Origin of the sequence: uncultured Sphingomonas sp. (assembly GCF_964235535.1) — a bacterium.
Classification (GTDB): domain Bacteria; phylum Pseudomonadota; class Alphaproteobacteria; order Sphingomonadales; family Sphingomonadaceae; genus Sphingomonas.
This window is the reverse complement of the sequence record NZ_CAXSBH010000001.1, coordinates 111,032-164,866: the sequence shown is the minus strand read 5'-3', so window position 1 is coordinate 164,866 and position 53,835 is coordinate 111,032. Positions and strand designations below refer to the sequence as shown.

Below are 53,835 nucleotides of genomic sequence, written 5' to 3'. Positions count from 1 at the left end.
CTCCGCGTACGCTGGCCTGGCCTCGTCGAGAGCTACCCCTCCACCATTCGCCCAAGCAGGCGAACGGTCCCCCCTCCCCCTCCGGGGGAGGACAACGAGATGAGAAAAGGCCGCCGGTGTCGCCACCGACGGCCTGCCTCTCGTCCGGTCAGCCTCGCGTCAGACAGTTACAACGCGGTCCGTGTCGCCCGCGGTATCGACGCCGTAGCTCAGGTCGAAGCGGTCGGCCTCCATCACCTTCGTCCACGCCTTCACGAAGTCGCGGACGAACTTCTGCCCGGCGTCGGCGCAGGCGTACACCTCGGCCAATGCGCGAAGCTGCGAGTTGGAGCCGAACACCAGGTCGGTGCGCGACGCGGTCCAGCGCTGTTCGTGCGTGTCGCGGTCGGTGCCGACGAACTCCTCGTCACTCTCGTCGCTGACCTGCTTCCACGCGGTGCCCATATCGAGCAGGTTCACGAAAAAGTCGTTGGTCAGCGTGCCCACCCGGTCGGTGAAGACGCCGTGCTTCTCCGCCTTGGGATGGTTGAGGCCGAGGACGCGCAGGCCTCCGACCAGCACCGCCATCTCCGGCGCGGCGAGACCGAGCAGTTGCGAGCGGTCGACCATCAGCTCTTCGGTCGGGACGCTGAACTTGACCTGGAGGTAGTTGCGGAACGCATCCGCCTTGGGCTCCAGCACGTCGAAGCTCTCGGCATCGGTCTGCTCCGCGCTTGCGTCGGTGCGGCCGGGCGTGAACGGCGCTTCGACCGCATGGCCCGCGGCGGCGGCCGCGCGCTCGACGCCGACCGATCCGCCCAGCACGATCAGATCGGCGATCGACACCTTCTTGCCGTCCTCGCGGCTCCCGTCGAACTTCGCCTTGATGCCCTCATAGACCTGAAGAACGCGGTGAAGCCGCTCAGGCTGGTTGACCTCCCAGCTCCGCTGCGGCTCCAGGCGGATGCGCCCGCCATTGGCACCGCCACGGTGATCCGACTGGCGATAGGTCGACGCCGACGCCCAGGCGGTGCCGACGAGCTCGGCGACCGACAGACCCGAATCGTTGATGGCGAGGCGAAGGCCGGCGACATCGTTCTCGTCGATCGGCTTATAGTCCGCCTTGGGGATCGGGTCCTGCCAGATCAGGTCCTCCGCGGGCACCTCGGGTCCGAGATAGCGAGCCCGGGGCCCCATGTCGCGGTGGCACAGCTTGAACCAGGCGCGCGCCCACTGGTCGGCGAAATATTCGGGGTCGGCCCGGAACCGCTCGATGACCGCGCGGTAGGCCGGGTCGACCTTCAGCGCCATATCGGCGGACGACATCATCGTCGGCACGCGCCGGTCGGGCGAGTGCGCGGCGGGTGCCAGCGTCTCGGCCGGGTTGCCGACCGGCTGATACTGGTGCGAACCCGCCGGGCTCTTGACCAGCTCGTACTCGTGGTCGAGCAGCATGTCGAAATAGGTCATGTCCCACTCGATCGGCGTCGGCGTCCACGAACCTTCGAGGCCCGACGTGATGGTGTGGTCGCCGTGCCCGGTCTCATGCGTCGACGCCCAGCCCAGTCCCTGAGCCGCGATATCGGAGCCCTCGGGCTCGACGCCGACATGGCTCGGATCGCCCGCGCCGTGCGCCTTGCCGAAGGTGTGGCCGCCCGCCGTCAGGGCCGCGGTCTCGATGTCGTTCATCCCCATCCGCGCGAAGGTCTCGCGCATGTCGCGCGCCGAGCCCGCCGGGTTGGGGCAGCCGCCGGGACCTTCCGGATTGACGTAGATCAGGCCGTGCTGGATCGCGGCGAGCGGGTTTTCGAGCGCGAGACCCGCCTCCTCGTCGATGCGCGTCTGGCCGAGCCACTCCTCCTCGGTGCCCCAATAGATGTCCTTTTCGGGCTCGAACACGTCTGCGCGACCGCCGCCGAAACCGAAGGTCGGTCCCCCCATCGATTCGATCGCGACGTTGCCGGTCAGGATGAACAGGTCGGCCCAGGAGAGCTTGGAGCCGTACTTCTGCTTGATCGGCCACAGGAGGCGGCGGCCCTTGTCGAGATTGCCGTTGTCCGGCCATGAATTGAGCGGCGCGAAACGCTGCTGGCCCGAGGACGAGCCTCCGCGTCCGTCGCCCGTGCGGTAGGTGCCCGCCGCATGCCACGCTAGGCGGATGAAGAACGGGCCGTAATGCCCGTAGTCGGCCGGCCACCAGGCCTTGCTGTCGGTCATGAGCGCGGTCAGGTCGCGCTTCACGGCGGCGTAGTCGAGTTCGAGGAACGCCTTGGCATAGCTGAAATCGTCGCCCATCGGATCGGGGGACACGCCGCGCTGATGCAGGATGTCGACCGACAGATGGTTCGGCCACCAATCCTTGTTCGTGCGGCCGAGCAGCGTCCGCATCGCGGCGGGCTGCTTCCCCGGATCGTTGAGCGGGCTGCCCTTGGTGATCGCGTCCATATTCAAAACTCCATCTCGCCGGTGCTGGCACCGATATAGGTCGGCACCACAAATCCAGCGAATGATTTAATCTGATCGCCTTTAGCGAACGGCTCGATCAGCCTGTCATTCCTCGGGGTCCTCGGGCTCGGGCCGCGGCGGGTGCAGGCGCAGACGATTGATCCGCCGCTCGTCCGCCTCGACGATCTCCAGCCGCCAGCCTGACGGGTGATCGACATGCTCGCCGACCATCGGCACCCGCCCCGCGAGCACCGCGGCGAGCCCGCCCAGCGTATCGACATCCTCCTCCGCCTCGCCCAGCCGCGGGTCGATCAGCGCGGCCGCGTCCTCCAGCTCGGCGCGCGCGTCCGCTTCCCAAGCGCCGCCGGGGAGCGGCACGATCAGCGCCTGCGGGGCTTCGTCGTGTTCGTCCTCGATCTCGCCGGTGATCTCCTCGATCAGGTCCTCGATCGTGACGAGGCCCTCCGTGCCCGAATATTCGTCGAGCACGACCGCCAGATGCACGCGCTTCTGCCGCATGTCGGCGAGCAGATCGAGCGCGCCGCGCGACATGGGGACGAACAGCGGCTCGCGGATCAGCCCGGTGAGCGTCGGCGGCTTGGCCTTGCCCGTCGCCAGGATCGCGAACACGTCCTTGATGTGGATCATGCCGACGATGTGGTCGAGCTTGCCCCGGTAGACGGGCAGGCGGCTGTGCCCGGCCTCCGCGAAGATGCGCACCAGCTCGCCGAAGGACGTGTTCTCTTCGACCGCGATGATGTCCGCGCGCGGCACCCCGACGTCGCCCGCGTCGCGCTCGCCGAAATGGAGGAGGTTCCGGACCATCTGCCGCTCCAGCGGCGACAGGTCGCCCGCCGCGTCGGGAGTGGGATCGTCCTCATGCCGGTCGATCGCCTCCTCCAGCTGGTCGCGAAGTTTGTCCTCCGATTGTTCGCCGAAGATCGCGCGTCTCAGGCCGCCCCAGATACTATCGGGTTCGGCGGTGTTGGGGCCCTCGGCCATGGTCGGTGGTCAGTCCTCGTTTACGGGGTAGGGGTCGTGCAGGCCGAGCGCCGACAACGCATCGCGTTCGATCCGTTCCATCGCGTCGCCCTCCTGGTCGCCCGCGTGATCATAGCCGAGCAGATGCAGGACGCCATGCACCATCAGATGCGCCGCGTGATCGGCGACCGCGATCCCGCGCTCCGCCGCCTCCGCCGCGCATACGCCGTGTGCGAGAACGATATCGCCGAGCAGCACCTCGCCGTCGTCCGAATTGGCGGAGACGCTTTCGATCAGGTCGGGCTGGATCATCGGAAACGACAGCACGTTGGTCGGCTTGTCCTTGCCCCGGTACTGCCGGTTGAGCTGGTGGACCTCTTCGTCCGAGGTCAGCCGCACCGACAGCTCAACCATAGCCGCAGAGGCGAGCAGCCCGCTATACGGTGTCCGCTCCACCGCAGCGCGCGCGGCGCGTTCCGCCAATGCGTCCCACTCGCCTTCAGGCCAAGAGTCCTCGCGGGAGAGGGCGATCTCGATCATGCCAAATCCGTATGGGTGAAATCGTCGCCCTTGTAGAGCAGGCGCGCGTTGTTCGCCTTGGCGCAGGCATAGGCGAAACAGTCGCCCATGTTTAGCTTGGCCGAGTGACCCGAACCCTTCCCGTACCGTTCGTAAGCGTCAAGGGCGACCCGCAGTTCCGCTGCTCCGACCGGCACCAACCGCAATTCCAAGTCGCGCGCGGCTTGCTCCGCCTCCCGCCGCGCGACGGGAGCATCGAACTTGCGGGAATGGCGCAGGCCGGAGACGGTCTCCCAGCAACTCATCGCGGACCAGAGCACCTCCCGCTCGCGCGCGAGACGGTCGAGCAGGTCGTCGCGGTCTTCCTCCTCGGCGATGATCGCCACGAGCGCCGAAGCGTCTACGAACAGCGTCAATCCCGGTCCTCGCCCCACATCTCGTCGAAGAACGCCTTGTCTGATACCCGCCCCGTCAACGGTGGCAGCGGGTTGGCGGCGCGCCAGGCGTCGAGCTTGGCTCGGAGTTCGTCGGCGCGGCTGCGACCCGACAGCTCGAGTTTGCGGCGCAGGAGCGCATCATGGACCGCCTCCGTCTTGCTGGTGCCGAGCAGCTCCGCCACCTCGCGCGCGAGGTCGGCGGTTTCCGGTTTCTTGATGTAGAGCGACGCCATGCCAGCTTCCTTATATCCCACTATCTAGTCCGGGATATACCGCCCATCAAGCGCCCGCGCCCGCCTCGCCGCCTTCGTACGCCTCCACGATCCGCCCGACAATCGGGTGGCGCACCACGTCGCCCGAGGTGAAGCGCGCCATGGCGATCCCCTCCAGTCCCTCCAGCCGCCGGACCGCGTCCGCCAGCCCCGATGCGGACGCGCCGCCGGGGATGTCGACCTGGTTGGGATCGCCGCACACCACCATGCGGCTGTTCTGGCCGAAGCGGGTAAGGAACATCTTCATCTGCGCCACCGTCGTGTTCTGCGCCTCGTCCAGGATCACGAACGCGTCCGCCAGCGTCCGCCCGCGCATGAAGGCAATCGGCGCGACCTCGATCTCCCCGCTCGCGATCCGTCGTTCGACCTGCTCGGCGGGCAGGCAGTCGTAGAGCGCGTCGTAGAGCGGCCGCAGATACGGATCGACCTTTTCCTTCATGTCGCCGGGCAGGAAGCCGAGCCGCTCGCCCGCCTCGACCGCCGGGCGCGACAGGATCAGCCGCTGGACCGATCCGGTGATGAGCTGCGCCACGGCCTGCGCGACCGCGACATAGGTCTTGCCCGTACCCGCCGGCCCGAGCGCGAAGATCATGTCGTTGGAGTTTAGCGCCTGCATGTATGCGGCCTGCGCGGGCGTGCGCGGCAGGATGGTCTTCTTGCGCGTGCGGATGCTGATGCCGGCCACGCGCGGCGTGCCGATCTCGGCGCGGACGATGCCGTCGAGCACCGGCTCGGCCGCCATCGCGATCGACGCGTCGACCAGTCCGGTATCGACCTCCTCGCCGCGCCCGATCCGCGCCCGGAGGTCGTGGAGCACGTCACGCGCGAGCGCCACCTGCTCGGCCGACCCCTCCAGCTGGACGCGGTTGCCGCGCGCGGTGATGTACACCCCCAGCCGGTTCTCCAGCGCCACGAGATTCTGGTCGTACTGGCCAAAGAGAGCCGCAAGCGTCTGCGGCTTGTCGAACACCAGCTCGACGCGGGAACGGTCGCCGGCCTGCGCCGGAACGGGTTTGCGACTCATGCGACTCCTTGGGTTGCCACGCTCATCGTCATCGAAATGGGGACGCACGGGCAAGCGGAAAAGATGCGGGCGCTCACTCGGCTGCGAGCGCGCCAAGGGAGTTCGGCGGTCCGCCGGTCAGCGAGTTCGGCCCCGCCGCGGTCAGCGCGACCTCGACCAGGTCGCCGACGCCCGCGCTCGTCAGCAGGTGGACCGATTGCAGCCACGGCGACTTGCCGAGCATTTGCCCGGGGAGCTTGCCGCGCCGTTCGACGAGCACGTCGCATACTTGGCCGACCGTGCCGAGATTGAAGGCGTGCTGGTCGCGGTTCAACGCGGCCTGCAACAGCTGGAGCCGCTCGTCCATCGCCTCGGGGGCGACTTGGTCGACCATGGCGGCGGCGGGCGTGCCGGGGCGCGGGCTGTATTTGAAGGAGAAGGCCTGGGCATAGCCGACCGTATTGACGAGGCTCAGCGTCTCGGCGAACTCGGCCTCGGTCTCGCCCGGGAAGCCGACGATGAAGTCGCCCGACAGCGCAATGTCGGGTCGCACGGCGCGCACGCGGTCGAGCAGGCGCAGATAGGATGAGCGATCGTGGCTCCGGTTCATCGCGCGCAGCACCCGGTCGGACCCCGCCTGCACGGGCAGGTGCAGGAACGGCATCAGCTTTTCCACGTCGCGGTGAGCGTCGATCAGTCCCTGTGTCATGTCGTTCGGGTGACTCGTGGTGTAGCGGATGCGCGCCAGCCCCGGCAGGCGGTCGAGCGCGCGGATCAGTCCGTCCAGCCCCCGGACGCGCCCCGCCTCGTCCTCGCCCGTCCAGGCGTTGACGTTCTGCCCGAGCAGCGTGATCTCGCGCGCGCCCGCGTCGACCAGCGAGCGCGCCTCGTCCATCACTTGGCGCCAGGGCCGCGAGACCTCCGCGCCGCGCGTGTAGGGCACCACGCAATAGGTGCAGAACTTGTCGCACCCCTCCTGCACCGTCAGGAACGCCGACGGCCCGACCTTCCGCCGAGCGGGGAGCGCCCCGAACTTGCTCGCGAGCGGCATGTCGGTGTCGACCGCCGCCCCGCCCGCCGCCGCGCGCGCGACCAGGCCCGGCAAATTGTGATAGGATTGCGGCCCGACCACCACGTCCACCTTGGCGCGGCGCACGATCTCCTCGCCTTCGGCCTGCGCCACGCAGCCCGCCACCGCGATCATCGGCCGGCGGCCCTGCTTGCCCGCCGCCTTGCGCAACCGACCGATGTCCGAATAGACCTTCTCCGTCGCCCGCTCACGGATGTGGCAGGTGTTCAGGATCACCAGCTCGGCCGCATCCGCCCCGACCGGAACGAGCCCCTGCGCGGCCATAAGCTCGCCCATGCGCTCGCCGTCATAGACGTTCATCTGGCAGCCGAACGATTTGACATGGAAGGATTTCGGGGGTGCCGTCATGTGCACGGCTCCTAGCCGAACGGGAGGCGCGGGTCACCCTGGTCCCCGCCGCCTCCCGCCCGCCGCCTCCCGCCCGCCGCTGCCGTCGGTCCGAGCGGCGCTACCGGGCCGCGATCCGCACGGGACCGGCGGCGGCATGGATCCCGGCGATGCGCGGGTGCGCCAGCTTGGTAACCATCAGATCGGTCAACTCCTTGCGGCAGCGGCGCGCCGTCGCATGGTGCTGGATCGAGGCACCGTCGTAACAGGCGCGAACCGCCCCGCGCCGGATGCGCTCGAACACGGCCGCGGCACCTGCGTCCGTGCGGAGCTCGGCGAATTGATAGCGCAGGCGCAACGTCGGCGCCTCGGCGCTGGCGGGCGAGGCCGCGGCGAATGCCGCAAGTCCGGCCAAGAAACCGGCGACGCTCGTCGTGATGATGGTGCGCATGGACATGGTACGTTTCCCTTTCTTCCTGCCCCCGACCGAAGTGCCGGGGTGTGGGAAGTGGATAACCGCCGCCGCGCCGCACATCCTGACGAGACCATGGGAAGATTCTGAGCCGCTATGTTTCCGAATTCGGATCTTCTTCGCCGACGACGCGACCGTTTCCGCCCTGCGACTGCTCACGCGACCCGTATGCGCGACCCCGCCGCGGCCATCGCGGCGGTGATGCGGCGGCGGGCCTCGGCGGCCACGGCCTTGCGGTCGCCGACCTTGGCGGGGTCGAACGGTTCCAGATAGTCGATCACGACCGGGATGGTTCCGCGCCGGCCCAGGATGCGCAGCGCGTTCGTGAGGCCGTTCTCCCCGGCCGCTTCGGCCCAGGCGATCTCGGGCGCGGCGGAGCCGTAATCGAGGAACACGGGCTGCAGGACGACGCCGGGCGGCGGCGGGTCCAGCGCGGCGAGCAGGGCTGGCTTGAAGGGAAGCAGGGTCGCGCCGTCGCTGGTCGTGCCCTCGGGAAACACCACGACGGGACCATGCGCCAAAGCCTCCCGAAGCCGCGCCACCTGCTCGTGGATCGCGCGGCGGTCGGTCCGGTCGACGAACAGCGTCCCGTTGGCGCGGCACATCGCGCCGACGATCGGCACCCGCGCCAGCTCGCCCTTGGCGACGAAAGCGGCGCCCGTCGCACCGCCCAGGACGAGGATGTCGAGCGTCCCGCAATGGTTGGAGACGATGAGCGCGCTTCCGCTCGGACGGTGCCCGCGCACCCGCGTCCGGACGCCGCAGGTCCAGGCCGCGCCGGCAAGGAAGCGGCGCGGCCACGGTGAGGAAGGACGCAGCAGCCGCCAACCGCCATGGAGCACCACGCATCCCACAAGGAGCCCGGCCAGCCCGGCCAGCCGAGCGGCGATGCGCGGGTAGGACGACTTGGCCGCGCTCACGCCTTCCGGTCGAGGCTGACCCCGTACAACTCCATCCGGTGGTCGACGAGGCGGAAGCCGAGCTTGTCGGCGATCGCCTTTTGTAGCTGTTCCAGCTCCGGATCGACGAACTCGATCACCCGGCCGGTCTCGACATCGATCAGATGGTCGTGGTGCGCTTCCGGCGCGGGTTCGTAACGCGCGCGGCCGTCGCCGAAATCATGGCGGTCGAGGATGCCCGCCTCCTCGAACAGCCGCACCGTGCGGTACACGGTGGCGATGGAGATCCCCGGATCGATCGCCGAGGCGCGCGCATAGACCTTCTCGACATCGGGATGGTCCTCCGCCTCCGACAGCACGCGCGCGATGATGCGGCGCTGGTCGGTGATGCGCAGGCCCTTCTGGTTGCACAGTGTCTCGAGGTCGATCTTGCGCGCCATGCCATCCGGTCCGATCAGGTTGACCGGGGACATACGCGCTCGGGCTTGTTGCGAAAAGCGCTATCGATTCGCAATAAGCCCGGGCGGCTAAGCCGGAACCGCCAGGCTGTAGCTGTGCGCGTCGTGGAGCACGCCGTCGACGCCCCGGTAATAGCCGCGCCGCTCGCCGACCTTGGCGAAGCCGTGCCGGCGGTAGAGGCGCGTCGCCGGGTTGCCGTCGCGCACCTCCAGATGCAGTTTAACGCAGCCGCCGACGGCCGCTTCCTCGACCGCGGCGCGGAGCAGCGCGTCGCCGACCCCGTGACCGCGGTGCGCCGGGGCGACCGCCAGCAGCAGCAGTTCCGCCTCGTCGAGCACGCGCCGCGTCATCGCGAAGCCGGCGGGCTCGTCGTCGACGTCCGCCATCAGCAGCGCGACGCCCGGCAGCGCCATCACGCCCAGGCACTGGTTCCGCGTCCAGGCCTCGCCGTAGCGAGGGTCGAACGCTCCCCTCATCAGCGCCTCCACCGCCGCGATGTCCCGCGCGTCGGCCAGGCGCAGCGCTAGGGCGCGCGTCGCCATTTTCAGGTTTCCGCGATCCCTGGCGCGATCTTGGCGTCGGGTGCGCGACCGTAGAGCGGGCGCGGGGACAGCGCGGCGAGTTGGGGCGGCAGCCGCCACGCATCGCCCGCGTCGGGCAGCGTTTGGGTCACGTCGAGCACGGGATCGACCGCGAGCAGCCGCGCCGCGCCGGACCCGAAGGCGGGAAGCCCGTCCAGCCGCACCACCGCCGCCTGCGGGGTCAAGCTGGCCAGATCGCCGAGCGGCAGGAGGGTTGCATCGAAGATCTGCATGAAGACCTCACCATGTCCCCCTTCCAGGACCGCCGCAACCCGCCGGAGCTCCGGCCGCGCGGCCAAGGCAGCGGCCGCGACCAGCGCGAGCGAGGAATAGCCCGTAACCGGCATGCCCCACCCCAGCGCCAGCCCGCGCGCCGCGGCGATGCCGACGCGGATGCCGGTGAAGCTGCCCGGTCCGCAATCGACCATGATCCGCGCCGCGCGACCGCCCCCCGGCAATTCGGCGATCATCGGCACCAGCCGCTCGGCGTGCCCGCGCCCGACGATCTCATGCAGCCGAGCGACGACGTGGTCCCGCTCGATCAGCGCGACCGAGCAGGCGGCCGTTGCGGTCTCGATAATTAAAGTAAGCATCTGAGGAGCATACGCGCTTGAGCTACCCGCGCCACGCTTCTGTCACCCCGGACTTGTTCCGGGGTCCATCGTTGTGCGAACCCTGATGTCGCTGGCTCCGCACAGGGATGGATGCCGGAACAAGTCCGGCATGACGGGTTAGGGGGCAGGGCAGCAATCTAAACGACGCGGTTGAACTTCTCGAACGCCGGGCGCGGGCTCCGGTCGAAGATCGTCGAATGGTCCGCGTAACCCAGCGTCGAGATGTAGTTGACCGTGACCCGTGGGCAGTCGGCGAAGAACTCGCGGTCGACCGCCGCCGCGTCGAACCCCGACATCGGCCCGGTATCGAGCCCCAGCGCCCGCGCCGCCATGATCAGGTATGCGCCCTGCAGCGTCGAGTTGCGGAACGCCGACGCCTCGCGCGCGGCCTGGTCGCTCGTGAACCAGCTGCGCGCGTCGGCATGGGGGAACAGCTCGGGCAGATGCTCGTGGAATTCCAGGTCCATGCCGATCACGACCGACACCGGCGCGGCGCGGATCTTGTCGCCGTTGGTGCCGCTCGCGCAGGCTGCGAGCCGTTCCTTGGCGTCCGGCGACACGCACCAGACGAAACGGGCAGGGCTCTGGTTGGCCGAAGTCGGACCCATCTTCACCAAGTCGTACAGTGCGCGAAGCTGCTCCTCGCTCACCGGTTCATCGGTGTAACCGTTGGCCGAGCGCGCGGTACGGAACAGCCGGTCGAGCGCGGCGTCGGGAAGCGGGGCCTGCATCAGACCGCGCGCACTTCGGTCACTTCGGGGACGTAATGGCGCAGCAGCTGCTCGATCCCGTTCTTGAGCGTGGCGCTGGACGACGGACAGCCCGCGCACGCGCCCTGCATCCGCAGATACACCTTGCCCTTGTCGAAGCCGCGATAGACGATATCGCCGCCGTCGTTGGCCACCGCGGGCCGGACGCGCGTGTCGATCAGCTCGCGGATCTGCGCCACGATGTCGGCGTCGGCGGGATCGTCCACTCCCGCATCCTCCAGCGGGACGCTGAACCCCGCCGCGCTCCCCTGCCGGAACAACGGCATCTGCGCGGTGAAATGGTCGAGCAGCAGCCCCAGGATGTCGGGCTTGAGCAGCGTCCAGTCGGTCCCCGGCGCGGCCGTCACCGATACGAAGTCCGACCCGAAGAACACCCCCGTCACATCGCCCAGATCGAACATCGCCTCGGCCAGCGGGCTCGCTTCCGCCTCCTCGGGCGTGGCGAAGTCGCGGGTGCCGACCTCCATCACCGTCCTGCCGGGCAGAAACTTGAGCGTTTGGGGATTGGGGGTGGGCTCGGTTTCGATGAACATGAATAGCCATGTGGCGCGGCGGCGGGCGGGGATCAAGCGAGGTACGCCACCGCGCTCGATCGGCTGCAAGTCTGGCAGCGTTCATCTTGGTGCGCTACATGGCTGCGATATGGCGTTCCCCCAGCGCGTGCTCCGCGTCTCGCTCCTTTCCATCCTCCTCGGCTTCGGCCTTCCCGCCACCGGGCAGGAAGCGCGTCGGCCCTTTCAGCCCCTTGCGCCGCAGGCCGCGCCTCCGACGGCCGCAACCCCGCCCGGCGTCGATCCCGCACCCTGGCTCTATAAGGGATCGGACATCACCCCCGATCCGGGTTGGTCGTTCGGGACGCTTCCCAACGGCGTGCGCTACGCCGTACGCCGCAACGGCGTGCCGCCCGGCCAGGTCGCGGTGCGCGTCCGCATCGATGCGGGCTCGCTCTACGAGACCGACCGCGAGCGCGGCTTCGCGCATTTCCTGGAGCATCTGAGTTTCCGGGGATCGCAATTCGTCCCCGACGGCGAGGCCAAGCGCGTGTGGCAGCGTCTGGGCGCGACCTTCGGCTCGGACTCGAACGCGCAGACCACGCCGACGCAGACGCTCTACAAGCTCGACCTACCCGGCGCGACGCCGACGGGCCTCGATGAGAGCCTGAAGATCATGGCCGGGATGATGGCCGCGCCGACGCTGACCGACGCGAGCGTCTCCGCCGAGCGCCCGATCGTGCTCGCCGAACAGCGCGAGCAGCCCGGGCCGCAGGTCCGCTTCGGCGACGCGATCCGCTCCACCTTCTTCGCGGGCCAGCCGCTCGCGGAGCGTTCGCCGATCGGGTCGGTCAAGACGCTGGAGGCGGCGAACGCCCGGGGCGTCCAGGCTTTTCACGACCGCTGGTACCGCCCCAGCCGCACGGTGGTGGTGATCGCGGGCGACATGGACCCGTCGGTCTTCGCGGCGGGCATCGCCAAGTATTTCGGAAGCTGGAAGGGCATCGGCCCCGAGCCGCGCGATCCCGATTTCGGGCGTCCCGACCCGTCCAGGCCCGCCACCGCGACGCTCGCCGAACCCGGCCTGCCCCCGGTCGTCGCCACCGCCACGATCCGCCCCTGGACCTACCGCGACGACACGGTGATCTTCAACCAGCGCCGGATGGTCGACACCATCTCCGGCCGCGTCATCAGCCGTCGGCTGGAGCAGCGCGCGCGGGGCGGCGGCAGCTTTCTCCAGGCGAGCGTGACGCTCGACGACGTGTACCGGTCGGGCAACGTCACCTCCGTCAACATCGTTCCCGTGGGCGACGATTGGGCCGCGGCGCTCAAGGACGTGCGCGCGGTGCTCGCCGACGCGGCAGGGTCGCCGCCGACGCAAGGAGAGATCGACCGCGAGCTCGCCGATTACGACACGGCGCTGCGCACCCAGGTCGAGACCTCGCGCGTCGAGCCCGGCGGGCGTCAGGCCGACGACATCGCCGAGGCGCTGGAAATCCGCGAGGTCACCACCTCGCCGGACACCTCCTACCGTATCTTCACCGACGCGCGCGCCAAGGGTATGTTCACCCCCGCCGCCGTGCTCAGCTCCACCAAGCGGCTGTTCGAGGGCGTGACCCGCGCCGTCGTCAACACCCGCACCCCCGACCCGACCGCGCAGGCCAAGCTCGATGCGGCGCTCAAGGCCGATGTGAACGGCCTGGCGGGCCGGCGCCGCCAATCGCGCAGCGTGACCTTCGCCCAGCTGCCGGCGCTCGGGAGCCCCGGCACCGTGGCGAACCGCGGCAAGGCGCAAGGAATCGAGCTGGAGACGGTCGTTTTCGGCAACGGCACCCGCCTGCTGCTCTTCCCCAACACGGGCGAGACCGGCCGCGTCTATGTCCGCGTTCGGTTCGGCGGCGGGCGCAACGCGCTTCCCCTCGACCGCGCCACCCCGGCCTGGGCGGGCGAGCTGGCGCTGGTGTCGAGCGGGATCGGCAAGCTCGACCAGAACGACCTCGAGGCGCTGGTCGCTGGTCGCCGCGTCGGCTTCGATTTCGACATCGGCGACGACGCGTTCTCGTTCAACGCGCTGACCAACCGCGCGGACCTCGCCGACCAGCTGCGGCTGTTCGCGGCCAAGCTCGCCCAACCCGGTTGGGACCCCGCGCCCGTCAACCGCGCGCGCGCGGTCGCGCTCGCCGCCACGCGCGGCTACGATGCGTCGCCGGACGGCGTTATCGGGCGTGAGCTCGAAGGGCTGCTGCGCGCGGGCGATCCTCGTTGGGCCGCGCCCACGCCCGAACTGATCGCCAAGCTCGACCCCGCCGCGTTCCGCGCCTTGTGGGAGCCGCTGCTCAGGAGCGGCCCGGTCGAGGTGTCGGTGTTCGGCGACACCACCGCCGATCTCGCGATCGACGCGGTCGCGCGCAGCTTCGGCGCGATGGCGACCAGGGGCGAGACGCCCGTGCCGCCCAAGCCGGTGCGCTTCCCCGCCCATAACGCGTCGCCCGTCACCCGCACGCATAGCGGCCCGGCCAACCAGGCGGCGGCGGTGATCGCCTGGCCGACCGGCGGCGGGATCGAGGGCATTGCCGAGAGCCGCCGTTTGGACGTGATCGCGCAGATCTTCTCCGACCGGCTGTTCGAACGCCTCCGCCAGGCGGCGGGCGCGAGCTACAGCCCGCAGGTGTCGAGCCAGTGGCCCGTCGGCCTGCCCGGCGGCGGCCGCCTGATCGCGGTCGGCAACGTCACCCCCGACCGCGTGCCGTTCTTCCACCGCATGGCCCGCGAGATCGCCGCCGACCTCGTCGCCACGCCGGTCGCCGACGACGAGCTGCAACGCATCATGCGGCCGATGACGCAGTATATCCTGCGCGCATCGAGCGGGAACCAGTTCTGGCTCCAGCAGCTCGGCGGCGGCGCGTTCGACCAGCGCCGGGTGGATGCGACCAAGCGCATCGCGGAGGATTACGTGACGATCACCCCGGCGCAGCTCCGGGAGACCGCGGCCAAATATCTGCGGCCCGACCGCGACTGGACCTTCGCCGTGCTGCCGAAAGCCGGAGCGAAGTAGGAGAAGGGAGGGGAGGCTCGGTAAGGGGAAGTCGCATTGGCAGCGCAACAACTCACCCCAACAACATTTCGTCACCCCAGCGGAGGCTGGGGTCTCCCTCCAAGAGCGCGCCGCCCGAGCAACCAGACCCCAGCCTTCGCTGGGGTGACAGGAAGGAAGCTGGCGATGAATAAGCGTACCACAGGCTAGCTCACGCGATCAGGTCGAACAGATCCAACCACTCCGGGTTGGTCTCCTCGATCAACCGCACCTTCCACGCCCGTTTCCAAGCTTTCAGCGCCTTCTCCCGCGCGATCGCGTCGGTGATCAGCTCGTGCGGCTCGGCCAGCACGAGCTTGTCGATGCCGTACCGGCGGCAGAAGGCGGACCCCTTACCCGTTCGGTTCTGGTCCACCCGCTGGGCGAGATACGCGGTCACCCCGACATAAAGGATGCCGTTCGGGCGATTGGTCATCATGTACGTCCAACCGCCTCGCATCACCTTCGCCCTCTCACAGCCACCCGTCACCCCAGCGTAGGCTGGGGTCTCCCACCGGGAGAGCACCGTATCCGCACCGCGAGACCCCAGCCTACGCTGGGGTGACGGGTAAAAAGTGCGCGTACTTGGTCGCGCCGCCAAGTCACCCCCTACCCCCGGTACAGCCCGTTCAGCCTTACCCCGTACACCTCCTTCAGCACATGCCGCCGAATCTTGAGCGACGGCGTCATCTGCTCGTTCTCGATCGTGAAGGGCTCGTCGGCGATCACGAAGCGGCGGACGCGTTCGATCACCGACAGCTCCTTGTTGACCCGCTCCACCGCCGCCGACAGCGCGGCGCGGTAGGTCGGGTTTTCCGCCAGCGACGTGAAGCTGCACGGCGCGCCCCCGGCGGCGCAGAATTGTTGCGTCCATTCGGGATCGGGCACCAGCACCGCGACCATATACGGCCGGCGGTCGCCCGCGATCATCGCCTGCGCGATCTCGGGCTGGAGGGTGAGCATCCCCTCCACCTTCTGCGGCGCGACGTTGTCGCCCTTGTCGTTGACGATCAGGTCCTTCTTGCGGTCGGTTATCTTCACCCGCCCCGCCACGTCGATCACGCCGATGTCGCCGGTATGGAGCCACCCGTCCTTCAGCACCCGCGCGCTCTCAGCGTCGTTACGCCAATATCCATGCATCACGAGCTCGCCCCGGCACAGGATCTCCCCGTCCTCGGCGATCCTGACCTCCGTGTTCAGCAGCGGCGGGCCGACCGTGTCCATGCGGATGCCTGCCTTGGGGCGGTTGCACGAGATGATCGGCCCCGCCTCGGTCTGGCCGTAACCCTGTAGGACCAGCACTCCGATCGAGTGGAAGAATACCCCGACTTCCGGATTGAGCGGCGCGCCGCCCGACACCATCGCCTTCAGCCGCCCGCCGAATCGCTTGGCGATCTTGGGCTTGAAAACCGCATCTACCAGCAATTTGGTCGCCCGGTCGGTGATCCTCAGCATGCCGTGATAGTCGCGCCCGCCCACATCGAGCGCGCGGGCGAGCAACCAGTTCGACAGCCTGCCCTGCTTGGCGACGCCCTTGCTGATCCGTTGGTGCAGCACCTCGAACAGGCGCGGCACGACGAACATGATCGTCGGGCGAACCTCCTCCATGTTGGCGGCGAGCTTCTCCAGCCCCTCGGCGTAATAGATCTGCCCGCCCATGCCGATCGGCAGGAACTGCCCGCCGGTATGCTCGTAGGCGTGGCTGAGCGGCAGGAAGGACAGGAACGTCTCGTCCTCCACGATCCCCAGATCCTCGCCGATCGCATCGACGCACGCCGCCGCGCAGTGCAGGATCGCGCCGTGATGCTGCCGCACGCCGCGCGGTGCTCCGCCGGTACCGCTGGTGTAGATGATGCAGGCCAGGTCACCCCGCGCGAAGTCGGCGTGCGCCTCCGCTTCGGCCGGCTTGGTCGGGTGCCGGTCGATCAGGTCGCGCCAGCGGTGGAAGTCGGTACCTGTCTGCGCCACGCGCATCTCGTCGATGCCGATCACGATCTGCGGCTCCGACGCGCGCAGGATGGTGGGCATCAACGCCTTCGCCAGTCTGGCGGTGGACACGATCACGGCGCGTGCGCCCGAATTCTCGATGACGTGCGCATGGTCGCGCTCGGTATTGGTGACGTAGGCCGGGACCGTCACCGCGCCCGCTGCCATGATGGCGAGGTCGGAGATGCACCATTCGGGCCGGTTCTCCGACACCAGCATCACCCGGTCGCCGTGCGCGACGCCGATCGCGGTAAGGCCAGCCGCCAAGCTCGCCACCTGCCGCGCCGCTTCCGTCCAGCTGGTGGACGCCCACACGCCATCGACCTTCCGCCACAGGAACGGCTTGTCCCCGCGCTCCCGCGCCCGCGTGAAGAACATCGTCACCAGGTTGGGAAATGGCTCCAACTGCCGCATCACTCTCTCCCGCGTCCGTTTCGCCGAACGTCGATCACTCGGTCAGGGCCGTACCCACGCTGCGGGGATCGGCCGCGCCGCGCCAACCGGTGGACGTCCGCTCGGCCGCGTTCGCCTTCAGCCCCAATTTGCCTACCACGACTTTGTGACCCAGCCGCTCGAAGTCGCCCTTGAGCCCGACGCGGGCGGTACCCTCCTCCAGGATCACGCCCTCACGCCCGAAATATACGAGGCCTTCGCCAAGCGCCTCGCGCGCGGGCAAGCCCCAGTCGAGATGCGCGATCAACGCCTTGGCGACCTGCATGATGATCGTCTTGCCCCCCGCCGCGCCGACGGTGAAGACGGGCTTGCCGGACGCGTCGTAGACGATCGTCGGCGACATGGACGACAGCGGCCGCTTGCCGCCTTGCACCCGGTTGGCGACGGGTGCGCCGTCCCGCTCTGGCGTCCAGGTGAAATCGGTCAGTTCGTTGTTGAGAATATAGCCGTTGGCGACCAGCTGGCTTCCGAACGGCCCCTCGACCGTCGAGGTCATGGAGGCGACGTTGCCCTTGCCGTCGACCGCAACGAAATGCGTCGTCCCCGCCACCTCCCGCTGCATCGCCGGGGTGCGCGCGGGCGCGCCGGGTGGATTACCTGCCGGATAAGCTCCGAGCGCACGCAAGGGAGAAATCAGCCCCGACCGGCGGCGCAGATACGCGCGGTCGATCAGTCCCGCGACAGGCACGCTCACGAAATCGGCGTCGCCCAGATACTTTTCGCGATCGGCGTAGGCGAGCTGCATCGCCTCGGCGAGCAGGTGCCACGATTGCGGCGACGCGGGTCCCAGCGCTTTCAGATCGAACCGCTCGAGCATGCCCAGAATGCCGAGCACCGTGGTCGCGCCCGACGACGGCGGCCCCATGCCGCAAATGCGCCACACCCGGTACGGCGCGCAGACCGGCGCGCGCTCCTTGGCGCGATAGCCGCTGAGGTCGACGGCCGTCATGTCGCGCGGCGAGCCGACGCTGCCGTTTGCCGCCGCGAGCAACGCGCGGGCGTTCTCGCCGGTGTAGAAGGAGTCCGGTCCATCGGCGGCGACACGGCGCAGCAGGGCCGCGAGCATGGGATTGCGCACCGTCGCACCCTCGACGACCGGCGCGCCGCCGGGCGCGTATAGCGCGGCCGTGACAGGGAAATTTGCCCAGCGCGCGGCCCCGCTCGCCGCAGCACCCGCCAGCGGCCGGGTCACGGCATAACCGCCCTCCGCCAGCCGGATCGCGGGCGCGAACAACCGCGCCCAGGGCAAGCGCCCCCACTTTCTGGTCGCCATCGCCATCAGCCGTATGTTGCCCGGCACGCCCACCGACCGACCGCCGCCGACCGCCTGGGGGTAGGAGAGCGTCTTCCCATCCGGCCCAAGGAACCGCCCCGGCGTCGCCGCGCGCGGCGCGGTTTCGCGGCCGTCGATCGTCTCCAGCTTGCCGCCAGCCGTATGGTGGACGAGGAATCCGCCGCCGCCGATCCCCGACGATTGCGGCTCCACCACCGTCAGCGCCAGCATCATCGCCATTGCCGCGTCGGTCGCCGAGCCGCCCTGGCGCAGGATCTCGCGTCCCGCCTCCGTCGCGCGCGGATCGGCGGAGGTGACGACTCCTTGCGCAAGCGCCGGCAGGGGCAGCAGCAATGCACAGAGCGCGAGAAGATACCGGATCATCGCATGGACCCTAGCGACGCGCCGCACGCGCGCAAGCCGGTCACCGGGCGTCGGTGCCCACTGCATCCGCGACGGTCCCGAACCCGTCTCGTTCGAGCAGTACGTCCAGCTCCCGCGCGATCCGCCGGAGCAGCCCGGGCCCGCCATAGACCAGCCCTGTATAAAGCTGCACGAGGCTCGCCCCCGCCCGGATGCGGGCATAGGCCTCCACTCCCGTGTCGATTCCGCCCGCCGCAACAAGCGGCATCCCGCCCCCGGTCGCGCGCGCGAAGTCGGCGAGCCTGCATGCGGCGAGCTCGCGCAGCGGCCGCCCCGACAACCCGCCCCCTTCCGCCGCCCTTGGCGAACGCAAGGATGGCCGCGTCACCGTGGTGTTCCCCACCACCAGCGCATTCACGCCCCGGTCCACCGCCGCCCGCGCGATGTTCTCCACCTGCGGCCAGTCCAGATCGGGCGCGATCTTCAGGAACAACGGCGTCGACCCCCGCGCCTCCACGCAGGCCGCGAGCAGCTCGTCAAGCGCCGCTCCATGCTGCAGGTCGCGCAAGCCGGGCGTGTTGGGCGACGAGATGTTCACCGTCACGTAATCCGCGACCCGAGCCGCCGCGCTCACCCCAGCGACATAGTCCGCCACCCGGTCGACCGCGTCCTTGTTCGCACCCACATTGATCCCGAGCACGCCCGCGCGCTTCGCCCTCCGCGCCCGCGCGAGCCCCGCCGCCACCCCACCATTGTTGAATCCCAACCGGTTCACCACCGCCCGGTCCTCGATCAGCCGGAACAGCCGTGGCCGCGGGTTGCCCGGCTGGGGCAGGGGAGTGAGCGTCCCGATCTCGACGGCACCCGCGCCCAGGCCGAACAGCCCGGTGATCGCGTGCCCGTCCTTGTCCACCCCCGCCGCGACCCCGACCGGATTGGGAAATGCCACCCCCGCCACCGTGATCGCCAGCCGCTCCGACCGCGCCGGCCCGCCCGCGCCCACGCCGCGCCACGCCGCCAGCCCGGCGATCGTCAGCTGGTGCGCCCGCTCGGCGGAAAGCGCGAACAGGAGGGGGCGGAGCGGGTGCGTCATCGCCTTGCCCATCGCACCGCCACGCGAGCCCGTCAAAGCGCGCTGCTAACGACTCGCAAACGGTCGCCGCCGGTTGACGCGCCCCATGCCCGCGACCATCTGTAATCCGACCGATATACTCCGATTTGAGAACCGTTCCGTGCGCCTATCCAGCCTAGCCGATTACGCGATCGTCTTGATGTCCGCCGCCGCGCGCAAGTGCACCGCGGCGCCGCTCAACGCGACCCTGCTCGCGGCCGAGACCGGCGTGCCGCTCCCCACCGCGCAGAAGCTCGTCAGCCGCCTGTCCGCCGCCGGGTTGCTCACCAGCGCGCGCGGCACCGGCGGCGGCTTCCGCCTCGCGCGGCCGGCGGCGGCGATCAGCTTGGCCGACATCGTCGAGGCAGTGGAGGGGCCCATTGCGCTAACCACCTGCGTCGACGACCACCGCGACCATTGCGCGCTCGACCATCATTGCTCGGTCAAGCCGCATTGGGGCGTCGTCAATCAGGCCGTCCGCTCCGCGCTCGACAGCGTCACCCTGACCCATCTTTCCCAGCCCGCGCAGTCCGTCATGCGCCCCAAGGTACTAGCATAATGGCCACCAAGAACGCCGAAGCCTACGCCGCCGTCGCCAAGACGTACGAGTGGGGCTTCTCCTCCGACATCGAACAGGATTTCGCGCCCAAGGGGCTGTCGGAGGACACCGTCCGCTACATCTCGGCCAAGAAGAACGAGCCGGAGTGGATGCTCGACTGGCGGCTGAAGGCGTTCGCGTTGTGGCAAACGATGGAGCACCCGGATTGGTCGAAGCTCAACGTTCCGCCGATCGATTACCAGAACGCCTATTACTATGCCGAGCCCAAGGCGAAGCCCAAGCTCGGCTCGCTCGACGAGGTCGATCCCGAGATCCTGCGCGTTTACGAGAAGCTTGGCATCCCGATCCAGGAGCAGAAGATGCTCGCGGGCGTCGAAGACGGGGACGTCGGTGCGGAGGAAGGCGCGGAGCCCAAGCGCCGTGTCGCCGTCGACGCGGTGTTCGACAGCGTCTCGGTCGCGACCACCTTCCGCAAGGAGCTGGAGGCCGCGGGCGTCATCTTCCGTTCGATCTCCGAGGCGATTCGCGAGTACCCGGATTTGGTCCGCAAATGGCTCGGTCGTGTCGTGCCCCAGCGCGACAACTACTTCGCCACGCTCAACAGCGCCGTGTTCAGCGACGGCACCTTCGTCTACATTCCCGAGGGCGTTCGCTGTCCGATGGAGCTGTCCACCTATTTTCGCATCAACGCGGAGAACACCGGGCAGTTCGAACGCACCCTGATCATCGCCGACAAGGGCAGCTACGTCTCTTATCTCGAGGGCTGCACCGCTCCCATGCGCGATGAGAACCAGCTTCACGCCGCCGTCGTCGAGCTCGTGATCCTCGACGACGCCGAGATCAAATATTCGACCGTCCAGAACTGGTATCCCGGCGACGAGAACGGCGTCGGCGGCATCTACAATTTCGTCACCAAGCGCGCGCTATGTCAGGGCAGGAACGCGAAGGTCAGCTGGACCCAGGTCGAGACCGGCTCCGCCGTCACCTGGAAGTATCCATCTTGCGTCCTTGCGGGCGAAGGCAGCGTCGGCGAGTTCTATTCGGTCGCGGTCACCAACAACCGTCAGCAGGCCGACACCGGCACCAAGATGATCCATCTCGGCAGGAACACGAAGTCGACCATTGTGTCCAAGGGCATCAGCGCGGGCCGCTCCGACAACACCTATCGCGGGCTGGTGAGGGTCGCCCCGACCGCGGAGGGCGTCCGCAACTTCACCCAGTGCGACAGCCTGCTGCTCGGCGACCAGTGCGGCGCGCACACCATCCCCTATATCGAGGTCCGCAACCCGTCCGCGCAGATCGAGCACGAGGCGACTACCTCCAAGATCAGCGACGACCAGATGTTCTACGCCATGTCGCGCGGGCTGGATTCGGAGGCGGCGGTCGCCCTCATCGTCAACGGCTTCGCCCGCGAGGTGTTGCAGCAACTTCCAATGGAGTTCGCGGTCGAGGCGCAGAAGCTGCTGGGGATCAGCCTCGAGGGGAGCGTTGGGTGATGGCGACGCAACTGTACGAAACCGACTTCTACGGCTGGACTCAGGAACAGGCGGTCAAGCTGCGGGCTTTGCTGGTCGAGCGCAGCAACCTCGATCTCGATATCGAGAATATTTTGGAGGAGATCGATAGCTTGGGCCGCAGCGATCACCATCAGTTGATCAGCCGGTTCGAGGAGATCGCGATCCACCTGCTGAAATTGCACTATTCCACGATCTTGGAATGCGAGAATACGTGGAAGAACTCGGTGCGGGGGCAACGCGGGCGCATCGCCAGGCTGCTCCGGCGGAGCCCATCGCTCAAGCCGCGGCTCGGCGAAGCGTTGAGCGAGGGCTACGAGGACGCTCTCCGCCACTTCAGTAACGAGAAGTTGATCGAGCTTTGCATGCCGGAACACCTTCCCGGTTCGTCGCCCTTCGGGGTTGAGGAATGCCTGACGGACGAGTGGTGGCCGGAACTCCGAGGACGCAATTGATGCTGCACATCACGGACCTTCACGCCGAGATCGACGGCAAGGAAATCCTGAAAGGCCTGACCCTCATCGTGAACGCGGGCGAGGTGCATGCGATCATGGGGCCGAACGGCGCGGGCAAGTCGACGCTCGGTTATGTGCTCGGCGGTCGTCCCGGTTACGAGGTCACGGGGGGAAGCGTGATGTTCCGCCCCAACTCCGTTCGCCCTGAGCTTGTCGAAGGGTCGTCCTTCTTGACTGCCGGTGGCGGAGAGAAGGACGATGCTTCGACAAGCTCAGGGCGAACGGATATGGGTGCGGCCATTCCCGCAAAGGACGAGTGGATCGACCTGCTCGAACTCGCCCCGCACGAGCGCGCGGCGGCCGGGCTGTTCCTCGGCTTCCAGTATCCGGTAGAGATCCCCGGCGTCTCCAACGTCCAATTCCTTCGCGAATCGCTGAACGCCCAGCGCGCGAACCGCGACGAGAAGCCGCTGTCGGGCGCCGAGTTCCTCCGCCTCGCCCGCGCGGAGGCGGCTAAGCTCGACATGGACGCCGAGATGCTCAAGCGCCCCGTCAATGTCGGCTTCTCCGGCGGCGAGAAGAAGCGCAACGAGATGGTGCAGATGGGCATTATAGCCCCCAAGCTCGCGATCCTCGATGAGACCGACAGCGGCCTCGACATCGACGCGCTGCGCATCGTCGGCGACGGCATCAACCGCATCATGCGCGCGGCCGACAAGGCGGTGATCCTGATCACCCACTATCAGCGCCTGCTCGATTACGTGGAGCCGGACTTCGTCCACGTGCTGGCCGACGGCCGCATCGCGCGCACGGGCGGCAAGGAGCTGGCGAACGAGCTCGAGGCGCAAGGCTACGGCGCGGTGGCGGCGTGATGGGCGCGATCTCCACGATGAGGCCGCAGGTAAGCCCCTCCTCTTCAGAGGAGGGGTTTGGGGAGGAGAACGCCGCCAACCGAGTGAGCACCGGATCCCCGCCCTCAAGCAGCGACCTCCTCCCCAACCCCTCCTCTGAAGAGGAGGGGCTAGCAGCATGACCCTCCTCACTCTCCCGTCCAACCGCGAGGAGGCGTGGCGTTGGGCCGACACCGCCGCCATCGCCACAGCGGCAGGGTCCGCGCGAGCGGGCGGCGGTCCCGCCCATGATCACTTTCTCGACCTCCCCGGCGACCGCCTGCTGTTCGTCGACGGCGAGCTCCACCCCTCCTCGCGCCTCCACCGCGCCGAACCCGCGCGCGTTGTCGCTACCACCCATGCTCTCGGCGGCCGTGCGACCGACAGCGGCTGGGCGCTCCGCCTCGCCCCCGACGCCGTCGCCGACCCCGTCCAGATCGTCCACCTATCGACGGGCGGCGAGAACCACGCGGCTGCCGAGATCGTCCTGGCCGAGAACGCCGCGGCGACCGTCGTCGAGACCTTCGTGGGCAACGGCTGGACCAATCGCTTCACCAGACTGTCGCTCGGCCAGGCCGCGCGCCTCCAGCGCAGCGTCCGCCTACTTCAATCCGACGGGTTCACCTCCACCCGCGACGAGGCCGAACTCGGCGCGGGCGCCAGCCTCGTTTCAGTCTTCCTCGGCGCGGGGCAGGCGGGTAGCCGCATCGACGGCCACATCGCACTGGCAGGCGACGCGGGCTATGCCGAATATGGCGGCGTCCTTCTGACCCGCGGCGAGCAGCGTCAGGAATGCGCGGTCGTCGTCCGCCATGCCGAGCCCAACGGCCAAAGCCGCCAGATCTGGCGCGCTGTCGCCGCCGACCAATCGCAAGCCAGCCTCGCCGCCCGCGTCGAGGTCGCTCGTCATGCCCAGAAGACCGACGGCGAGCAGAGTTTGCGGGGCTTGCTCCTGAACCGCACCGCCGCCGTGAACCTCAAGCCCGAGCTGGAGATCTTCGCCGACGACGTGAAATGCGCGCATGGCGCGACGGTCGGCGAGCTCGACGCCCGCGCGCTCTTCTACATGGAGTCGCGCGGCATCCCGAGCGCGCGCGCAAAAGGCCTGCTCACTCACGCTTTCGTCGCCGACGCCCTCGACCACATCGCCGACGAACAGGTCCGCGACGCCTTCCTGACGGACGCGGGTGCGTGGCTGGAGCAGGCACTATGAAGGTGCTGTCCTACACGTCCCCGACATGTCAAGCGATGCTATCGCTCTTTGACATCGTCCGTTTAGCTGATTCGCGTTGCGCAATAATATTGCGTTTAAAGGCCGGATATTATTCGTTTTGGTGTAAAGCGTGTAAAGTTGGCTGGGCGTTGATCGGCGTCGTTGGCATGAACTTTAGTAAACTTCCGCCTGCCCGAAGCGCCGCGTGACCGACCTCCGCACCCTCGAACGCCCGCTCGACACGGTCGCCGACTTCCCCGCCATCCCCGACGGCTGGGCCTATCTCGACACCGCCGCCACCGCGCAGAAGCCGCAGGTCGTCATCGACGCGATTACGCGCGCCTACGATACCGCCTACGCGACCGTGCATCGCGGCGTGTATGCGCGCTCGGCCGACATGACGCTCGCCTACGAGGCCGCCCGTCGCCGCGTGGCGGAGTTCATCGGCGCGAGCTCTCCGGCCGAAATCGTCTGGGTGCGCGGCGCGACCGAGGCGATCAACCTCGTCGCGACCTGCTGGGCCGGTACCCACCTCAAGGCAGGCGATCGCATTATGCTGTCGCTGCTCGAGCATCACTCGAACATCGTTCCCTGGCAGATGGCGGCCGAGCGTGTCGGTGCTGCTATCGACGTCGTACCGCTCACACCGGACCACCGCATCGACCTGGACGCGATGGAGCGGATGATCACGCCCAAGCACAAGTTGGTCGCGCTCAACCAGGTTTCGAACGTCTTCGGCTCGGTCCTGGACGGCCGTCGCGCTTCCGCCATCGCCCATTCGGTAGGCGCGAAGATCCTGCTCGACGGTTGCCAAGCGGTCCCGCGCATGGCCGTCGACGTGCAGGCGCTCGGTTGCGACTTCTACGTCTTCTCCGGCCATAAGCTCTACGGCCCGACCGGCATCGGCGCGCTTTGGGCGCGGTCGGAGCTGCTGGAGGCTATGCCACCCTATCAGGGCGGCGGCGCGATGATCGACCGGGTGAGCTTCGCCCGCACGACCTACGCTCCCCCGCCAGGCCGGTTCGAGGCGGGGACTCCGCACATCGTCGGCGCGCTCGGCATGGCGGCGGGCATCGACTACGTGGAGGGCATCGGTCTGGACCGCATCCACGCGCACGAGTCCGCGCTCGTGGCCGACGCGCGTGAGGCGCTGGGCCGGATCAACAGCGTCCGCCTGCTCGGTCCGACGGACTCGGCGGGCATCGTGAGCTTTACGATCGAGGGGGTGCACCCGCACGATATCGGCACCATCTTGGACGAGGGCCGGGTGGCGATCCGCGCGGGGCACCATTGCGCGCAGCCGCTGATGGAGGCGCTCGGGATCGACGCCACCGCGCGCGCCAGCTTCGGCGTGTATAACGGCCCGCAGGATATCGAGGCGCTCGCGAGGGGCGTCGAACGCGTAACGAGGATTTTCGGATGAGCGATCGGTTCGTCGTCGAGGAAGTGGAGAGCGTCGCCCTGCCGCCCAAGGCGCGCGTCGAGCGCGAAGACACGCGCGAGACGTTCGAGCGCAAGCGCGACTATCTCGACGGCTTCCTGTCGCAAAAGCCGACCGCCGATCCCGTCGGCGAGCCCGGCGGCGCACTGTACGAGGACGTGATCGCCGCGCTCAAGGACATCTTCGACCCCGAGATCCCGGTCAACATCTACGATCTGGGACTAATCTACGGCGTCGAGGTGACCGACGACGCGCACGCGGCGGTGACGATGACGCTCACCACACCGCATTGTCCCGTCGCCGAGTCGATGCCCGCCGAAGTCGAGCTCCGCGTAGCCGCCGTTCCCGGCATCGCCACCGCCGAGGTCAACCTGGTCTGGGATCCGCCATGGGATCCGCAGAAGATGACCGACGACGCCAAGCTCGAATTGGGGATGCTGTGATGGCGACCACGCTCCGCCAGCGTCCGGCGGCGCTCAATCTGACCGCGACCGCTTACGCCCGCATCGCCGACCTCATGGAACGTGCGCCGGGAGACGCGGTCGGGGTGAAGCTGTCGACCCCGCGCCGTGGCTGTTCGGGCCTAGCCTATTCGGTCGATTACGTCACCGAGGCCAAGCCCTTCGACGAGCGCATCGACACGCCCGGCGGAACCCTGTTCGTCGATGGCGGCTCGATCCTCTATTTGATCGGGTCGACGATGGATTGGGTCGAAGACGACTTCACCGCAGGCTTCGTGTTCCAGAACCCAAACGCCAAGGGGGCCTGCGGCTGCGGCGAAAGCTTCACCGTCTAGCCGCAGGCCCCATTTTCTAGACCGGTGCGCTCACGGTTTGAGCGCCACGTCGTCGGCGTCGTCGATTTCCTCGTTATCGACCGTGCCCTCGTCAAAGTCGTCCTGCAGGTCGTCCTCGTCCATGTCCTCTTCGTCCATGTCGACGTCGTCGTCGGTCGTCCCGACCTCGCCGTCCTCCATCTCCAGCTCGTCGATCGGCTCCGCTTCCGGGTCGTCCAACCCCAGGTCGGGCGTGAGGTCGGTCAGGATCGCGCCGTCCGACGGCCCGTCGCGCGTGACCTCCAGGATCTCGGCGCGCTGGCTCTCGTCGTAACCTTCCTCGTCGTATCCGTCGTCGCCGGGTCCCATGCCGGGCATCCGCGTTCCTGCCATCTTGACCTCCATCAACCGTTGCTTTCCCTCGAACCCCGGGCGGGGCGGGGCGGTTCCACCGGACGGGCCAAGCGGCCGAACAAGCGCCCCCGTTCGGTCCAGGCGACCAAACCGAGCGCGACGAGCCCCGCGACCATGAAGCCGATCGACATGGGCACGGTGGTGCCGTCGAACGCTTGACCGATAACCGCGCCGATTGCGGCACCCATCGTTACGCTGATGAAGCCTTGCACGCTCGACGCGGTGCCGGCGATCCGGCCCATATTCTGCATCGCCATCGCCGAGAAGTTGGAGGTGCTCAGGCCGAAGCACGCCATGGTCAGCGCCTGCAGGACCGCAAAGCTCCAGAATTCTTCCCGCCCCAGCTCTATGGACAACAGGTGCAGCCCGGCGAACCCGATCAGGCCGATTACCGCGCCGTGGCTGATGAGGCGCGTACCCAACCGCATCACCAGCCGCGCGTTGAGCAGGTTCGCGACCGCCATCGTTCCGGCCGTCCCCGCGAACACCGTCGCCAGCGCTTCGGGACGGCCGAACGTATCCGCCATGATCTGTTGCACCGAGTTGATGTAGCCGTACAGCGCCCCCATCAACGCCGTCGTCGCCAGCGTATAGCCGAGCGACAGCCGGTCGCCCGCGGTCTCCCGCCACCCGGCCACGACGCGGGGCAGGCTGATCCCCTGGCGATGCTCGGGCGCCAGCGTTTCGGGCATGCGAAGCCAGAACCACCCGAACAACGCGGCGGAGAGGCCCGCGATCACCCAGAAGATCTCGCGCCAGCCCGCGACCAGCAGCACCGCCTCGCCGAGCGCGGGGGCAATGATCGGCACGACCATGAACATCATGAAAGCGATGGACATGACCCGCGCCATCGCCGGGCCGTGATAGCAGTCGCGCACCATCGCGACCGTCGCGACGCGCGTCGCCGCAATCGCCACCCCGCCGATCGCTCGCGAGGCGATCAGCAGTTCGAAGCTGCCCGACACCGCCGCCGCGATGTTCGCGACCGCATAAACCCCCATCGACCAGAGCAGCACGCGCCGCCGCCCGAACCGGTCGGCGAGCGGGCCGTAGAAGAGCTGCCCGACCCCGTATCCGCCGATGAAGGCGGCGATCACATATTGCCGCGCATTGGGGTCGGCGACCCCCAGCGCCTCGCCGATCGCAGGAAGGGCGGGAAGCATCGCGTCGATGCCGAGCGCCCCCAGCGCGAGCAGCGCGGCGACGAGCGAGACGAACTCCGCAAAGCCGATAGGCGCGCCGACCTGGGGTGGGGATTGATCGTTCATGCTGCAGTGCACATAGGGCAGGGAGGCACGGACCGACACCCTGCTTGGGCATCGGGCGCGAAAAGTCCGGGGGCGTCGCAACCTGTTCGCGGCGCGCGGGACGGCCTATATCGGGCGAACCCTATCCCAACCGGACCCGAACCCCATGCTCGACCAGCCGCTCGCCCAAGTCCCGACGCTTTCGCTCCGCGATCAGGAGGGCGATCCGGACGGGTTCGCGGCGGCGCTGGGCCGGTCGTTCCGGCGGTTCGGCTTCGCGATCGTCGCCGATCACGGCATTCCCCGTCCGCTAATCGAGCGCGCCTGGGGACAGACGGAAGCGCTGTTCGCGCTGCCGGAGGAGGAAAAGCGGTCGTATCATCTCGCTGGCGGTGGCGGAGCGCGGGGGTACACGCCGTTCAAGACCGAGATCGCCAAGGACGCCAGCACGGTCGATCTGAAGGAATTCTGGCATATCGGGCGCGAGCTGCCCGCCGGGCACCGCTACGGCGGGCTGATGGCCCCGAACATCTGGCCCGCGCGGCCGGAGGGGTTCCGCGATACCTTCACCGAGCTGTTCGCGGCGTTCGACCGGGCGGGGGATCGTGTCCTGTCGGGGATTGCGCGGCATCTGAAGCTGGCGCCCGACTGGTTCGACCCGGCGGTCGCGGACGGAAATTCGGTGCTGCGGCTGCTCCATTACCCCCCGATCGCGCCGGATGCCGAGGGCGTGCGGGCGGGGGCGCATGAGGACATCAACCTGATCACGCTGCTGCTGGGCGCGGAGGAGGCGGGGCTGGAGCTGCTCGACCGGGAGTCGGGGCGCTGGCTGCAGATCAAGCCGCCCGAGGGCGCGATGGTGGTCAATGTCGGCGACATGCTCCAGCGGCTGACCAACCACGTCCTGCCCTCGACGACGCACCGCGTCACTAACCCGCCGCCCGAGCGGCGCGGGCATTCGCGCTATTCGATGCCGTTCTTCCTCCACCCCGCGCCCGACTTCCTCATCGAGACGCTGCCGGCGACGATCACGCCCGACAACGCGGACCGGTGTCCGGTGCCGATCACCGCGCATGATTACCTGCATGAGCGGCTGGTCCAGATCGGGCTCATCAAGCCATAAGGGCGTGGCGGGCCGCGTCAGGCGCAAGATCGGCCTGGCGGAGGCCGAGGCGCTGGTCGAGTGCGCCGCCGAACCGGAGCGATGCGCGCTGTGCGGCCGCCCGCTCGGGGCCAAGGTGGAGTTGCATCACCTCGTCCCCAAATCGGAGGGCGGGCGGGAGACCGCGCCCGTCCACCCCATCTGCCACCGCACGATCCACGCGCTGGTCGCCAACGGCGATCTGGCGCGGGACTATGCCGACGTCGAGGCGCTGCGGGCCCGGCCGGATGTGGCGCGCTTCCTGCGCTGGATCGCCGATAAGCCGCCCGACTTCCACGCGCCGACCAGGCGGGCGCGGGCGGGGGAGGGGTGAGGACGGCCATGCTCATTGCCGCTCCAGCGCGGCGATCTCGCGGCTCTTGATCCACCAGAAGGCGGCGAAGACGTAGACGCCCGCCGCCTCGACCAGGAACAGGACGGGGGAGTTCTCGCGCGCGGGGGCGAGGGCGTGGACGGCCCAGACTGCGAGCGGCAGCGCGACCATCAGTAAGCCGAGCAGGCGATAGGTCGCGCGGAAGGTGGCCGCCTGCGCCTCGTCGCGCAGGAGGCGGAGCGTGTCGCCCGATCGGAAAACGCACACATAGGCGATAAGCAGGAAGAAGCCGATCGCGGCGGCGGCGTGGAGGCGGCCGGTCAGGGTGGCGGGAGCGCCCGCGGGCCAATCCATCGGTGCGACCGCGACCAGCACGGCGGCGAGCCCCGCACCGTCGAGCGCCAGGTCCTCGGCGCGGGAATAGCCCTTGTAGAAGTACAGGAACGTGCCGAGCGCCCAGAGCGCCCCCACCAGCACGTCACGCATCTGGCCGTCCGCGTGGTGGTAGTAGGCGCTGAGCGACCCCTGCAACCGCCCCAGCCCGCCGCCGAGCCACAGCGTGGGCGGCAGCGCGAAGGCGACGAGCGCCATGCCGCGGCGGAGGCGGAAATAGCTGGCCGAGATGGAGGCGAGGATCGCGTCCGCTTCGGCGGGCGGCAGGTCGGCGGGCGGGGTCGCGGCGGGATGGGCGAGGGCGGCGCAGACATCTTCGGGGGTCACGTCTTCTGGGGTCATGAGCGGGGCTCCTCCCGGCAGAGTCGTCGTCGTGCCGGAAATCGCCGGCGAGCGCGCGCGGAAAGTCGCAAAAGTCGCAAGGTCGACCATGTTTTCAAACTCCGGGGTTTCGATCTCCGGACTTTTCAAATGCCGGCGTCCGGCGCGTGACGAAGGTCCGGCCAGCCATCGATGGTCGTGGGCGGGAACGCGTCAAAGTCGGCGAGCGCGTCGAGCTCGCCCGGCAGATTCCGTAACGCCAGTTCGGCCGTGCGGTTGGCGAACGCGTCGATCCACCGGTACGGGCCGAAGCGCTTGCGATCGAATTGCTTGAGCAGGAAGGTGAGCATCCGGTCGGAGGGCGCGCGAGTTTCCGACACGAGTTCACCGTTGCGCCATTTCTGGCGAAGCGCGCCGTTGACCGCGCGGTCGAAGGCGAGCGCGACCAGCTGACCGGTGGCGACGCCCAGCGCGCGGTCCCAAGCGGCGGCGAAGGCGCAAGCATCGGGATGCGTCCGCAGGCGATAGGCGGAGCGCGGAGTGATCCCGGCCTCGGCCGCGGCGGCCGTGACCGAACCGGTCTCGGCAAGCGCCTGGATGAAGATGCGCTGGCGGTGAGCGGTCCAGCCGTCCTGGCGCTCGCGACGCGGCGCGGGGGTGAAGTCGGCGGGAGCGATCTCGCGCCCAGGCGACGGATCGGGGTCGGCGGCGATGGCGGTCTTAGCGACACGTCGGCGGGGAGAGGTCATGACTCGGCTCCTTTGGGTGCGGGAGCCGAATCAGGTAACCAAGACGGTTCCTGTAGGAAAATGGTTTTTCACGTTTCGTTCCGTGTCTTGCTCGTGAAGGTCGAGCGGCTACGATGCTTGCGTACCGATCGCGGCGTCGATCGAGTCCTCCTCCAACGTCCGCTCGACCTCGCAATCGTCGCAGTGTCCGGCGTCGAATACCGCGCCGAGTATCCATCGTTGCGTGCCCGTGTCCCACACGGCCCAACGTCGCGCATGACGTTCGTGCTTCCACAGGCTCCGCGGATGATGTCGATGTTCATCGGGACGCGCTCGCCGGTGCGCCTCGGAGCAGGCCTTCTGTGCTCAAATCCTCGTCCAGCTCCGGCCAGTGGATACCGTAGCCGCCACCGGCTCGCTGCCAGTCTGCGCGTTAAGCGGGCGTGGCGGCGAGGAGGCGGGGGTACCACGCCAACGGTACCGCGATCGTGCGGCCATCCATTAGGTCCACAGTGAGGTAAGCGTTGTCGCATCGCACATCGGCGACGCGCTCGTCGGTGACCTTAGCCAAAATGTTCATGCCAAGCCTCCAGGAGCTGAGGGCGATGCTGTTCATCGTCGGCACGCGAATATCGCCGAGCGTCATCGACCGGTTTACATGAGGTCGCCCTTTCGCCCGCCAGATTTCCGTCTTAACTCCTCCTCGCGACCAGCGAGAACATCAAACCACAAGGTCTGTGTTCGCGTGATCATTGCCTCTAGTTGATCATACGAATACAGCCACATGCCGTTCTCAGGCCTAACCCTTATTGTTCTCTCGTCATCTGCCGAGAACTGAAAAATCTCAAGTGATACATCGTCACGGTAATCTGGATTGTTGACACGTAGCGCATGATGCTGAAGCGAGAATACGCATCTACGAGCTTCTAAGGTAAGATTCCGGCTGCGTCTGAGATCTAGAAAGGGAATTGTGATACGATCAGGATAAATGAATAGGGCAGGAGACCAGCATAGAAGCTTCGGACCTACCGAAAATGAAATCGGATATCCATCAAGTTCTGTCGCCTGAACATTCTCACTCTCACAATATCTATAGAGCTGCTGTGCGACAGGAACGTTCATCTTACGTTCCTCATCGGAGCGACTAGCTGCTATGATGTGCTTCTGGACAACTTCCCAGCTGTCCCGAGTGGAGGGAAACACGCCAGGCTGTCGGTTAACAATACCAGCAAACTGACCCCGTGTGGGATTGTAATTAGGACCTTGTCCGTTAGCTTTTACTTGTTTTAGCGCATGGCGCTGCAGATCATACGACTGAACGCAGATTCTAGCTAAATCGGTGATAGGTAAGTGGCGTATCTTCACTTGGTTCCTCCACATCATCTAGATGTTCTGCTGAAAGCCAATGATTCCTATAACGTTCTTTAATAAGCTCATTAGCTATTCTCAATCCTAGCATTCGTTCATTCTTTGACTTTGCAAAAACTACATCCCAAGCGCTATCTTTCGCGTGTGACAACTTTACTAACTGACCTGGGGTCAAGTCACCAAGTGCATGGACCGTCTTTTTCACAACACTTACAATTTCGGGGTCGGTAGGTAGATCGATCTCTCTTAGCTGCCCCGTCCTGAGATCCTTCTTTTGTGCTAGTGTCGTAATAGGCTCTGATCCAAAAGCCTTGAACGCAGAGTACACAGCTGGATGCACAGGTCCGTAGGTCCAGGCCTCGAAATAACCACTCACCAATGGCCTTTTAGCTCTCATGATATATGCGGCATGTGCAAAGTAGAGAAGCTTTTGCAGTTCAAGATTGGATATCGCTCGATTGGCTGTTTTCAATATTAAGTTCGCGATTGACCTTGGGTCGGTCGCAGTAATGTCCTCATCTAATGTCCTCACGCCGCCCGCTTCCGCCCTTTCAGTGGGATCACCAGCCGGGCGTTCTCGAACCATTCGTCGGTGAGTTCGGGCGCGGCGTCGGGGTTGCTCGCGATCTGGGCGGCGATGTCCTCGTCGGTCATCGCGTCGAGCGCGGCCAGCCGCTCGGGCGTCATCCATTCCTTGGCGAGCGCGAGCGCCTCCTCACTCGTCACTCGTATGATATTTTCGGACTTCTCGGTCATTGGCTTTCCTGAAGCTGATGACGCGCCGTACGGCGTCGCGCCACGTATATACCACAACGAAGACCCGGCCGCCAAAGGTCGCCACCGGTCCGGTCGCAACGAGCCGGGTCTCCCCGTAGTTGTAACGGGCGTCCACTTCCTCGACGAACGGGCCGTCGAACAGCGGCTCGGCCGCGACGAGCGTCAGACCGTGCTTGGCTTGGTTGTCGACGTCCTTATCGGCATCGAACTCGATCACGCCGAACCTACTCAGCCGCGATGCCCGCGAACATGTCCCCGCTCATCTCCACCGCATCCTCGTTCGCCGCCGGTCCCTTGTTCGCCGACTGCCGCTTGTCGAAGCTGCTCCACACGTCGTTCCACTGGCCCTTGGTCGCCGCCTTCGAATATTCGGTCGCGCGTTGTTCGAAGAAGTTGGCGTGCTCGACGCCGTTGAGCATCGGGGCGAGCCAGGGGAGGGGGTGCTCGTCGATCATGTAGATGGGCTTGAGGCCCAGCTGGCCCATGCGCCAGTCGGCGATGTAGCGGATGTACTTCTTGATCTCGCGGGGCTTCATGCCCTCGACCGGGCCCATCTCGAAGGCGAGGTCGATGAACGCGTCCTCCAGGCGGATCGTCGTCTGGCACACGTCGGCGATGTCGTCCTTGACCGCCTTGGTCAGGCACTGGCGCTCGGCGCAAAAGGCGTGGAACATCTTGATGATGCCCTCGCAATGCAAGGACTCGTCGCGGATCGACCAGGTGACGATCTGGCCCATGCCCTTCATCTTGTTGAAGCGCGGAAAGTTCATCAGCATCGCGAAGGACGCGAACAGCTGCACTCCTTCGGTGAAGCCGCCGAACATGGCGAGCGTGCGGGCGATGTCCTCGTCATTGTCGACGGTGAATTTCTGCATGTAGTCGTGCTTGTCCTTCATCTCGGCATATTCGAGGAAGGCGCCGTACTCGGACTCGGGCATGCCGATCGTGTCGAGCAGGTGGCTGTAGGCGGCGATGTGAACCGTCTCCATGTTCGAGAAGGCGGTCAGCATCATCTTGATCTCGGTCGGCTTGAACACGCGGCCGTATTTCTCGTGGTAGCAGTCCTGCACCTCGACGTCGGCCTGGGTGAAGAAGCGGAAGATCTGGGTGAGCAGGTTGCGCTCGTGATCGGAGAGCTTCTGCGCCCAGTCGCGGCAATCCTCGCCGAGCGGGACTTCCTCGGGGAGCCAATGGAGCTGCTGCTGGCGCTTCCAGAACTCGAACGCCCAGGGGTATTCGAAGGGCTTGTACTGCTTGGAGGCATGGAGGAGGGACATGGGATTACTCCGACAGGAGGGTGGAGAGGTGGTACGCAGCCCCGGCGGAGACGCCGGTGCCGAAGAGGAAATCGCCCGCGCCGAGATAGACGAGCCAGCGGCGCGGGTGGGGTTGGGGCAGGCGGGCGCGGAGCTGCTGGGCCCCGAGCGAGAGCATGAACAGACCCGCCACGAGCAGGCCGACGGTGGCGAGGAGTTCGGGCAGGCTCCTCATGTCGGCATGCTCCATTGCCACATGGCGGTCGCGGACATGGCGAGCACGATCCCACCCGAGGTCAGCATGATCCCGACCATGCGGTAGGCGTAGGTCTTGCGCTCGGTGATGCGCGAGGAGCGCAGGTGGACGAGCATGTATGCGCCAAGCGCGGTCAGGACCGCGGCGACGAGGTACATGATAGCGACGTCGTAGGTCATGCCGGCGCCCCGCTGCCCCTCTCCCACCGGGAGAGGGGAGGAGCGCCGAAGGCGCGGAGGGGTGAGGGCAGGGCGGAACCGACTCCGTCCTCACCCTTCCCATCCCCGCTTGCGCGGAGATGGGCCCCTTCCCTCTCCTGAAAGGAGAGGGAGATCTGGGCGATCACGCCGTCGGTGTTGGCAAGGACGTCGTTGTTCCAGAAGCGGAGGACCTGATAGCCTTCGGCGTTCATATGGCGGGTGCGGCGTTCGTCATACGCGTGAGCCTCGCCGTGTTGGCCGCCATCGATCTCGATCACCAGCTTGGCGGAAAAGCACAGGATGTCGGCGTAGTACGGCCCGAACGGGACCGAGTGCCGCCATTTCAGGGTCGGGAACGCTTCGCGGAGCGCGCGGAGCAGCCGCTTCTCCGCTTCGCTGGCATTCCGGCGCAGCTCGCGGGCGCGGGTGATGGTGCCGGGAGGTTGGTTCGCATAGGTCCGCACTCTGTCCTCACCCTTCCGCCGCTTCGCGGCTCCCTCCCTCTCCTGAAAGGAGAGGGAACGCTTGCTTACTGGCAGGCCAGGCACTCGTCGTAGTCCGTGCTTTCCAGCTCGTACTGCGGCTTCACGATCGTGTTGTCGTTCTCGACGCCGCCCGCGAAGCCGGCGCGTTGGACCGATTTCGAGCGGAGGTAGTAGAGCGATTTGATGCCCAGCTCCCAGGCGCGGAAATGGAGCATGAGGAGGTCCCATTTCTCCACGTCGGCGGGGATGAACAGGTTCAGCGACTGCGCCTGGTCGATATAGGGCGTGCGATCGCCCGCGAGCTCGAGGAGCCAGCGCTGGTCGATCTCGAAGCTGGTCTTGTAGCAGTCCTTCTCCTCGGCCGAGAGGAAATCGAGATGCTGGACCGAGCCGCCCTGTTCGAGGATCGAGTTCCATACCGCGTCCGAGTTCTTGGACTTCTGGGTCAGCAGCTTCTCGAGATATGGGTTCTTGACCGAGAAGCTGCCCGACAGCGTCTTGTGCGTGTAGATGTTGGCCGGGATCGGCTCGATGCACGCCGACGTGCCGCCGCAGATGATCGAGATCGATGCGGTCGGGGCGATCGCCATCTTGCAGCTGAACCGCTCCATCACGCCCACGTCGGCGGCGTCGGGGCAGGGGCCGCGCTCGACGGCGAGCTGCATGGAGGCCTCGTCCGCCTGGCGCTTGATGTGGCGGAACATGCGCAGGTTCCAGGACTTGGCCATCGCGCCTTCGAACGGCAGCCCGCGCGCCTGGAGGAAGGAGTGGTAGCCCATGACGCCCAGGCCGACCGAGCGCTCGCGGCCCGCCGAGTAGGCGGCGCGCTCCATGCCGGGCTCGTGTCGGTCGATATAGTCCTGCAGCACGTTATCGAGGAAGCGCATCACGTCCTCGATGAAGCCCGTCTCACCGTCCCACTCGTCCCAGGTCTCGAGGTTCAAGGACGACAGGCAGCAGACCGCGGTGCGGTCGTTGCCCAGATGGTCCTTGCCGGTGGGGAGCGTAATCTCCGAGCACAGGTTCGAGGTCGATACCTTGAGCCCCAGCTCGCGGTGATGCTTCGGCATGTTGCGGTTCACATGGTCGGCGAAGACGATGTAGGGCTCGCCGGTCTGAAGCCTGGTCTCGACGAGCTTCTGGAAGAGCGAGCGCGCGTCGAGCGTCTGGCGGATCGACTGGTCCTTGGGGGACAGCAGGTGCCATTCCTCGCCGTTCCGAACCGCTTCCATGAAGGCGTCGGTAAGGAGCACGCCGTGATGGAGGTTGAGCGCCTTGCGGTTGAAGTCGCCCGAGGGTTTGCGGATCTCCAGAAACTCCTCGATCTCCGGGTGCGAGATGTCGAGGTAGCAGGCGGCGGACCCGCGCCGGAGCGACCCCTGACTGATCGCGAGCGTCAGTGAGTCCATCACGCGCACGAAGGGGATGATGCCGCTCGTCTTGCCGTTCAGCCCGACGGGCTCGCCGATGCCGCGGACGTTGCCCCAATAGGTCCCGATCCCGCCGCCGCGCGAGGCGAGCCAGACATTCTCATTCCAGGTATCGACGATGCCGTTCAGGCTGTCGGGCACCGAATTGAGGTAGCAGGAGATGGGCAGCCCGCGCCCGGTGCCGCCGTTCGACAGCACGGGCGTCGCGGGCATGAACCACAGGCGGCTGATGGCGTCGTACAGCCGCTGCGCATGCGGCTGATCGTCGGCATAGGCCGACGCGACGCGGACGAACAGATCCTGGATCGTCTCGCCGGGCAGCAGATAGCGGTCCTTGAGCGTCTCGCGCCCGAAATCGGTCAGGAGCGCGTCGCGGCCGTGATCGACCTCAAGTGGGTAGGGGCGCCTGGGCGCGGGCGTCGCGTCGGGCGTCGGGCTGGTCGTCGTTGGTTGGGGCGCGCTCGCCGCCGCCGGAATGTCGATCGTATCGACGCTCATTCCGCCGTCCTTCCGGTCATTACGAAAATCCATTCCTGTAAGCTCCCCTGTTCCTTGACTGTTCCGGATCGACGACGCGCGACGATGCTATCACCGGCAAAGCTCCGATGAGAACAAAAAACGAACATACGATCCATGGTCGATCCGCTCGATCTAGTGCCATCATCAACGCTCGCACCAGCACTTGGGTCCCGGTCTCCTATCGACCACCACCGATTGTGATGTTCCGGGCGGAGAGGCAAGCGAAACGTTTCAGGACGGGCAGGGGTCGAACGGCTCGATCGCAGCCGCGACGCGCGCATTTCCGCCAGGTCCGCGAAGCGCAAGGGAACAGGTGACGAACAAAAATAAATGGACGTGGATAGCGCCGGCCGGAAGCCCGTGCCGGAAAATGGACGACCTGCCCGCGACCGAACACGTCATTCCGCATCTTGATCAACAAATGCGGTCGCGCCCGTCTTGAAGCGGATGGAAATCCCGTGCGACCATTTTCATCCCACGTTCCGAGACGAACCTTTCATATCGACGGATAATATTAACGCATATGGGACATTCCGTTCTTGAACGGTTGTCGTGACCATGGACCAGCGATCGAGTTCAGCTCGCCGCACCTTTTCGAGGTGTGCGAAGTCGTCTTAGTCCAGACCGATCCGGTTCTGGATTAATCCGCAAGCCGTGTGTATGTCACGGTGAACCGTTGAGCGAAACCGGAAGCGAGGTTGTGTATGAGTTCCTCCTTTAATGTCGATGTGGACGCTCGGCAGAAGCGCACCGCCGGATGGAAAGAGTATCTATCGATCGCGCGGCTTGATCACGCCACCAAGCACATATTCATCCTACCAGGTATCCTTCTCGCGCTTGTTCTTCGCGGTGTTCATACAGGGAATGTCACCCTCACGGTAATACTCGGGGTGATCGTCGCGGTTTGTATCGCGTCGGCCAACTATACGATCAATGAATATCTCGATCGTGAGACCGATAAGCACCATCCGACCAAGTCGGCGCGCGCGGCGGTGCAGATGGAACTTCGCGGTTCGTGGGTCTTCATTCAATGGTTGGCGTTCGTCGTCGTCGGCGTGCTTGCCGCCTATGCGGCATCGTCGACGATGTTGATCGTGGCGCTGCTGTTCGCGGCGCAAGGCGTCGTTTATAACGTCCGGCCGCTTCGAACCAAGGACGTCGCCTATCTGGACGTCCTGTCGGAGGCGGTGAACAATCCGTTCCGGCTGATGATCGGGTGGGCGATGATCGACCCCCTCACCTTACCACCGTCGTCGATCATACTCGCATACTGGTTCGGTGGTGCGTTTCTGATGGGATCGAAGCGTTTGTCCGAATATCGCGAGATTACCGCGTCGCATGGCAAGGATCTTCTAACGCGCTACCGGCGGAGTTTCAGCGGCTATACCGAGATCAGCTTAGTCACGTCGATCCTCGTCTACGCGATCTTCAGTATGTCGTTCCTGTCGATCTTTCTGATCAAATATCGGATAGAGTACATCTTGGCACTTCCGGCGATCACCATGCTGTTCGCCAAGTATCTCGCATTGTCGATGTTGCCCGGGTCCACGGCACAGAAGCCGGAGCGGTTGTTCGAGGAGCGTGGTCTCCTCACGATCGTCGCGCTCGTCGTCGCATTGTTCGTAGCCTTTACATTTATCGATCTGCCTGGCTTCGATGCGCTCGCCAGCCAGCGCTTCATCGCAATCGGCAGTTGATGAGCGCGTCGTCGCCGATCGACTGGTCGCGCATAACGCTCGTCGTGTTCGACATCGACGGGACGCTCTACGCGCAGCGTCCGCTACGCATGCGGATGGCCGCGTCGCTCGCACGGCATTCGATCCGGACGCGGAGCATGCTCGAACTCGCGGTTCTCAGATCGTATCGCACGCTCCGCGAGCGATACGGCGATCAGGAGACGGAGGATTTCGGACCCGTCCTCATCGATTCGGTCGCGCGACGTCACGGCTGCGACCCGACGCGGGTCGCGGCGATCGTCGAGGAGTGGATCAACGTGCGGCCGCTCGAATTCCTCGCCCGACATCGATATCCGGAGCTGGACCGGCTGTTCGGTCGCATCCGCGCGTCGGGTCGAGCGATCGGGGTGCTGTCGGACTATCCGGCGCAGGCCAAGATGGACGCGTTGGGCCTGCGTGCGGATCATGTGGTCACGGCCGATGACGTGGGCATGCTCAAACCGCATCCACGCGGGCTCGAGCGCGTCATGGAGCTCGCCGGCGTGTCGGCGGAACGGACGGTGTTGATCGGCGACCGGGCGGAACGCGACGGCGAGGCCGCCCGGCGCGCCGGGGCCGCGAGCTTGTTGCGTTCGACGCGGCCGATCGCGGGCGCGCTGACCTTCGCGCGATATGATGACCCTATCTTCGTAGGTCTGGACACGGGACCCGTCGATCGATCCCCCGACTATTCGTCCGTCGTCAAACATGCCTGAAGTCGCGCTTACGTGCGCGTTCCAAAGGAAAATTCGAAAAATGGGGGCGGGTTCGTGAACGAGGAAACAAGCATCATCGCGGGGGTGGATCGCGGGGTAGGGACGGCACTGCGAGCCCCACGCGGACGCGCAACCGGCGCGTCGGTCGCGGCATTCGCCGCGAACGACCGCGCAATCCTGATCCTGTGCGTGCTCGTCGGTCTGATACCCATCTGGTCGGTGGACTGGTTCCCGTCGGTGGACGGGCCCATTCATATGTACATCGTCCATCTGATGGACAAACTGGCGTCGGGCGACGCCGGTCCGTTCGCGCGCATTTTCCGGCGCAGCTACGTCGTCGATCCGAATCTGACCGTCTATGGCGTGATCTGGGCCGCGTCCCGCTTCCTGCCGATGCTCACCGCCGAAAAGCTGTTCGTGTCGGTGTACTGGATGATTTTCGCCGGATCGTCCTGGTACCTGATGCGTGCGTTCGGGAACGGGAAGGGCGTGTTCGGTCTACTCCTCCTGCCGTTCGCGACAGGGGAATTCCTGCATTGGGGCTTCTATAACTTCGTCCTCAGCCAAGCATTATTCCTGTTCGGGTGCGGTTATTTCTTCAGGCGCATCGAGCGTCTCGGCACCCGGCACATCGCGCCGCTGGCGGTCATCACAACGCTGCTGGCGCTCACCCACCTCGTCGGCGTCCTGATGTTCCTGATGGTCGTCGGGTTCGCGCGTACCGGCATGGCGTTGCGCGATCGGTTGCGGCGCGCGCGCAGCCGATCGGGTGCGGAGATCTTCCGCAGCTATCTGGCCGACGCCCTGCGCCTCGCGGTCGCGGCGCTGCCCGCGATCGTCATCGTCGTCAGCTTCTTCATGCGGCGCGTTGTAACCGACCCACACACCTCCCCGGAGGCGGGCGCTTTCGACAAGGTCGTGCACATGGCCTTGATCGCGCCGATCCTGTCGATCGACAAGCGTGAAGCGTTCGTCCTGGCGCCGTTCGTCCTGCTGTTCTGGGCGGTCCTGCTGCGCGTCGCGATCCCGCTATTCAGGGATCGCGAGCGGTTGGTTGCTTCGTTGCCGACGACGGTCCCGCCGGCGGCGTTGGCCATATTCGTCCTGATCGGCTCGTTCGGCTTTTCCGGGTTCGACGCGTATCCGCGCCTGCTGCCGTTCTTCTTCTTCCTCGTCGTCATCGCATTCGCGTCATGGACCCCGACGACCCCCTGGCGCGCAGCGATCGGCGCCGTCGTCCTGATCGCCACGGTGGGCACGGCGACGCTGCATTTCGCCTTCTATCGCCAGATCAACGCGCTCTACGCGCGATTCGAGGCCTCCCGCCCGCCGCCGCCCGCCGGATCGATCGTGGTCGCGGTCAACCTGGCCATGGAAGGCTCCTCGATCGCGGGGCATTCGGTCGGGTGGCGGATGGACGTGACCAAGCATTTTCGGGAGGCATATGCGCGCAGACGTGATCTGCCGATGCTGAACATCGAATTGCTCGCGCCGCAGATGTTCGGCTATTTTCCCGTCGTGTATCGCCGGGACGTGGTGGTTGGTGCATCGCTGCAAAGTGCACCCTTCAAAAATTACCGGCAGCCGCTGGCGACCTTCGAACGCGACACGGGCCTTCGCATTGCCGAAGTTTCGTTCTGGCCGCATCCCGATCCGGAGATGCCGCTTCGCTGGTTGAACAGGCCGAAAGGAGCTCCGCCGTACAATTGGATGCCGCCGGAACGCGAGGAGGAGCTGCGCGCCGAGCTGCGGGCGCGATGGCGGCCGATCGGCTTTTCCGATCCGCTCGCTCCGCTCACCTTCACTCATCGGAGCGCATCACCGGACGCCTCGCGCGATATGGCGGCTCCGTCGATTCCAGACACGCGATCGGCACCGTAGCGGGACGGTCGCGGCGACGGGGAACGAAGTATTGGAAGGTGATGGGTCCTAGGCCGAGATGTCGGCCCACGGCCTCGTGCCTCCGACAGTCGACAAGGCGGAGCAGCACGCGGTGTCGCCGCGCGGAGGCGAGCGAAGTACGACGCCTGCCTCATCTTCGGCCCACCCAGTCGCGTCGTCGCGCGACGACCCGCGCGCTTGGTATGAGATGATGGAACCAGCAGCCGGAGCCGCGCCGCGGCAAAGCCGCGTCGTCGAACGGGTCGCTTCGCGCCCGCCGGCCGGGCTTGGGCGAGTCTTGCGCCGGGGCGGCGCAAGCCGCCCTGCACTCGTGAAAAGGACCTGCCGAGCGTCTCCCGACGACCCGACAGGCCCCTTTGCATGGTCAGCGGCCGGATAGCTCCAGCCCGGGAGACCATGAACGCCGCTCGAAGCTCAGGTTCCGCACGTATCTCGGGGAGGATGCCCCGCGCGCGACACCGTTCGGGCTCCTAGCGACGAGCCTCCCGAACGAACTGAACCGACCCCATTGCTGAACCATGAGACATCGGATCACCTCCTTTCGCTTGTTGATAGCCAAACGGGCGTACATCGCCCGCAACCGCAATGTGCGTAGTCGGGGCGGGCTTGGCAAGGCCAATCTGCGGATGATCGATCAGCCGCGACAGTCCTCGACGACGCGGCCGATCTCGGCATGGGCGGGGACGACCAGCGGCGGGCGGTTCGCCTGTTCGACCACGAACCGCCCGCGGCTGAAGGCTAGCGCGTCGAGCAGCGGATCGGTGGGCGCGAGCGCGGCCGCGACGTCGCCGGGCGCGCCGCCCGTCGGCTGGACGGGCACGGTGCGCGCGGTGCTGGTGGAGCGTAGCGTGAGCGGGGCGGCGAGCGAGCCGCTGCGCGACAGGAGCATCCGGCGGTCCGAGAGGTCGCAGCGCAACATTAGCAGCGGGCCTGCGCCCGCCTCGCCGAACGAAGCGACCGCGCCGCGCGTGTCGCGGCGGTAGCTCCAACCGCCCGGCGTGAGCGGCCAGTCGCGCCAGTCGGACCCGAGCGCGGGGACAGGCATGGTCGGAGCGGGTGCCGCCATGCGCGTCGGCGGCGGCGTGGCAGGCGCTTCGGGCGGGCGACCCGCGGGCACGCAGGCGCCGAGCAGGACGGGAAGGAGGATGAGGGTACGCGACATGCGATCCGCCTACGACGATCCGCGGCTGCGGCTCAACCCCGTGCGGTTTGGAACCGACCCCGCCCGCGACCGGTTTACCGGCCGAACAGGAGTAGCCCAACGATGAGCACGACCGACGCCCCGACCCAGCTGCTCGCCCAAGCGGCGCTGTCCGCAACGCTCAAGGTCGAATCGCGCGACGGCGAGGTCGCGGGGTCGGTCTATGCGTTTCTGATCCACAAAAATACCGGCCGCGTCACGCACGCGGTGTTGAGCCTGGGCGGCTTCCTGGGCGTGGGCAAAAGCTACTATCCGCTTCCCTTCGCTCTCCTGCAGTTCGATCCCGTCAGCGACCGGTATGTGGTGACGATCGACCGCCGCGTGCTCGAGGGCGGGCCGAGCTGGGCGGCGAATGCGCCCGTCTTCGACCAGGCCTACGCCGACCGGGTGGCGAGCTATTACGGGGTCCGCGCCGAGCCGCTCGCGGCCGGATAGCGCTTAGCCGCGGCCGCGCGCCGCGCGGGTGGGCACCACGAGATGCTCCAGAAAGTTGCGCAGCTCGGTCGTGCGCTTGGCGCGGTCGATCAGCTCGGCATCGAGGCCCAGCCGCCAGGCGAGGTCACGACGCGTCGGGTCTTCCGCCAGCGCGTCGATCAGCGCGGCCTGGTCCTCGATCTCGGACTCGGCGCGGACAAGCCCGGTCTCGACCAGGTCGGACGCCTGGCGGCGGAGCGCGGCCGCGACCTCGGTCAGCGACAGTTCGGGGTGGTACTGCACCCCCCAGAACACACCGGGACCGACGCGGATCTCCGCCGCCTGGACCGCCGTGACCGCGTTGCCCGCGAGGAGGGTCGCGCTCTCGGGCAGCGACTCGACCTCGTCGCTGTGGATCGCCGCCGCATCCCAGACGGGCGCGCGGCCGGCGAGCAGCGGGTGGTCGCGCCCCGCTTGGGTCGCGGCGATGCGGCGCGCGAAACCCGCCTCGCGCCGGTCGCCCATCGGCCGCACCGTGCCCCCCGCCGCCGCGACCGCGACCTGCAACCCCGCGCAGGACCCGAAGGAGGGCGTGCCCGACGCGAACACCGTCCGCATGAAGGCGATCTCGCGCGCGGCCTCGGGCGTGTCGTCATAGACGTGGAGCGGCGAGCCCGTCAGGAACACCGCGTCGTATCCCGCGATCGTCGCCTCGTCCGGCACGTCGCCGTCCGCGTCGGCCGGCGTGGCGCGGTCGATCGACGCGCCCGGCGACAGCGACGACAGCAGGTCGCGCACCGTCTCGCCGGAGCTGCGCCCGACGCTGGCGCGGCGCTCCTCGCGGTCGGCGGGCGGTTCGCTCTCGGCGACCAGTAACCGCATGGCCATGCTCCGTCGGGACGCGGGGCCGCCCTCTTCGATATTCATCGCGGGCAAGCGTCCGGCCGGCCGCTTGGTTCCCGCGCTACTCGGCCAGCGACGCGAGTTCCGCCTCGTTCGCGCGGGCGTCGTCGGTGCGGAGCAGCTCGGGATCGAACCTGGGCTCGACCAGCGGGTCGTCGGTGACGACGACGGCGGTGCCGAGCGTCGTCACCTCGAACAGCTTGCGCGCGAATGCGGTCGGCAGCCGTATGCAGCCATGCGACGCCGGGAAACCCGGATCGGCCCCGGCATGGAGCGCGATCCCATCCCAGGTCAGGCGCTGCATATAGGGCATCGACGCGTCGTACAGGTTGGACCGGTGCGCCGCCGCCTTTTGCAGGATCGGGTAAACGCCCGTCGGGGTCGGCGTATCGTCGGCGCCCGTCGACACCGCGGTGGCGGCGACGAGCGTCTCGCCCCGATACAGGAAGGCGCGTTGGAGCGGGAGCGAGATCACCACGGTCACCGGCTCGGCGGTGCCCGGATCGTGCCACACGAAGCGCCCCGGCGCGAGCGTCGCGGCGGTGGTCTCGACCGCGACCGCAGTCTCGTCGGATGCGAAGGCCGGAGCCGCGCCCGTCATTGCCAATACCGCACCGACCGCCAGACCGAAGAGTCTATTCATGATCACGCCCCTCCGAGCAGTAAAATCGACTAAGGCCGAAAACGCCCGGAAAGGGCGAAGGTGCCCACGCTTTTATCGCGCCTGAAATGGGACGAACCACGCCGAACGGAGGCACGGCCAAGGTAACCTGCGGCGAAAGCTAGAGAAATTTTCACCGACTTGGATTAGATATTGGGCTGCGGATGGGACTTCTTGTGGGGAACTACATGCACGACGAGGATGATGCGCTGCACGCGCGGCGGGCGCTGCTGAAAAACGGTCTGTTGCTGGCGGGCGCGGTGGCCGCGCCCGGCGCGATCGCCGCAGCGGCCAGGCGCGCGCCCGACCGCATCACCTCCGCCGACCTGCGTCCCGTCACCCCGCCGCCGCCCATCGTCGGCAAGCCGCGCATCGTGGCGGTCACGTCCCCGCACGTCGTCCGCCCCGAACTGATGCGCCGCGCGATGGCCGCGCTCGGCCGGCATGGCTCACGCGTCAAGCGCGACCGGATGGCGATCGTCGACTTCTCCGCGAAGTCCGCCGAACATCGGTTTCACTTTGTCGAGTTGACGAACGGTCGCTCCACGTCGTTGCGCGTCGCGCACGGCAGCGGGTCCGACCCCGCGCATACCGGCTGGCTCCAGCGTTTTTCGAATGACCACGGCTCCAACGCTTCGTGCGAGGGCGCGTTCGCAACCGCTGATTATTACGAGGGCAAGCACGGCCTGTCGCAGCGGCTCCACGGCCTCGACGTCAGCAACAACAACGCGCTGGAGCGCGCGATCGTGGTTCACGGGGCCTGGTACGCCAACCCGGACATGATCCGCACGCACGGCATGCTCGGCCGCAGCCAGGGCTGCTTCGCCTTTGCCGAGGCCGAGTTGGCGCAGGTATTCGCGAAGCTCGGCACCGGCCGGATGATCTACGCCGCCAAGATCTGACGCTTGATGGCCACGGGCCCTTGCGCGGGCGTCGTGGATAGGCGCACGGTGACGTCGGAGTAATCAGCCGCCCATGCGATCCGACGCCCTTCCCGCGCCCTTGAGGGCGCTGCCCTGGCGCATGCTGCTGGCGATGCTCGGCGCGACCGCGTTCGGGCTGCTCACGCTTTATTCGGCGGCGGGCGGCAGGGTGATGCCATGGGCGGGCAATCAGGGCATCCGCTTCGTCGTGCTGTTCGTGGTCATGCTCGCGCTGTCCTATGTGCGCGTCGAGACGTGGCGGCGCATCGCCTACCCCGCCTACGCGATCGCTTTCCTGATGCTCATCGTCGTGGAGGCGATGGGGCATATAGGCATGGGGGCGCAGCGCTGGATCGATCTGGGGATCATCCGCGTCCAGCCGTCCGAATTCATGAAGCTGGCGGTGGTGCTCAGCCTCGCGCGGTTCTTCAACGGGGTGCCGCCGCGCTTCATCGGCCAGCCTTCGGTGCTGCTCGTTCCCGTCCTGCTGATCGGCGCGCCGGTCGGGCTGGTGATGCTCCAGCCCGATCTGGGCACCGCGCTGATGATCAGCTTCGCGGGGGTCGCGATCATGTTCCTGGCGGGGATCCAGCTGCGCTGGTTCCTGGGCGGCGCGGCGCTGCTGGCGGCGATGGCGCCGATCGCCTGGGGCATGCTCCACGATTATCAGCGCAACCGGGTGTTCACCTTCATGGACCCGGAGAGCGACCCGCTCGGCACCGGATACCACATCACCCAGTCCAAGATCGCGATCGGGTCGAGCGGGCTATGGGGCAAAGGCTATCTGGGCGGATCGCAGTCGCACCTGGATTACCTGCCCGAAAAGCAGACCGACTTCATCTTCGCGACCATGATGGAAGAATGGGGGCTGCTGGGCGGGCTGACGGTGCTCGTGCTGTACGGCTACATAATCTGGTGGGGGTTCCAGCTGGCGCAGGCTTCGCGGACGGTGTTCACCCGGCTGACCGCGATGGGGCTGTCCTTCACCCTGTTCCTGTATGTGGGCATCAATCTGGCGATGGTGACGGGGCTGGCGCCGGTGGTGGGCATTCCGCTGCCGCTATTCTCGTATGGCGGGTCGGCGATGATGACGGTGCTGATCCTGTTCGGGATATTGATCAGCATCCACCGCGAGGAGCAGCGGTCACGATAAGGCCGCTTTGGACCTCGACAGGCCAGGAAGTGAGCGACGCGCCCATGCAGGGACCGCCACGGCAAGCACCCGTCGCGATGTCGAACAGCGCCGAATGCCAGCCGCACACGATCAGGTCGCCCGCGGGCGTCAGGTAATCGTCGAGCGTTCTGGCGAGCGGTAGTCCGGCATGCGGGCAACGGTCGACAAAGCCGTGGACCTCTCCGCCCCGGCGCACGACGAAGCCGTGGAACCGACCGGCGCGCATATCCAGCACGAAGCCGCGTGCCTTGCCGTCGGGGATGAGGTCGTCGAGCGGGCCGAGGATAACGCCGGCCGGGGTGGCGTGGAGGCGGGGAAGGTTGGTCGTGGCCACTACTCCCCGTTCGTCATGCCGGACTTGTTCCGGCATCCATCGCTGTGCGCGCTCGGAAACTTGAGCGTGCGGACAGCAATGGACCCCGGAACAAGTCCGGGGTGACGGAGGAGTATGCACATGGTGTGCTCAGCCCGGCAGCCTCGCCTTCGGAAAGTCCGCCCATACATCGTCGTAATCGAGCTGCGCCGTCTCCAGCGCGTGCGCGGTCGGGCGGTAGGGCCAGCAGCTCTCGATCATGAAGGCCATCGTGCCCGCGATCTTGTGGGGCTTCAGCTCCGCCTCCGATGCGCCGCGCCAGCTCGCCAGGTCGGGACCGTGGCCCGCCATCAGATTGTGGAGCGACAGGCCGCCGGGCTGGAAACCCTCCGCCTTCGCGTCGTACGCGCCGTCGATCAGCCCCATCGCCTCCGACATGACGTTGCGGTGGAACCAGGGAGGTCGGAACGTGTCCTCCGCCACCATCCAGCGCGGGGGGAATACCACGAAATCGGCGTTGGCGCGGCCGGGTACGTCCGACGGCGAGGTCAGGAGCGTGAAGATCGACGGGTCGGGATGGTCGAAGGAGACGGTGCCGATCGTGTTGAACCGCGCGAGGTCGTAACGCCACGGGGCGAGGTTGCCGTGCCACGCGACCACATCGAGCGGGCTGTGGTCGAGTTCGGTCAGCCAGAGCCGACCGCCGAACTTCTGGATGACTTCGGTCGGGTCGTCCCGGTCCTCGAACCAAGCGATTGGCGTCTCGAAGTCACGCGGGTTGGCAAGGCCGTTCGCGCCAATCAATCCCAGATCGGGAAGGCGGAACAGGCTTCCATGGTTCTCGGCGATGTATCCACGCGCCTCGCCATCGGGGAGCAGCGCCCGGAACCGCACTCCGCGCGGGATCAGCGCGATCTGGCCGGGCGCGACCTCGATCCGGCCGAGCTCGGTCAGCAGCTCGAGCCGGCCCGCCTGGGGAATGAACAGCAGCTCGCCGTCCGCGTCGAAAAAGACGCGGTCGGTCATGTCCCTGTTCGCGGCGTAGAAGTGGACGCCGCCGCCCTCCAGGTGGGCCGGAGGGCGGTTGGTCAGCATCGTCGTCATACCGTCGATCAGGTCGGTGCCGGGAGCGGGTGCGGCGAGCGGGTCCCATCGCAGGCGGTTGGGGGCGAGCGGGGCCGTGTCGTCGCTCCCGCCGAACCACGCCGCGCGGCCGTAGGGCGTGAAGGGCGGGTGCTCGGCGGTCGGGCGCATCCGGTACAGCCAGGATCGGCGATTCTCGTGGCGAGGGGCGGTGAAGGCGGTGCCGGACAGCTGCTCGGTATAGAGGCCGTAGGGGGGACGTTGCGGCGAGTTGCGCCCGATCGGGAGCGCGCCGGGTACGGCTTCGGTAGAGACATGGTTGCCGAAGCCGGGGATGTAGGCGGCGTCGGCAGCGGCTTGGGTGATCGGGTGGGGTGCGTTCATGGTCTCATCCCGATTTCGTCATGCCGGACTCGTTCCGGCATCCATCGTTGTGCGCGCTCGGAGACTTGGGCGTGTGGACGGCGATGGACCCCGGAACAAGTCCGGGGTGACGGGGAGGGGGGCCGATCTCCCCGCCCCGCGTCGGTCGCGGCGAAGCCGCGCCCTGTGCGCGGCTTCGTCCGCGCCGGCCGGTCGACGGCGACGCATGCGCGTCGCACCTCGGGCGAAGCTTGCGCTTCGCCCATCGGTCAGGCGTCGACCTTGATCACCCCGCGCCTAATCTGATCCAGCTCGATGCTCTCGAACAGCGCCTGGAAGTTGCCGTTCCCGAACCCCTGATTGCCCTTCCGCTGGATGATCTCGAAGAAGATCGGCCCGACCATGTTCTCCGTGAAGATCTGGAGCAGCAACCCCTTGTCGTTCACGTCGCCGTCGATCAGGATGCGGTTCTTGCGCAGGCGCTCCAGGTCCTCGCCGTGGCCGGGGACGCGCTTGTCGACGAGCTCGTAATAGGTCTCGATCGTGTCCTGGAGCCTGACGCCGCGTGTCCGCAGCCGTTCGACGGTATCGAAGATGTCGGGGGTGGTGAGCGCCAGATGCTGGATGCCCTCGCCCTGATACTGGCGGATGAACTCCTCGATCTGGCTGTTCTCGTCCTGGCTCTCGTTCAGGGGAATGCGGATCGCCTTGTCGGGGGCGATCATCGCCTGGCTGAACAGCCCGGTCGCCTTGCCCTTGATGTCGAAATATTTCTGCTCCTCGAACCCGAACAGCCGTCCGTAGAAGCTGGACCAGGTCCGCATCTCGCCGCGCCGGACATTGTGGGTGAGGTGGTCGAGCAGCTCGAGCCCGACATTGTTTTCCCGCTCCGCCTCGGCCGCGCCGGGCACCGCGTCCCAGTCGGCATAGAGGTCGACGCCCGCGCGGACGAGGTACAGGTACGATCCGCCGATGCCCTCGATCGCGCGCGAGTTACGCCCGAGTGTCCCGGCCGTCGCATCGACCGCCTTGGCGCCCTCGGCGATCGCATGGGCGTAGGCGCGGGTGGGATCGGCGACGCGGAACGCCATGCCGCTTGCCGAGGGCCCGTGCGCCGCGCGGAAGTCGGCGGCCTGGCCGGTCGGCTCGGCGTTCAGGAGCAGGTTAATGCGGCCTTGCTTGTAGCGGGTCACCGCCTTGGTCGGGTGCCGGTGCGCGGGAACGAAGCCCAGCTGCTCGAACTGCCGCGCGAGCGCGTCCGGGTCGGGCGAGGTGAACTCGCAAAACTCGAACCCGTCGAGCCCCAGGGGGTTGGTGCTGTCCTGCATCGGCGTGACCTCATCTAGTAACGAATGATACGAACATGCGCCTCGACATGGTGCGTGTCAAACGTATGGTTCTCCCGGATGGCAGACCGACCTCTTATTCTCGACGCCTTCATCCCGTTCCGGCTGAGCTTTACATCCAACCTCGTCAGCGACACGATCGCGCGGACGTACGAGGCGCTGTTCGGGCTATCGATCCCCGAATGGCGGCTGGTCGCGGTGGTCGCGGAGACGGGCGGGACGAGCCAGGGCGGGGTCGCCGCGCGCACCCGCATGGACAAGGTGACGGTCAGCCGCGCGGCGATCGCGCTGGTCGATCGCGGGCTGCTCCAGCGCGGCGTCAATCCAGGCGACAAGCGGTCGCATCTGCTGACGCTTACCATCGACGGGCGCGAACTGTACGCCGCGGTCGCGCCCAAGGCGCTGGACCTGGAACGGCGTATCTTCGAGGGGTTCGACCGGGCGGAGGTGGAGGCCTTCACGGCGATGCTCCGGCGCATCGACGCGGTGACGCTGGCGTTGGACGACGGCGGATAGGCGCTTGCGCAAGGTCGTGGGGTTGGGCAGGCGATCCATGTCCTCCCCAGGTGATAATGGCGCGACCTGCGCCGGATGGAGGATGATTTGACCGACATGCTGGACCGTAGCGGGCTGAAGGTCGCGGGCGTGCTCGCACGCTTCGTCGAGGAGCGGGCGCTGCCGGGGACGGGGATCGAACCGGGCGCGTTCTGGGCGGGGGTCGCCGCCATTTTCGCGCGCTTCACGCCGGACAACCGCGCGCTGCTCGCCCGGCGCGAGGAGCTGCAGGCGGCGATCGACGCGCGCTCTGTGGCCGGCGAACCGGTCGACGAGGCGTTCCTGCGCGGGATCGGCTATCTCGTGCCCGAGCCCGAGCCGTTCACGATCGGCACCGAGCGGGTCGACCCCGAGATCGCGACGATGGCGGGGCCGCAGCTGGTCGTGCCGTCGCTCAACGCCCGCTTCGTGCTTAACGCCGCGAACGCGCGGTGGGGCAGTCTGTACGACGCGCTATACGGCACCGACGCGCTGCCGGGTGCTGCCGGGCCGGGCGGATACGATCCGACACGCGGCGCTCAAGTGATCGCGCGCGCCAAGGCGTTCTTGGACGAAGCGGTGCCGCTTGCGGAGGGGAGCTGGGCGGACTTTGCGGGCGGCGAGCCGTCCTTGCGCGATCCGGCGCAGTTCGTTGGCCGCGCGGGCGAGAACCGGCTGTTCCGGCACAATGGGCTGCACATCGAGATCGTGATCGATCGCGACCACCCGATCGGGCAGACCGACCCGGCGGGGATCGCCGACATGGTGCTCGAATCGGCGTTGACCACCATCGTCGATCTGGAGGACTCGGTCGCGGCCGTCGATGCGGAGGATAAGGTCGCCGCCTACGCCAACTGGCTCGGGCTGATGCGCGGCGATCTGGAGGAGAGCTTCGACAAGGGCGGGCGCACCGTCACGCGGCGGCTCGCACCGGACCGCGAGTATGTCGCGCCGGGCGGATCGGCGCTGACGTTGCTCGGCCGCAGCCTGCTGTTCGTCCGCAATGTCGGCCACCTGATGACGACGCCCGCGGTGCTGCTCCCGGACGGGTCGGAAGCGCCCGAGGGCGTGCTCGACGCGGTGATGACATCGCTGATCGGGATGCACGACCTGCGTGGCCTGGGGACGCTCCGCAACAGCCGGGCGGGGTCGATCTACATTGTCAAACCCAAGATGCATGGGTCCGACGAGTGCGCCTTCACGGACCGGCTGTTCGATGCGGTGGAGGACCTGCTCGGGCTGGAGCGCCACACGGTCAAGGTGGGGGTGATGGACGAGGAACGGCGTACGTCGGCCAACCTCGCGGCGTGCATCGGCGCGGTGCGGGGGCGGATCGCGTTCATCAACACGGGCTTCCTCGACCGCACGGGCGACGAGATCCACACCGCGATGCGCGCCGGGCCGATGATCCCCAAGGGCGAGATGAAGACATCCGGCTGGATCGCGGCATACGAGGACCGCAATGTGCGGATTGGGCTTGCGTGCGGACTGTCGGGCCGCGCGCAGATCGGCAAGGGCATGTGGGCCGCGCCCGACCGGATGGCCGACATGATCGAGCAGAAGGTCGCGCATCCCCGGAGCGGCGCGAACACGGCCTGGGTGCCGAGCCCGACCGCGGCGACGCTCCATGCGATGCATTATCATCAGGTAGACGTGTTCGCGCGGCAGCGGGAGATCGCGAGCGAGGCGGTGCCGGGGCTCGATCGGCTGCTCGCCGTACCGCTGGCGGGCGGGCGGAACTGGCGGCCGGACGAGGTGCGCGCGGAGCTGGAGAACAACGCGCAGGGGATCTTGGGGTATGTGGTGCGGTGGATAGACCAAGGGGTGGGGTGTTCGAAGGTGCCGGATATCCACGATATCGGGCTGATGGAGGACCGGGCTACGCTGCGCATCTCTTCGCAGGCGATCGCGAATTGGCTGCTGCACGGGGTGTGCACGGAGACGGAAGTGGACGCGGCGTTCCGGGCGATGGCACGGAAGGTCGATGCGCAGAATGAGGGCGATCCGGCGTACCGGGCGCTGAAGGAGGATGGGCTGGCCTACCGCGCGGCGCGGGCGCTGGTGTTCGAGGGGGTGGGGCAACCTAGCGGGTATACCGAGCCGTTGCTTCATCGGTTTCGACGGGAGGCGAAGGCGCGGGGATGATGCTGGTAAGCTGACGCGGGCAAAGCCCGCGTTTCGTCGGTCGCTTCGCGCCGGCCGCTTCCGCATCGAGTCCGCGCGTAGCTCCGCTACGTGCGGCCGGTGCGGAAGGTGCCCGAGGGCGGATTTGAACCACCGACACGACGATTTTCAGTCGTCTGCTCTACCCCTGAGCTACTCAGGCCAACCCTTCCACCGATCGGAAGCGCGCCTCTAATCCGGCCGGCCGGGACTGTCCAGCCCGGCTTCGTCCTCATCGACGATCGGGCGGCCGGGGATACGATAACCTTCGCCGAGCCATTGCAGGAGGTCGCGGTCGCGGTGGGCGCGGCCGCAGAAGGGGCGGTAGTCGGGGTGGGCGGGCTTGGCGCAGAGCGGGCAGGTCATGGGACATCCCATATAGGTGCGCGACCAGTGCGGCGCACCAGTTCGGCGGTCCAGCCCTCCGCCTCGATGCGGGCGAGGACCGCAGGGGGCAGGCGCTGCGCGCGGGGCGCGGTGGGCGGCTCGCGCTCGATCCGGCGGAGCGCGGCACGGGCGGCGGCCCCGACCGGGTCGGCGCGGAGCAGCTCGGGGAGCGAGGCGCGGGGGCGGGGGCGGACGATCTGGAGAAAGCCGAAGCCGTTCACCATCGTTCGCTCGAAGGGCGGGGGCAGCGCGGCGTCGATCGCGGCGGCGACGGCCTGGCGTTCGGCCTTGCCGGAAAGGGTGGGAAAGTCGATGCCGATCGAGCCGCCGATGCCGAACCGCCGGACCGCGGCGGCGACGGCGCGGGCCCCGACCAGCGCGAGCGCGGGGAGGGGCGGGTCGCCGTCGATGTCGAACAGCGTCATGGCGGGGGTGGGCGACATCCGGAGCGCGCCGCCGGGAAAGGCGATCTCGCCGGTGGTCGCTTCGTCGAGGAGTTCGGACCAGCCCGCCTCTTCGAGTGCATCGGGTTGGTGGGGCAGGAGGTCGCGGACAGGGTGAGCGGTCGCGGCGACGCGGTCGCGGAGCGTGGGGCTAATAGTGGACGGATCGTCGGTGGGTGCGGCGCGGGGGAGTTTTGGGCGGCCTGGCTCGGGGATCGCTTCGCGGACGATGCGGACGAGGAGCGCGGCACCCTGCGTCAGGCCGGGGGGAACGGGGTGA

General features: G+C 67.3%; 58 protein-coding genes, 1 tRNA gene and 1 pseudogene (1 of these 60 running past the window's edge). 19 read left to right on the top strand and 41 right to left on the bottom strand.

Features of this window, described 5'->3' with window-relative positions:
- Nucleotides 1-159: 159 nt before the first annotated feature.
- From katG to ACFE7F_RS00780, 14 genes are all read right to left on the bottom strand, one after another.
- Complete coding sequence (gene katG / locus ACFE7F_RS00845; protein ID WP_375401940.1) at nucleotides 160-2,424, bottom strand: catalase/peroxidase HPI; 2,265 nt, start codon at nucleotides 2,422-2,424, stop codon at nucleotides 160-162.
- 105 nt (nucleotides 2,425-2,529) lie between these two features.
- Nucleotides 2,530-3,426, bottom strand: coding sequence for a hemolysin family protein (locus tag ACFE7F_RS00840; RefSeq protein WP_375401939.1), 897 nt, complete (start codon nucleotides 3,424-3,426; stop codon nucleotides 2,530-2,532).
- Between the two features lie 9 nt (nucleotides 3,427-3,435).
- On the bottom strand, nucleotides 3,436-3,945 hold the full coding sequence (gene ybeY, locus ACFE7F_RS00835; protein WP_375401938.1) for an rRNA maturation RNase YbeY: 510 nt from the start codon (nucleotides 3,943-3,945) through the stop codon (nucleotides 3,436-3,438).
- Nucleotides 3,942-4,340: a type II toxin-antitoxin system VapC family toxin gene (locus ACFE7F_RS00830; RefSeq protein ID WP_375401937.1), complete on the bottom strand. Its 399-nt coding sequence runs from the start codon at nucleotides 4,338-4,340 to the stop codon at nucleotides 3,942-3,944. Before ACFE7F_RS00830 ends, ybeY begins: the two co-directional genes overlap by 4 nt.
- Nucleotides 4,337-4,594, bottom strand: coding sequence for a type II toxin-antitoxin system VapB family antitoxin (locus ACFE7F_RS00825; protein WP_375401936.1), 258 nt, complete (start codon nucleotides 4,592-4,594; stop codon nucleotides 4,337-4,339). The genes ACFE7F_RS00830 and ACFE7F_RS00825 overlap by 4 nt, the downstream gene beginning before the upstream one ends.
- Before the next feature lie 46 nt (nucleotides 4,595-4,640).
- Entirely contained in the window at nucleotides 4,641-5,657 is a 1,017-nt protein-coding gene (locus ACFE7F_RS00820; RefSeq protein WP_375401935.1) for a PhoH family protein, read from the bottom strand.
- Nucleotides 5,658-5,730: 73 nt separating this feature from the next.
- Nucleotides 5,731-7,074 carry a tRNA (N6-isopentenyl adenosine(37)-C2)-methylthiotransferase MiaB gene (gene miaB, locus ACFE7F_RS00815; RefSeq protein WP_375401934.1) on the bottom strand — a complete coding sequence of 448 codons (1,344 nt, stop codon included), beginning with the start codon at nucleotides 7,072-7,074 and terminating at the stop codon, nucleotides 5,731-5,733.
- Nucleotides 7,075-7,174: 100 nt separating this feature from the next.
- The gene (locus ACFE7F_RS00810; protein WP_375401933.1) at nucleotides 7,175-7,510 is read right to left on the bottom strand and encodes a UrcA family protein; all 336 of its coding nucleotides are present in this window, start codon (nucleotides 7,508-7,510) and stop codon (nucleotides 7,175-7,177) included.
- A 170-nt stretch (nucleotides 7,511-7,680) separates the two neighbouring features.
- Nucleotides 7,681-8,445, bottom strand: a complete 765-nt coding sequence (locus ACFE7F_RS00805; RefSeq protein WP_375401932.1) for a lysophospholipid acyltransferase family protein — start codon at nucleotides 8,443-8,445, stop codon at nucleotides 7,681-7,683.
- Entirely contained in the window at nucleotides 8,442-8,864 is a 423-nt protein-coding gene (locus ACFE7F_RS00800; protein WP_375402023.1) for a Fur family transcriptional regulator, read from the bottom strand. Before ACFE7F_RS00800 ends, ACFE7F_RS00805 begins: the two co-directional genes overlap by 4 nt.
- Nucleotides 8,865-8,951: 87 nt before the next feature.
- Nucleotides 8,952-9,425, bottom strand: a complete 474-nt coding sequence (locus ACFE7F_RS00795; RefSeq protein ID WP_375401931.1) for a GNAT family N-acetyltransferase — start codon at nucleotides 9,423-9,425, stop codon at nucleotides 8,952-8,954.
- 2 nt (nucleotides 9,426-9,427) lie between these two features.
- Nucleotides 9,428-10,057, bottom strand: a complete 630-nt coding sequence (tsaB, locus tag ACFE7F_RS00790) for a tRNA (adenosine(37)-N6)-threonylcarbamoyltransferase complex dimerization subunit type 1 TsaB (RefSeq protein ID WP_375401930.1) — start codon at nucleotides 10,055-10,057, stop codon at nucleotides 9,428-9,430.
- 158 nt (nucleotides 10,058-10,215) lie between these two features.
- Nucleotides 10,216-10,809: a malonic semialdehyde reductase gene (locus tag ACFE7F_RS00785; protein ID WP_375401929.1), complete on the bottom strand. Its 594-nt coding sequence runs from the start codon at nucleotides 10,807-10,809 to the stop codon at nucleotides 10,216-10,218.
- The gene (locus ACFE7F_RS00780; protein WP_375401928.1) at nucleotides 10,809-11,381 is read right to left on the bottom strand and encodes a NifU family protein; all 573 of its coding nucleotides are present in this window, start codon (nucleotides 11,379-11,381) and stop codon (nucleotides 10,809-10,811) included. The genes ACFE7F_RS00785 and ACFE7F_RS00780 overlap by 1 nt, the downstream gene beginning before the upstream one ends.
- A 109-nt stretch (nucleotides 11,382-11,490) precedes the next feature.
- Between ACFE7F_RS00780 and ACFE7F_RS00775 the strand changes: the two genes are divergently transcribed.
- Nucleotides 11,491-14,394, top strand: a complete 2,904-nt coding sequence (locus ACFE7F_RS00775) for a M16 family metallopeptidase (protein ID WP_375401927.1) — start codon at nucleotides 11,491-11,493, stop codon at nucleotides 14,392-14,394.
- A gap of 190 nt (nucleotides 14,395-14,584) precedes the next feature.
- On the opposite strand, the gene ACFE7F_RS00770 is transcribed toward ACFE7F_RS00775, so the two are convergent.
- From ACFE7F_RS00770 to ACFE7F_RS00755, 4 genes are all read right to left on the bottom strand, one after another.
- Nucleotides 14,585-14,872 (bottom strand): GIY-YIG nuclease family protein, encoded by a 288-nt coding sequence (locus ACFE7F_RS00770; protein ID WP_375402022.1) that lies wholly within the window; start codon nucleotides 14,870-14,872, stop codon nucleotides 14,585-14,587.
- 149 nt (nucleotides 14,873-15,021) lie between these two features.
- Nucleotides 15,022-16,812: an AMP-dependent synthetase/ligase gene (locus tag ACFE7F_RS00765; RefSeq protein ID WP_375401926.1), complete on the bottom strand. Its 1,791-nt coding sequence runs from the start codon at nucleotides 16,810-16,812 to the stop codon at nucleotides 15,022-15,024.
- 34 nt (nucleotides 16,813-16,846) lie between these two features.
- On the bottom strand, nucleotides 16,847-18,508 hold the full coding sequence (gene ggt, locus ACFE7F_RS00760) for a gamma-glutamyltransferase (RefSeq protein WP_375401925.1): 1,662 nt from the start codon (nucleotides 18,506-18,508) through the stop codon (nucleotides 16,847-16,849).
- A gap of 40 nt (nucleotides 18,509-18,548) precedes the next feature.
- Nucleotides 18,549-19,580 carry a quinone-dependent dihydroorotate dehydrogenase gene (locus tag ACFE7F_RS00755; protein WP_375402021.1) on the bottom strand — a complete coding sequence of 344 codons (1,032 nt, stop codon included), beginning with the start codon at nucleotides 19,578-19,580 and terminating at the stop codon, nucleotides 18,549-18,551.
- Nucleotides 19,581-19,719: 139 nt separating this feature from the next.
- Between ACFE7F_RS00755 and ACFE7F_RS00750 the strand changes: the two genes are divergently transcribed.
- From ACFE7F_RS00750 to ACFE7F_RS00715, 8 genes are all read left to right on the top strand, one after another.
- A complete protein-coding gene (locus tag ACFE7F_RS00750; protein ID WP_375401924.1) occupies nucleotides 19,720-20,157 on the top strand; it encodes an SUF system Fe-S cluster assembly regulator in 438 nt (145 codons plus the stop codon).
- A complete protein-coding gene (sufB, locus tag ACFE7F_RS00745; RefSeq protein ID WP_375401923.1) occupies nucleotides 20,157-21,653 on the top strand; it encodes a Fe-S cluster assembly protein SufB in 1,497 nt (498 codons plus the stop codon). The genes ACFE7F_RS00750 and sufB overlap by 1 nt, the downstream gene beginning before the upstream one ends.
- A complete protein-coding gene (locus ACFE7F_RS00740) occupies nucleotides 21,653-22,126 on the top strand; it encodes a DUF29 domain-containing protein (protein WP_375401922.1) in 474 nt (157 codons plus the stop codon). The genes sufB and ACFE7F_RS00740 overlap by 1 nt, the downstream gene beginning before the upstream one ends.
- The gene (gene sufC, locus ACFE7F_RS00735; protein WP_375401921.1) at nucleotides 22,126-22,998 is read left to right on the top strand and encodes a Fe-S cluster assembly ATPase SufC; all 873 of its coding nucleotides are present in this window, start codon (nucleotides 22,126-22,128) and stop codon (nucleotides 22,996-22,998) included. Before ACFE7F_RS00740 ends, sufC begins: the two co-directional genes overlap by 1 nt.
- Before the next feature lie 157 nt (nucleotides 22,999-23,155).
- On the top strand, nucleotides 23,156-24,229 hold the full coding sequence (locus ACFE7F_RS00730) for a SufD family Fe-S cluster assembly protein (protein ID WP_375401920.1): 1,074 nt from the start codon (nucleotides 23,156-23,158) through the stop codon (nucleotides 24,227-24,229).
- Nucleotides 24,230-24,434: 205 nt separating this feature from the next.
- On the top strand, nucleotides 24,435-25,652 hold the full coding sequence (locus ACFE7F_RS00725; RefSeq protein WP_375401919.1) for an aminotransferase class V-fold PLP-dependent enzyme: 1,218 nt from the start codon (nucleotides 24,435-24,437) through the stop codon (nucleotides 25,650-25,652).
- Nucleotides 25,649-26,113: an SUF system Fe-S cluster assembly protein gene (locus ACFE7F_RS00720; RefSeq protein ID WP_375401918.1), complete on the top strand. Its 465-nt coding sequence runs from the start codon at nucleotides 25,649-25,651 to the stop codon at nucleotides 26,111-26,113. Before ACFE7F_RS00725 ends, ACFE7F_RS00720 begins: the two co-directional genes overlap by 4 nt.
- A complete protein-coding gene (locus tag ACFE7F_RS00715) occupies nucleotides 26,113-26,466 on the top strand; it encodes a HesB/IscA family protein (protein ID WP_375401917.1) in 354 nt (117 codons plus the stop codon). Before ACFE7F_RS00720 ends, ACFE7F_RS00715 begins: the two co-directional genes overlap by 1 nt.
- Before the next feature lie 30 nt (nucleotides 26,467-26,496).
- Here the strand turns inward: ACFE7F_RS00715 and ACFE7F_RS00710 are convergent, their stop codons facing one another.
- Together ACFE7F_RS00710 and ACFE7F_RS00705 are read right to left on the bottom strand one after the other, a co-directional pair.
- Nucleotides 26,497-26,850, bottom strand: coding sequence for a DNA primase (locus ACFE7F_RS00710; RefSeq protein ID WP_375401916.1), 354 nt, complete (start codon nucleotides 26,848-26,850; stop codon nucleotides 26,497-26,499).
- Nucleotides 26,850-28,127, bottom strand: a complete 1,278-nt coding sequence (locus ACFE7F_RS00705) for a multidrug effflux MFS transporter (RefSeq protein WP_375401915.1) — start codon at nucleotides 28,125-28,127, stop codon at nucleotides 26,850-26,852. The genes ACFE7F_RS00710 and ACFE7F_RS00705 overlap by 1 nt, the downstream gene beginning before the upstream one ends.
- Nucleotides 28,128-28,272: 145 nt before the next feature.
- On the opposite strand from ACFE7F_RS00705, the gene ACFE7F_RS00700 reads away from it, so the two are divergent.
- Nucleotides 28,273-29,229, top strand: a complete 957-nt coding sequence (locus ACFE7F_RS00700; protein WP_375401914.1) for an isopenicillin N synthase family dioxygenase — start codon at nucleotides 28,273-28,275, stop codon at nucleotides 29,227-29,229.
- Entirely contained in the window at nucleotides 29,192-29,581 is a 390-nt protein-coding gene (locus ACFE7F_RS00695; protein ID WP_375401913.1) for an HNH endonuclease, read from the top strand. Before ACFE7F_RS00700 ends, ACFE7F_RS00695 begins: the two co-directional genes overlap by 38 nt.
- Before the next feature lie 12 nt (nucleotides 29,582-29,593).
- Here ACFE7F_RS00695 and ACFE7F_RS00690 read toward each other — a convergent pair whose 3' ends face one another.
- The 12 genes and pseudogenes from ACFE7F_RS00690 to ACFE7F_RS00635 form a co-directional block, all read right to left on the bottom strand.
- Nucleotides 29,594-30,316: a hypothetical protein gene (locus ACFE7F_RS00690; RefSeq protein ID WP_375401912.1), complete on the bottom strand. Its 723-nt coding sequence runs from the start codon at nucleotides 30,314-30,316 to the stop codon at nucleotides 29,594-29,596.
- 125 nt (nucleotides 30,317-30,441) lie between these two features.
- On the bottom strand, nucleotides 30,442-31,044 hold the full coding sequence (locus tag ACFE7F_RS00685; RefSeq protein WP_375401911.1) for a hypothetical protein: 603 nt from the start codon (nucleotides 31,042-31,044) through the stop codon (nucleotides 30,442-30,444).
- Between the two features lie 108 nt (nucleotides 31,045-31,152).
- Nucleotides 31,153-31,284, bottom strand: a complete 132-nt coding sequence (locus tag ACFE7F_RS00680) for a hypothetical protein (protein ID WP_375401910.1) — start codon at nucleotides 31,282-31,284, stop codon at nucleotides 31,153-31,155.
- A 58-nt stretch (nucleotides 31,285-31,342) separates the two neighbouring features.
- Nucleotides 31,343-31,603 (bottom strand): annotated as a pseudogene (locus ACFE7F_RS00675) (DUF2442 domain-containing protein).
- A gap of 747 nt (nucleotides 31,604-32,350) precedes the next feature.
- Complete coding sequence (locus tag ACFE7F_RS00670; protein ID WP_375401909.1) at nucleotides 32,351-32,977, bottom strand: Panacea domain-containing protein; 627 nt, start codon at nucleotides 32,975-32,977, stop codon at nucleotides 32,351-32,353.
- Nucleotides 32,920-33,117, bottom strand: a complete 198-nt coding sequence (locus ACFE7F_RS00665; protein ID WP_375401908.1) for a hypothetical protein — start codon at nucleotides 33,115-33,117, stop codon at nucleotides 32,920-32,922. Before ACFE7F_RS00665 ends, ACFE7F_RS00670 begins: the two co-directional genes overlap by 58 nt.
- Nucleotides 33,107-33,385, bottom strand: coding sequence for a BrnT family toxin (locus tag ACFE7F_RS00660; RefSeq protein ID WP_375401907.1), 279 nt, complete (start codon nucleotides 33,383-33,385; stop codon nucleotides 33,107-33,109). Before ACFE7F_RS00660 ends, ACFE7F_RS00665 begins: the two co-directional genes overlap by 11 nt.
- A gap of 7 nt (nucleotides 33,386-33,392) precedes the next feature.
- Nucleotides 33,393-34,445: a ribonucleotide-diphosphate reductase subunit beta gene (locus ACFE7F_RS00655; protein WP_375401906.1), complete on the bottom strand. Its 1,053-nt coding sequence runs from the start codon at nucleotides 34,443-34,445 to the stop codon at nucleotides 33,393-33,395.
- 4 nt (nucleotides 34,446-34,449) lie between these two features.
- The gene (locus ACFE7F_RS00650; protein ID WP_375401905.1) at nucleotides 34,450-34,659 is read right to left on the bottom strand and encodes a hypothetical protein; all 210 of its coding nucleotides are present in this window, start codon (nucleotides 34,657-34,659) and stop codon (nucleotides 34,450-34,452) included.
- Entirely contained in the window at nucleotides 34,656-34,859 is a 204-nt protein-coding gene (locus ACFE7F_RS00645) for a hypothetical protein (RefSeq protein ID WP_375401904.1), read from the bottom strand. Before ACFE7F_RS00645 ends, ACFE7F_RS00650 begins: the two co-directional genes overlap by 4 nt.
- Entirely contained in the window at nucleotides 34,856-35,344 is a 489-nt protein-coding gene (locus ACFE7F_RS00640) for an endonuclease domain-containing protein (protein WP_375401903.1), read from the bottom strand. Before ACFE7F_RS00640 ends, ACFE7F_RS00645 begins: the two co-directional genes overlap by 4 nt.
- A 65-nt stretch (nucleotides 35,345-35,409) precedes the next feature.
- Complete coding sequence (locus ACFE7F_RS00635; RefSeq protein ID WP_375401902.1) at nucleotides 35,410-37,293, bottom strand: ribonucleoside-diphosphate reductase subunit alpha; 1,884 nt, start codon at nucleotides 37,291-37,293, stop codon at nucleotides 35,410-35,412.
- 725 nt (nucleotides 37,294-38,018) lie between these two features.
- Between ACFE7F_RS00635 and ACFE7F_RS00630 the strand changes: the two genes are divergently transcribed.
- From ACFE7F_RS00630 to ACFE7F_RS00620, 3 genes are read left to right on the top strand one after another with little or no spacing between them, the layout of a single operon-like run.
- Nucleotides 38,019-39,011, top strand: a complete 993-nt coding sequence (locus tag ACFE7F_RS00630) for a UbiA family prenyltransferase (protein WP_375401901.1) — start codon at nucleotides 38,019-38,021, stop codon at nucleotides 39,009-39,011.
- Complete coding sequence (locus ACFE7F_RS00625; protein WP_375401900.1) at nucleotides 39,011-39,745, top strand: HAD family hydrolase; 735 nt, start codon at nucleotides 39,011-39,013, stop codon at nucleotides 39,743-39,745. The genes ACFE7F_RS00630 and ACFE7F_RS00625 overlap by 1 nt, the downstream gene beginning before the upstream one ends.
- A 54-nt stretch (nucleotides 39,746-39,799) precedes the next feature.
- On the top strand, nucleotides 39,800-41,626 hold the full coding sequence (locus ACFE7F_RS00620; protein ID WP_375401899.1) for a hypothetical protein: 1,827 nt from the start codon (nucleotides 39,800-39,802) through the stop codon (nucleotides 41,624-41,626).
- 655 nt (nucleotides 41,627-42,281) lie between these two features.
- On the opposite strand, the gene ACFE7F_RS00615 is transcribed toward ACFE7F_RS00620, so the two are convergent.
- Complete coding sequence (locus ACFE7F_RS00615; RefSeq protein WP_375401898.1) at nucleotides 42,282-42,809, bottom strand: hypothetical protein; 528 nt, start codon at nucleotides 42,807-42,809, stop codon at nucleotides 42,282-42,284.
- Nucleotides 42,810-42,911: 102 nt separating this feature from the next.
- On the opposite strand from ACFE7F_RS00615, the gene ACFE7F_RS00610 reads away from it, so the two are divergent.
- The gene (locus ACFE7F_RS00610; RefSeq protein WP_375401897.1) at nucleotides 42,912-43,283 is read left to right on the top strand and encodes a PRC-barrel domain-containing protein; all 372 of its coding nucleotides are present in this window, start codon (nucleotides 42,912-42,914) and stop codon (nucleotides 43,281-43,283) included.
- Nucleotides 43,284-43,286: 3 nt separating this feature from the next.
- Here ACFE7F_RS00610 and ACFE7F_RS00605 read toward each other — a convergent pair whose 3' ends face one another.
- Both ACFE7F_RS00605 and ACFE7F_RS00600 read right to left on the bottom strand, forming a co-directional pair.
- On the bottom strand, nucleotides 43,287-44,144 hold the full coding sequence (locus ACFE7F_RS00605; protein ID WP_375401896.1) for a type 1 glutamine amidotransferase: 858 nt from the start codon (nucleotides 44,142-44,144) through the stop codon (nucleotides 43,287-43,289).
- A gap of 82 nt (nucleotides 44,145-44,226) precedes the next feature.
- Entirely contained in the window at nucleotides 44,227-44,808 is a 582-nt protein-coding gene (locus tag ACFE7F_RS00600; protein WP_375401895.1) for a L,D-transpeptidase family protein, read from the bottom strand.
- Between the two features lie 206 nt (nucleotides 44,809-45,014).
- On the opposite strand from ACFE7F_RS00600, the gene ACFE7F_RS00595 reads away from it, so the two are divergent.
- Nucleotides 45,015-45,728: a murein L,D-transpeptidase catalytic domain family protein gene (locus ACFE7F_RS00595; protein WP_375401894.1), complete on the top strand. Its 714-nt coding sequence runs from the start codon at nucleotides 45,015-45,017 to the stop codon at nucleotides 45,726-45,728.
- Between the two features lie 73 nt (nucleotides 45,729-45,801).
- The gene (gene rodA / locus ACFE7F_RS00590) at nucleotides 45,802-46,902 is read left to right on the top strand and encodes a rod shape-determining protein RodA (RefSeq protein ID WP_375401893.1); all 1,101 of its coding nucleotides are present in this window, start codon (nucleotides 45,802-45,804) and stop codon (nucleotides 46,900-46,902) included.
- Here the strand turns inward: rodA and ACFE7F_RS00585 are convergent.
- The 3 genes from ACFE7F_RS00585 to hppD all read right to left on the bottom strand — a co-directional run bounded on the left by ACFE7F_RS00585 (nucleotide 46,868) and on the right by hppD (nucleotide 50,010).
- Entirely contained in the window at nucleotides 46,868-47,257 is a 390-nt protein-coding gene (locus ACFE7F_RS00585; RefSeq protein ID WP_375401892.1) for a Rieske (2Fe-2S) protein, read from the bottom strand. The two genes, rodA and ACFE7F_RS00585, sit on opposite strands and share 35 nt — an antisense overlap.
- Nucleotides 47,258-47,386: 129 nt before the next feature.
- A complete protein-coding gene (gene hmgA, locus ACFE7F_RS00580) occupies nucleotides 47,387-48,703 on the bottom strand; it encodes a homogentisate 1,2-dioxygenase (protein ID WP_375401891.1) in 1,317 nt (438 codons plus the stop codon).
- A 248-nt stretch (nucleotides 48,704-48,951) separates the two neighbouring features.
- The gene (gene hppD / locus ACFE7F_RS00575) at nucleotides 48,952-50,010 is read right to left on the bottom strand and encodes a 4-hydroxyphenylpyruvate dioxygenase (protein ID WP_375401890.1); all 1,059 of its coding nucleotides are present in this window, start codon (nucleotides 50,008-50,010) and stop codon (nucleotides 48,952-48,954) included.
- A gap of 78 nt (nucleotides 50,011-50,088) precedes the next feature.
- Between hppD and ACFE7F_RS00570 the strand changes: the two genes are divergently transcribed.
- Nucleotides 50,089-50,544, top strand: coding sequence for a MarR family winged helix-turn-helix transcriptional regulator (locus tag ACFE7F_RS00570; protein WP_375401889.1), 456 nt, complete (start codon nucleotides 50,089-50,091; stop codon nucleotides 50,542-50,544).
- Between the two features lie 96 nt (nucleotides 50,545-50,640).
- On the top strand, nucleotides 50,641-52,707 hold the full coding sequence (locus tag ACFE7F_RS00565) for a malate synthase G (protein WP_375402020.1): 2,067 nt from the start codon (nucleotides 50,641-50,643) through the stop codon (nucleotides 52,705-52,707).
- A 109-nt stretch (nucleotides 52,708-52,816) separates the two neighbouring features.
- Here ACFE7F_RS00565 and ACFE7F_RS00560 read toward each other — a convergent pair.
- The 3 genes from ACFE7F_RS00560 to ACFE7F_RS00550 form a co-directional block, all read right to left on the bottom strand.
- A tRNA-Phe gene (locus ACFE7F_RS00560) sits at nucleotides 52,817-52,888 on the bottom strand.
- A 29-nt stretch (nucleotides 52,889-52,917) separates the two neighbouring features.
- Nucleotides 52,918-53,091, bottom strand: a complete 174-nt coding sequence (locus tag ACFE7F_RS00555) for a DNA gyrase inhibitor YacG (protein WP_375401888.1) — start codon at nucleotides 53,089-53,091, stop codon at nucleotides 52,918-52,920.
- Nucleotides 53,088-53,835: the 3' portion of a ribonuclease gene (locus ACFE7F_RS00550; RefSeq protein ID WP_375401887.1), read on the bottom strand. The gene runs 185 nt beyond the window's last position; the window shows 748 of its 933 coding nt (coding positions 186-933); the start codon falls outside the window, past its right edge; its stop codon occupies nucleotides 53,088-53,090. Before ACFE7F_RS00550 ends, ACFE7F_RS00555 begins: the two co-directional genes overlap by 4 nt.

What these genes read in the sequence shown, in the direction of transcription:
- miaB (WP_375401934.1), bottom strand. Translation starts at nt 7,074, where the DNA reads ATGACGGCACCCCCGAAATCCTTCCATGTCAAATCGTTCGGCTGCCAG.
- ACFE7F_RS00645 (WP_375401904.1), bottom strand. Translation starts at nt 34,859, where the DNA reads ATGACCTACGACGTCGCTATCATGTACCTCGTCGCCGCGGTCCTGACC.
- katG (WP_375401940.1), bottom strand. Translation starts at nt 2,424, where the DNA reads ATGGACGCGATCACCAAGGGCAGCCCGCTCAACGATCCGGGGAAGCAG.
- ACFE7F_RS00600 (WP_375401895.1), bottom strand. Translation starts at nt 44,808, where the DNA reads ATGAATAGACTCTTCGGTCTGGCGGTCGGTGCGGTATTGGCAATGACG.
- ACFE7F_RS00720 (WP_375401918.1), top strand. Translation starts at nt 25,649, where the DNA reads ATGAGCGATCGGTTCGTCGTCGAGGAAGTGGAGAGCGTCGCCCTGCCG.
- rodA (WP_375401893.1), top strand. Translation starts at nt 45,802, where the DNA reads ATGCGATCCGACGCCCTTCCCGCGCCCTTGAGGGCGCTGCCCTGGCGC.
- ybeY (WP_375401938.1), bottom strand. Translation starts at nt 3,945, where the DNA reads ATGATCGAGATCGCCCTCTCCCGCGAGGACTCTTGGCCTGAAGGCGAG.
- hmgA (WP_375401891.1), bottom strand. Translation starts at nt 48,703, where the DNA reads ATGAACGCACCCCACCCGATCACCCAAGCCGCTGCCGACGCCGCCTAC.
- ACFE7F_RS00770 (WP_375402022.1), bottom strand. Translation starts at nt 14,872, where the DNA reads ATGCGAGGCGGTTGGACGTACATGATGACCAATCGCCCGAACGGCATC.
- sufC (WP_375401921.1), top strand. Translation starts at nt 22,126, where the DNA reads ATGCTGCACATCACGGACCTTCACGCCGAGATCGACGGCAAGGAAATC.
- hppD (WP_375401890.1), bottom strand. Translation starts at nt 50,010, where the DNA reads ATGCAGGACAGCACCAACCCCCTGGGGCTCGACGGGTTCGAGTTTTGC.
- ACFE7F_RS00840 (WP_375401939.1), bottom strand. Translation starts at nt 3,426, where the DNA reads ATGGCCGAGGGCCCCAACACCGCCGAACCCGATAGTATCTGGGGCGGC.
- ACFE7F_RS00570 (WP_375401889.1), top strand. Translation starts at nt 50,089, where the DNA reads ATGGCAGACCGACCTCTTATTCTCGACGCCTTCATCCCGTTCCGGCTG.
- tsaB (WP_375401930.1), bottom strand. Translation starts at nt 10,057, where the DNA reads ATGCTTACTTTAATTATCGAGACCGCAACGGCCGCCTGCTCGGTCGCG.
- ACFE7F_RS00710 (WP_375401916.1), bottom strand. Translation starts at nt 26,850, where the DNA reads ATGGAGGTCAAGATGGCAGGAACGCGGATGCCCGGCATGGGACCCGGC.
- ACFE7F_RS00755 (WP_375402021.1), bottom strand. Translation starts at nt 19,580, where the DNA reads ATGACGCACCCGCTCCGCCCCCTCCTGTTCGCGCTTTCCGCCGAGCGG.
- ACFE7F_RS00795 (WP_375401931.1), bottom strand. Translation starts at nt 9,425, where the DNA reads ATGGCGACGCGCGCCCTAGCGCTGCGCCTGGCCGACGCGCGGGACATC.
- ACFE7F_RS00670 (WP_375401909.1), bottom strand. Translation starts at nt 32,977, where the DNA reads ATGGTTCGAGAACGCCCGGCTGGTGATCCCACTGAAAGGGCGGAAGCG.
- ACFE7F_RS00810 (WP_375401933.1), bottom strand. Translation starts at nt 7,510, where the DNA reads ATGTCCATGCGCACCATCATCACGACGAGCGTCGCCGGTTTCTTGGCC.
- ACFE7F_RS00765 (WP_375401926.1), bottom strand. Translation starts at nt 16,812, where the DNA reads ATGCGGCAGTTGGAGCCATTTCCCAACCTGGTGACGATGTTCTTCACG.
- ACFE7F_RS00595 (WP_375401894.1), top strand. Translation starts at nt 45,015, where the DNA reads ATGCACGACGAGGATGATGCGCTGCACGCGCGGCGGGCGCTGCTGAAA.
- ACFE7F_RS00785 (WP_375401929.1), bottom strand. Translation starts at nt 10,809, where the DNA reads ATGCAGGCCCCGCTTCCCGACGCCGCGCTCGACCGGCTGTTCCGTACC.
- ACFE7F_RS00730 (WP_375401920.1), top strand. Translation starts at nt 23,156, where the DNA reads ATGACCCTCCTCACTCTCCCGTCCAACCGCGAGGAGGCGTGGCGTTGG.
- ACFE7F_RS00715 (WP_375401917.1), top strand. Translation starts at nt 26,113, where the DNA reads ATGGCGACCACGCTCCGCCAGCGTCCGGCGGCGCTCAATCTGACCGCG.
- ACFE7F_RS00605 (WP_375401896.1), bottom strand. Translation starts at nt 44,144, where the DNA reads ATGCGGTTACTGGTCGCCGAGAGCGAACCGCCCGCCGACCGCGAGGAG.
- ACFE7F_RS00695 (WP_375401913.1), top strand. Translation starts at nt 29,192, where the DNA reads ATGAGCGGCTGGTCCAGATCGGGCTCATCAAGCCATAAGGGCGTGGCG.
- ACFE7F_RS00740 (WP_375401922.1), top strand. Translation starts at nt 21,653, where the DNA reads ATGGCGACGCAACTGTACGAAACCGACTTCTACGGCTGGACTCAGGAA.
- sufB (WP_375401923.1), top strand. Translation starts at nt 20,157, where the DNA reads ATGGCCACCAAGAACGCCGAAGCCTACGCCGCCGTCGCCAAGACGTAC.
- ggt (WP_375401925.1), bottom strand. Translation starts at nt 18,508, where the DNA reads ATGATCCGGTATCTTCTCGCGCTCTGTGCATTGCTGCTGCCCCTGCCG.
- ACFE7F_RS00635 (WP_375401902.1), bottom strand. Translation starts at nt 37,293, where the DNA reads ATGAGCGTCGATACGATCGACATTCCGGCGGCGGCGAGCGCGCCCCAA.
- ACFE7F_RS00820 (WP_375401935.1), bottom strand. Translation starts at nt 5,657, where the DNA reads ATGAGTCGCAAACCCGTTCCGGCGCAGGCCGGCGACCGTTCCCGCGTC.
- ACFE7F_RS00625 (WP_375401900.1), top strand. Translation starts at nt 39,011, where the DNA reads ATGAGCGCGTCGTCGCCGATCGACTGGTCGCGCATAACGCTCGTCGTG.
- ACFE7F_RS00705 (WP_375401915.1), bottom strand. Translation starts at nt 28,127, where the DNA reads ATGAACGATCAATCCCCACCCCAGGTCGGCGCGCCTATCGGCTTTGCG.
- ACFE7F_RS00800 (WP_375402023.1), bottom strand. Translation starts at nt 8,864, where the DNA reads ATGGCGCGCAAGATCGACCTCGAGACACTGTGCAACCAGAAGGGCCTG.
- ACFE7F_RS00685 (WP_375401911.1), bottom strand. Translation starts at nt 31,044, where the DNA reads ATGACCTCTCCCCGCCGACGTGTCGCTAAGACCGCCATCGCCGCCGAC.
- ACFE7F_RS00655 (WP_375401906.1), bottom strand. Translation starts at nt 34,445, where the DNA reads ATGTCCCTCCTCCATGCCTCCAAGCAGTACAAGCCCTTCGAATACCCC.
- ACFE7F_RS00565 (WP_375402020.1), top strand. Translation starts at nt 50,641, where the DNA reads ATGCTGGACCGTAGCGGGCTGAAGGTCGCGGGCGTGCTCGCACGCTTC.
- ACFE7F_RS00775 (WP_375401927.1), top strand. Translation starts at nt 11,491, where the DNA reads ATGGCGTTCCCCCAGCGCGTGCTCCGCGTCTCGCTCCTTTCCATCCTC.
- ACFE7F_RS00825 (WP_375401936.1), bottom strand. Translation starts at nt 4,594, where the DNA reads ATGGCGTCGCTCTACATCAAGAAACCGGAAACCGCCGACCTCGCGCGC.
- ACFE7F_RS00700 (WP_375401914.1), top strand. Translation starts at nt 28,273, where the DNA reads ATGCTCGACCAGCCGCTCGCCCAAGTCCCGACGCTTTCGCTCCGCGAT.
- ACFE7F_RS00650 (WP_375401905.1), bottom strand. Translation starts at nt 34,659, where the DNA reads ATGAGGAGCCTGCCCGAACTCCTCGCCACCGTCGGCCTGCTCGTGGCG.
- ACFE7F_RS00630 (WP_375401901.1), top strand. Translation starts at nt 38,019, where the DNA reads ATGAGTTCCTCCTTTAATGTCGATGTGGACGCTCGGCAGAAGCGCACC.
- ACFE7F_RS00555 (WP_375401888.1), bottom strand. Translation starts at nt 53,091, where the DNA reads ATGACCTGCCCGCTCTGCGCCAAGCCCGCCCACCCCGACTACCGCCCC.
- ACFE7F_RS00615 (WP_375401898.1), bottom strand. Translation starts at nt 42,809, where the DNA reads ATGTCGCGTACCCTCATCCTCCTTCCCGTCCTGCTCGGCGCCTGCGTG.
- ACFE7F_RS00690 (WP_375401912.1), bottom strand. Translation starts at nt 30,316, where the DNA reads ATGACCCCAGAAGACGTGACCCCCGAAGATGTCTGCGCCGCCCTCGCC.
- ACFE7F_RS00780 (WP_375401928.1), bottom strand. Translation starts at nt 11,381, where the DNA reads ATGTTCATCGAAACCGAGCCCACCCCCAATCCCCAAACGCTCAAGTTT.
- ACFE7F_RS00610 (WP_375401897.1), top strand. Translation starts at nt 42,912, where the DNA reads ATGAGCACGACCGACGCCCCGACCCAGCTGCTCGCCCAAGCGGCGCTG.